Genomic DNA, 47,255 nt, shown 5'->3' with positions numbered 1-47,255 from the left:
ACGACGCTTTTTTGATGCGTGTTTGTATTCTCATTCTATATTATAAGTGTTATAATATGTCTATATTTATATTTGGAAACAATATTTATAAAATTCATATTTTACCAATGTTTCCTACTACCAGTCACCGTAAAAAAACGGAGCAATACATTACAGGAGGAATTTAAAAAATGAACAATACTTATATTTCAGATTCTATAAAATATATCGGAGTTGATGATACTGATATCGATTTATTTGAAAGCCAATACATCGTACCTAACGGTGTTTCTTACAATTCTTATTTAATTCTTGATGAAAAAAATGCTGTTATGGACACTGTCGATGCGAGAAAAACTGATGAATGGTTTTCTAACCTCAACTCTCAATTAGCTGGAAGAAACGTCGATTATCTTATTATTTCACATTTAGAACCCGACCATTCTTCTAATATAAAAAATCTTATAGACAAATATCCTAATGTTAAATTAGTTCTTAGTGCTAAAGCTTTTGCTATGTTGCCTCAGTTTTTTGACATTGAAAATCTCTCTGACCGTTGTTTAGTTGTTAAAGACGGAGATGAACTTGATTTAGGTTCTCATAAATTAAAATTTATTATGGCTCCAATGGTTCACTGGCCTGAGGTTATGGTTGAATACGAAGTAAGCGAGAAGATTCTTTTCTCTGCTGATGGATTCGGCAAATTTGGTGCTTTATCTGCTGATGAAGACTGGGCCTGTGAAGCAAGAAGATACTATTTTAATATTGTCGGCAAATACGGTGCACCCGTTCAGACATTACTAAAAAAAGCTTCTACTCTTGACATTAAAACCATTTGTCCTTTACACGGTCCAATACTTAATGAAAATTTAGATTATTATATTGGAAAATATCTTACATGGAGCAGTTATGAACCTGAAGATGAAGGTGTTCTTATCGCCTGTGCATCAATTCATGGTAACACAAAAATGGTTGCTGAAAAACTCGCAGATATTTTAAAAGAAAAGGGGTGCAAAAAAGTTGCATTTACTGACTTAGCAAGAGATGATATGGCTGAAGCAATTGAAGATGCTTTTAGATATGATAAGTTAGTTTTAGCTGCTGCTACATATGATGGTGGTGTATTTCCACCTATGGAAGATTTTCTTAACAGACTTGCTCACAAGAATTATCAAAAGCGTAAAATTGGAATCATTGAAAACGGTTCATGGGCTCCAATGGCTGGAAAGTCTATGAAATCTATTCTAGACGGAATGAAAGATTTAACCTATTGTGAAAATATGGTAACAATCAAATCAACTTTAAAAGATACAGACATCGTTTCTCTCGAAGCTTTGGCTAACGAACTCATATAAAAATTTATATGGTCGTGTTATTTATAATAATCTGTACTCTACACTATATAATATGCTTAAATACAAAAACTTCCTGTGAAATTTGATATATTTTTCTTCATTAAATATCCAAAAAAAATATCAAATTTTACGGGAAGTTTTCATGTTAAGTTTATTTTATTTTTATTGATATATATCCTTATAATCATCTGGCAAAAATCTATGATATATTATATGGAATCCTTCATCTTTAAAGCAATAATAATACGTATCTTCACTGTCCTCTTCAAAATATATAAGTGTATCAAACTCATTATCTTCCATCTTTTCTATATGGACTTTTGATGCTTTAGAAAGGAATAAATTTTCTATATCCTGCATCTTTGTTTCATGCTTTCGAACCAATTCAATTAATCTTTTAATGAACTCATCTTCCTTAGTATTTTCATGTACATATTCTGCACCCTGTTCATTTATATAGAAACAAAATCTATCGTCCTTATTTGATACAATTACTTCTCCTAATGTTTCATTCGTATATTCTGACAGCTTTTTTAATCTTTCATCCATTTCATAAACATTATCTTGACTTGAAAAGATATTATTAAGTGAACTTAAAGGATAATACAATCTGATTTTTTCCTTTCGATATCCAAGTTTTGCCTGTTCTTCTTTTATTATATCTATAAGATTATTTTCTAATATTTTGTAACCGTTCATTTTTTCATTCCACTTTTTAATTAATTATCTATCATTCATATTTAAATACAATGATGCCAGGAGCAAAAGCCCCAAACTTTGATTCCAACAGATTGTTCCGTGCTATACTTAATTCATTTCAAATTTTAACTTCTATTTTCTCATTTTTCAACATATATTGACATAACTGTTAATATCTTTTATAGTTTAGAGGTAACAAATTATCTATGTGATGTATATTATATTAATACATTAAAAAAAATGGAGGGCTTATGAACGAATTTGAAACATCTACACAACCAAAGAAAAAGAAATTTATACCTGTAATTATTATTGCAGTTATACTTGTCGCCATAATTGGTGGTTCTGTTTACGCTTCAAGAAGCGTTATTTCTAATATCTTTCAGGAAAAATTTGCTAAACCTGAAGATTATTATCACAGAGTTGAAAACAATAATATTAACAATGACATTGATAACAGTATTAAATCCTACTCTACTGCTTATAAATTAATAACTTCAAAAAAATACTCATCAACTGCATCTATACATTTAGATTTTAGTGACGAATTAAAAGATCAATTAGTAAAAATAAATTCTAAATTAAATCAGATTAATTCAGCAGAATTGACTTACAAATCTTCATTTGACAATTCAAAAGAAGCTGTTACCTTAGCTGCAAAAATCAATGATGCTAACCTTGTTTCAGGTAATGGTTTTATTGATTTTGACAATGCAAAAATATATGGTCAGATTCCTGAAATTTCTGACTCTTATTTAGATTTTTCTTCATATCTTAACTCTGAGGAATATGATGTTAATATTGATTCATTAAAATCACTTGGTTCTTTTTCTGATTTATACCCTGAACCCGAAAAACTCGAATCTATATTAAAAAAATATTCAAATCTTTTTGTCAACTCAGTTAGTAATGTAGAAAAAACTAAAACAACTATAACTGCAAATAGTATAACTCAGGATTGTATAGGACTTACAGTTAAAATGAGTGGTCAGGAACTTTATGATTCTATTCATACTATATTAGAAACTGCTAAAGATGATAAAGATATACAATCTGTCATTGATGATATAATTAATTACATTAAATCAATTGATTCTTCTTCAGACTTAAATGATGTCACTTCTAAATCATATTATGAAGATATTGATTCACTTATACAGGAACTTGAAGAATCAAAAGAAGAATTTACAAAATATGAAGACTTATTAGATATGTTTGTTTATGTTGATAACAAAGGAAATATTATTGGACGTACAATAACTATTACAGCTGATAAAACATACACTATGGAATATAAACGTGCTATAAAAGCAACTTCTTTAGGAATTGAGTCAACTATTAAAGAAGGTGATAAGGTAGTATTTTTAGTTAAAGGAAAAGGGTCATCTACATTAACTGAATTTAGTGGAGATTTTGTAATTACTTTCCCAACTGAAGAGGTAACAATAAACGCAACAGTATCTAATGGTGAAGTTTCTAAATTGTTAGATGGAACATTTAATGGTGATATAACTCTTACTACTACTTACAAAGATTTAGAAGACTATAAATTGAATTTATCAGTAAAAACATCTCTTTTAAGCAGTTTGGTTAAAGTTGAAGCCCTAGATAAAGAAAACAGTTGTGGTATATTAACACTTAAACAGGAATCTACAGACAAAGCTAATATCGATTTTCCTGATACTAATTCATCATTTATTGATGTTTCTAACTCAAATGCGCTAGATAACTATATCTCTAATTTTAACATTGAATCATTTATTAATGATTTTGCTTCAAGAGCAAATCTTGATATTTCATACTCAGATATTGTATCTGGCATTTTAGGTTATAATTCATCTTTAAAGAATAACTATAATGCATCTGATTATGATTTTTCAAATTTTGATGCATCTGATTATAATACTTCTGACTTTGATATATCGGACTACGACTCTTCAGATTTTGATTCGTCAGATTCCTATATTTCTGACTATACATCTGACCTTGATATTTATTAAAAATAACTATTTTCATTTGTTATTGTATCAGATGTGGCTTTAATTAATTGAGATTTATAATTTATTAATATTGAAAATCACTGTATTTAATGTTAAAATAATTTGACTAGTGCCTAATTGGACTATATAATAAATAATTTTACAAATTGTTAAATTATAAATTTATTTTACAAGGAGAATCAAATGCGCACAGCTATTATGACTGATACCAATAGTGGTATTACAACTGAAGAAGGAAAATCTTTAGGAATTTTTGTCATTCCTATGCCGATAATTATTGATGATAAAGTTTATTATGAAGGTATAAATATAACTGAGAAGGAATTCTATGAAGCTTTGACCGGTGGTAAAAATCTTTCCACATCTCAGCCTTCTCCCGGAGAAGTAATGGATATGTGGGACTCTATCCTTGAAAGTGGAGATTATGATCAGGTTGTATATATTCCTATGTCAAGCGGATTAAGCAATTCATGTTCTGCCGCTATGGGACTTGCTCTTGAATATGAAGATAAAGTATTTGTAGCAGATAACCACAGAATTTCAGTTACAATGAGAGAATCTGTTTTATCAGCAAAAGAACTTGCTGACGAAGGCAAATCTGGTGCTGAAATTAAAAAGGCTTTAGAAGATGATGCTTATAACTCAAGTATATATATTTCAGTTAATACGTTGGAATTTTTGAAGAAAGGTGGCCGTATCACTCCTGCTGCTGCAATGATTGGAACAATGCTTAATATTAAGCCTATCTTAACAATACAGGGTGAAAAGCTTGATTCATTTGCAAAGGCAAGAAGTATGAAAAAGTGTCAGGATAAGATGCTTGAAGCTTTAAAAAGCGAAATTGCCGGTCGTTTTTCACATAATGATATATCCAGGTTAAAAGTTGGTGCCGCAGGTGCTGGATTATCAGAAGAAGAAATTGAAAACTGGCTTGGAATGGTAAAAGAAGCTTTTCCAAATGCGAAAGTATTCTATGGGCCTTTATCTGCAAGTATTGCATGTCATACTGGTCCCGGAGCTGTTGGAATCGGAATCAGTTTTTAAATCAACGCTATTGTAATTAATTTAATTCAATAATAAAAAAGATAGATTTGGAAATTTCATATCGCTTCGTTTCGTATTTAATTAAACGATTAATAAGCGATACGTTAATTCAAAAATCTATCTTTTTATTATTTTATTTTTTTTATTATTTTAATAATGAGCAGCTTAAACTTTAACTATTAAAATAAACTCATATTTTTATCTTTCGCTATTGAAATAAACTTTTTTAATATATCACAAATGAATTTAATTTTTTAATATTATAATTTGCTTTCAATCCAGGCTTCTATTATTTCCTTTGGCTGGAATCCTGTTCTTGTAGCATCTATCTTACCATTGATGAACATTGTTACAGCCGGAATATTTTCAACATCGTATTTTTTAGGTGATTCCTGATTTATTGCAATATTAGCTCTATAAAAATCAACTTTTCCTGCATATTCATCAGCTGTTTCATTAATTATCTGTTCCATTATCTGGCATGATTCATTTCCTGTAACTGAAAAATTAACTATCGCTATTTTACTTGCTTCTACTTCGCTAAAATCATTGTTTTTAATTTTCTTTACCATTTTATTGTCTCCTTTGTAAATTTATAGTCTGTCCATCATTTCTGACGGAACATATGCCTCAACATAAATTCCATCATCTCTATATTCTTCTTTCAATAATTGTCCATATTTTCTTATAAGACCGGGCTTACCGGCATCAGCATATGAAAACACTTTTTCAATATGAACTCTCATCGATTTAAGAGCTTTGCTTATGGCATCGTTTAACTCCTCAATACCAACTTTATTTTTTATTGCAGCATTAACAATATAATCAGCCTTAAAATCTCTTAAAATCGGCTTATTTTCAAGTCTGTCCTGCTTGTTAAATACTGTAATTATAATTTTATCTTTTACGTCTAACTGTTCTAATGTTTCATACACAGCATGTATATTTTTATCCATCTGTGGATTTGAACTATCAATTACATGTATAATAATATCTGAATATTTTGCTTCCTCTAATGTACTTCTAAATGCATCTATTAAATGATGTGGAAGTTTTCGGATAAATCCAACTGTATCTGTCAACAAAATCTCCTGTCCGTCAGGAAGTTTATAATTTCTTGTTGTAGGATCAAGCGTAGCAAATAACTTATCTTCCTCTAAAACTTTTGCATCCGTAAGAGTATTTAATAATGTAGATTTACCTGCGTTTGTATATCCAACAATTGCTGCTACAGGCACAGGATTCTGAGATCTCTTAGCTCGTGTAACATTTCTATGTGCTTCCATATCTTTAACTTCTGCTTTTAACTGAGAAATTCTGTCCCTTATTAATCTTCTGTCAACTTCAAGTTTCTTTTCTCCGGGACCTCTTGTTCCGATTCCACCACCCTGTCTTGATAGATTTTTCATACCAATAAGTCTTGATGATCTGTATCTAAGCTGAGCAAGTTCTACCTGTATTTTTCCTTCTGCAGTTTTTGCCCTGCCTGCAAAAATATCTAATATAATTAAGGTTATGTCCATAACTTTTACGTTAAGTTCATCTTCTAAATTTTTATATTGAGCAGGTGTTAACTCATCGTCACACACAATAGCTGTTGCCTGTGTCTCCCATATCAAATCTTTTAATTCTTCGACTTTTCCCTTACCTACATAAGTTCCCGGATGAACTGCCTCTCTATTTTGAATTGTTCTTCCAACTACCTGTGCACCTGCAGTGTTTACAAGTTCTTCTAACTCATCTAATGATTCATCCGCATCATTGCTATCATCTAATGATACAGCCACAAGAATAACTTTTTCAATTTCTTCTTTATTTTCAATTAATTTTGCCAAATACATCACCTCGTTTTATTGTTAGTTCTCACTTATCTTTGAAATTACATTTAATTTTTTCCATTTGCCACGTTTATATCTTACTAAACTTATTGTTCCGTTTAAGAACCATGTAAGTCCTGTTGCAAAAAATACACCATATCTTCCAAACATAGGCACCATCGTAAGTGGTCTTGCAAGGAATATTCTTCCGCACATTTCTACTATTCCTGTCATTAATGAGAACATTGCATCTCCTGCTCCATTCAAGACATTTCTAGTAGTATAAATTAATCCTAAAAATGCTAAAAAGCAACTATCTATTCTAAGACCTACAGTACCTATTGCAATTACATCCGGGCTCTTTCCGAATATAGATATTATCTGTGGTGCAAATCCCCAGAATATTGGTAATACAGCCAATGCAAATACTGTACTTATAATTGTACCAGAGAAAAATCCCTGTTTTACACGCTTTACATTTCCTGCTCCCATATTCTGTCCTGTAAATGTAGAAATGGCTGAACCTAATGACATAAATGGCTGCTGAACTAACTGTTCAATTCTTGCAACAACTGTAAATGCCGTTGTAAATGTTGCACCAAATCCATTTACTACTCCCTGTAAAACAATAAGTGAAACAGCTATCAATGCATTTTGCAATGCAACCGGAATTCCTAACTGTAAGCATTTATATAATATTGCTTTTTTTATCTTTAAGTTTTCTTTTGTAAGTCTGAAAAATGTTGTACATTTAACGGCATATATAATACATGCCACTGCTGATATCAATTGTGCAAATGCCGTAGCTACTGCAACGCCAACAACACCCCATTTAAATTGGAGTACAAAAAGCAAATCTAATGCTACATTTATCAAACTGGCTACAATTAAAAATGTAAGTGGTGTCTTAGTATCTCCAAGTGCTCTTAAAATACTTGATACACCATTATACATTCCTACACAAATAAAACCAATTGCAGTAACTTTTAAATATATAACTGCATCTTCTAATATTGCCGGATCAGTATTCATTAATACAAGTGCCGGTCTTGCAAGGAAGAATCCTACTAACGACATTAATACTGAGCAAATCGAAATTGCCCATATTGCGTTACCTATTGTATTCTTTACGTTTTCTTCATCTGATGAACCAAAGTATTGTGAAACTACAATCCCAATTCCTATTGATAATCCTAAAACAAGCGAAAAGAAAAAGAACTGTAATGAATTAGTTGTACCAATAGCTCCTAAAGCATTTTCACCAACAAAGTTTCCTACAACAATAGAATCTACCATATTGTAAAGTTGCTGAAATACATTACCTATCAACAAAGGAATTGTAAACTGAAGAAGTAATTTTGCAGGGTTTCCCTTTGTCATATCCTTAACTCTTTTATTTTCCATAGTTACTCCTTATTAGGTTTTTAACCTTTCCATTCTGTATAATTTATTTTTTAACCTTGAATAATTATAATCTGCTTTTATCTAATAGCTATAAATAACAGACTTCCTAAAACCCCACATATACTTCCTGTAATCGCTCCTACGATTACATCCTTTGGGAAATGAACACCTCCGATAACACGCAGCACAGCTATCAAACAACTTATAGCAAATAAACATATGCCTAATTCTAAGTTAGCATATATGAATGTAGTTGCTATAACAAAAGCTGAAAATACGTGTCTGCTTGGAAATGAATTCCCTTCTTTTTCCTTTTTTATTATTGGTTCATAATTATATACCGTATAAGGACGCGGTGCATCAAATTTTTTTCTAAAATAAGATACACCTATAAATGAAACTGCCGTGACAGCAACAATCCTTATAACATCACATTCCTTAGTTATAATCATAAACACAACAACTAAAATATAAATAATATAAACAACAGATGTTGAAAAAAAATTAAGTTTTCTTACTATCTGCTCTCCATATTTATATTTTCTTATTTTGTTACTTATTTTTCTGTAATCATTTTCTGTCATAAATCACCTTATTGCTTTCTTGCAATTCTGTATTCATCACCATAAGAAAAATACGGACAGCTTGCCGTAGGATTCTGCAACTGTCTTGCATAATCATCTTCATCCATGCTTACAACGCATCCATATTCTTCATATTCTTCATCATATACATAATTGCTACAAAATTCGCAACTATACTGACCCATTTTTTTCCTCCTAGTTTTTAATATTATGATGTAAGTATGCAATGTTGCATTCTTTGTCACATAACATGATTTCTTGTAATACTACTCTTCATCAACATCATATATCACTATCTTTTACTTACATACTATAGGAGTTGCCAATTATATTTGCAACTCCTATAGTACTAATCGATTTATTTTTACTTATAACTATCTGCTAACTTTTTAAATGCAGGCAATGCTTTTTCAATCTGCTCTGTCTGTACACAATATGATACTCTCACATATCCCGGTGTACCAAAACTATCTGCAGGAACAAGCAACAATTCCTGTTCTTTTGCTTTTTCACAAAATGCTTTTGCATCATCCTCCATTGCTTTTACAAATAAATAGAAAGCTCCATCGGGATATACGCATTCAAATCCCATTTCCGTAAGACTGTTATATAATAAATCTCTGTTAGTTTTATATATCGAAATATCTGCTGTGTCATCAATACATCTTTCAATAACCTTCTGGAATAAACTTGGTGCACATACATATCCTAATACTCTTCCTGCTCCACATACAGCTGCATATGCATCCTTGCTGTCAACCATTTTGTTTGACACAACTATGTAACCAATTCTTTCTCCAGGTAATGATAATGCTTTACTGTATGAATAACATACAAATGTATTATCATAATAATTAATCATATATGGTACATCAATATCATCATATACTAATTCACGATATGGTTCATCAGTAATTAAGAAAATAGGATGTCCATATTCTTTTTCTTTTTTTCTAAGGATATCACACATTTTAACTATTGTTTCTTCTGAATACACAACACCTGACGGGTTGTTAGGTGAATTAACAATAACTGCTTTAGTCTTTTCATTTACTGCTGCTTCAAATTTTTCCATGTCAATCTGAAATGTTCCTTCTTCTCCCGGAACCTGTACAACCTTAGCACCTGACTCCTTAATAAAAATAGTATATTCAGGGAAGAACGGCGTAAATACGATACATTCTTCATCCTTTTCCATTATTGCATTCAATACGATTGTAAGAGATGCTGCTGCACCACAAGTCATATAGATATTATCTTTTGTTATATCTGTTCCAAATTTTTTATTTATATAATTAGCAATTGTATCTCTTACATGGGCATCCCCCTGTGCTGATGTGTAACCATGTGTAGCTACCGGATCGCCATTTTCAACAATATCAATAATTGCTTTCTTTACACTTTCCGGAGCAGGAACACTTGGATTACCAATACTGAAATCAAATACATTTTCTGCACCAATTTCCTGTTTACGTTTATTTCCATATTCAAATATTTCTCTTATTTCTGAACGAACTTTTCCTAAATGTACCATATCTTCTACAAACATATCTCTTCTCCTTTAAAATTAATTTTGTATTTTTATGCTGTCAGTACCAAAATATATCTTACAGATTATTTTTATAGTCATGCATCATTTACAAATTCTGTATTTTAAATTCACGCTCATGCTCACGTTTCTGGTCTCGTTTTGCAATGTCGTCTCTCTTATCGTATAATTTTTTACCTCTTGCCAAACCAATTTCCACTTTTACCAGACTTCCTTTAAAATAAACCTGCAAAGGTACTAATGTCAAACCTTTTTCTTTAATTTTACCAACAAGTTTATTTATTTCATATTTATGCATCATTAATTTCTTTGGTCTAAGCGGATCTTTATTGAAGATATTTCCCTTTTCATATGGGCTTATGTGCATTCCATAAATAATCACTTCTCCATCTTCTATTCGGATAAATGACTCTTTAATGCTACATTTTCCCTGTCTTAAAGACTTAACTTCAGTACCATGAAGTACAATTCCGGTCTCATAAGTATCTTCAATAAAATAGTCATGGCGGGCCTTTTTATTATTTGCAATTAATCTATTTGCCGCCTTTGCCATATCTTCACCTTTCCATATTAACTTTACAACTTTTTCCATACAATTTTACATCATTTTATTACTAATTTCACTATAAATTTGTATATATTTTGATTATGCTAGTACAAAATCTATTGTTTTTGTCATCTTATCTGTATGAACAACCCTAACCTTTACAGACTGTCCTAGTTTGTATGTCTTTTTTGTATGTTCACCTACAAGAGAATATGTTGGTTCATCATATATATAATGGTCATCCTCCATATTGCTTACGTGAACCATTCCTTCTATTGTATTAGGCAACTCAACATACATTCCCCAGCCGGTAACACTTGAAATTACACCTTCAAATTCTTCTCCGATATAACTTCTCATATATTCAACTTTCTTTAATTTCTCAGTATCCCTTTCTGCATCATCAGCACGTCTTTCGTTTATACTACAATTCTTAGTTATATCAGGCAAAATTGTATTGTAATGTCTTATATATTTTTCATTTAACTTGCCATGAATATTTTCTTTAATAATTCTGTGTATCTGCAAATCAGGATATCTTCGTATTGGAGATGTAAAATGGCAGTAATATTTTGCTGATAATCCAAAATGTCCTTTACATTCCGGAGTATATTCTGCTCTCTTCATTGAACGCAAAGTAATTCTGCTTATCAAAGCTTCTTCACTTGTTCCTTCCACACTTTCTAATAACTTCTGAAGTTCTTTTGGATGAATTTCATCTCCCATCATCTTTATATGATATCCAAAGTTATTTATAAATGTAGCAAGTTGTGTCATTTTCTCGACATCCGGCTTATCATGATTTCTATATACAAATGGGAGTTCCTGCCAATAATACTCTTCTGCAACCGTTTCATTTGCCATAAGCATAAAATCTTCTATAATTTTAGTTGCTGAATTTCTCTCATAGGGTTCAATGGAAATAACTCTTCCTTTATCGTCTAATTTAATTTTACATTCAGGGAATTCAAAATTAATTGCTCCTCTTCCATATCTTTTCTTTCGCAAAATATCAGACAATTCTTTCATTAACTTAAACATCGAAATGAAATCTTTATGTTTTTCGCATGCCTCTTTTTCACCTATAAGTACATCCCTTACCTGTGTATAAGACATTCTTCTGTCTACATTAATTAATGTTTCCACTATTTCATGACTTATAATATTCCCATTTTCATCGATTTCCATAATACAGCTAAGTGCAAGTCTGTCTTCTCCCTGATTTAATGAGCAAATACCATTAGACAATTTATGTGGAAGCATTGGTATTACCCTGTCTACTAAATAAACACTTGTGGCCCTTTTTCTAGCTTCTTTATCTAATGGAGAATTTTCCGTAACATAATTACTTACGTCCGCAATATGAACTCCTAAAGTATAAACTCCATTTTTCTTAGAGATTGTGATAGCATCATCTAAATCTTTAGCATCTTCTCCATCTATTGTTACAGTCTGCCAGTTTCTAATATCTTTTCTTCCGTTCTTTTCTTCTTCTCTTACATAATCAGGTATGTTCTCTATCTGTTCCATTACATCTTCCGGAAACTCTGTAGGTATATCATAAGCTTTAACGATAGATAAAATATCTACTCCCGGGTCATTTACATGACCTATAATTTCAACTATTTTTCCTTCCGGCTTTCTTCCTTCCTTTCCATAATCAGTAATCTTGGCAACTACTTTATGTCCGTTAACAGCCCCCATAGATGCTTTGAGTGGAATATATATATCTTTTACAATTTTTTGATTATCCGGTAATACATATCCAAAGTTTTTGCTTTTTTCAAATAATCCAACAACTTCTGTTATTTCATGGGATATGATTTTTACAATTTTACCTTCTTTTCTTCTTTTTCTTGTTCCATCATTCTTAGTTTTGTCTTCAGGTAATACTGCAACTAAAACCGTATCATGGTGAAAAGCATTATTAACATTCGCAGCCGGAATAAAATAATCCTCTTCTTCACCCTCTACAGTAACAAATCCGTATCCTTTTTCATGTGCAGTAAATATACCTGTAACTAATGTTTCTTTTGCTATCGAATACTTTCCTCTTTTTGAAACAGATATCTTTCCTTCATTTATTAATTCATTTAAGACTATTTCTAATAATCCTCTATCTTCCTTTTTTACATTTAATATTATTGCTAATTCTTTTATTTTCATAGGAACATAGTTTTTATCATTCATTAAATCTAATATGATTTTCTTTCTTTCATTAATTAATTCCATGATTTCTCCTTACTCTATTATTATAAATTTGTAAAATACTTTCTATTTATGCATTTATTTTTCAAATGAAATCTCTTCATTTCAAATTTATTTCTATAATTATTTTAGCCATTTTTTCTTTTTATAATAAAAAGAAAGTGTTCCTAAAAGGAACACTTTAAAAATCATAATTATCCTAAAAATTTAAGAACTTCATATTAAGAACAATTGAAAGTACAAAGAATAAAACAATCATAACCTTTGTAATCTTTTCTAATTTTCCTTCCATTGAACGTCCTTTATTCTTTCCCCAGTATGATTCTGCTGCACCACTGATTGCTCCTGTAAGTCCAGCCTGCTTTCCTTCCTGAAGTAGTATTACTACTGTTATAACTACACAGATGATAATGTATATCACTGATAATACTCTTAATAATGTAATCATTTCGAACCTCCTATTAGTATGTATTGCCCCCTCCCTTGGGTCAGCGGCTAGTCGTCGGAAACATTTATTGAAAATGAACTTCATTCATTTCGTTTCCTTCTATACCTATTCAAACGCGAATACATAAATATTATCATATTTGTATGCTATTATCAAGTAATTATTCCAATCTTTTCTAATTTTATCATCTAAATTTCTTCCTATTGCTGATTGCCTTCATTCATTAATTCCTGTAAATTACTGATTTCAGTTTCTATTTCTATATTTTCACTTTTGCTTTGTACTATCTCTGTATTTTGTTGTTCTTCTATGGATTCTGTTTCATCAGACTTGGTAGTCTCTATCGTTGTTTCCTGAATAGTTACATCTTCTGTTTCATTTTGTTTGCTATCTGCATTTTTCTTCTTTTTATCAGTCTTTTTATTTTTTGAGTCGTCACTTGCTTTTTTACTTATACTTGAATTTATACTTTTACTTTTTGATTTTGCTGTACCTGTACTTACAGAAGCACTTTTTTCATTCGTCACTACATTACTCTCTGTATTTTTATTTCATTCTGTTTGTTTACTGCCACACTGACTGCAGTAGTTGTTTCCTCCTTTTTATTTTATCTTTTGTTTATTTCCAATTTTTCCCATTTGTTTAGTAGGTATTGTATTGTTTTTCTCATCGTTTGTCAACTTTATTTCTACTTTTATTTATAATTTTTCTTCAATTCTCAATAACTGGTTATATTTTGCTGTTCTTTCACTTCTACATGGTGCCCCTGTTTTTATAAAACCTGTATTAAGCCCTACCGCCAAATCTGCAATAGTTGTATCTTCTGTTTCTCCTGAACGATGTGACATGATAGCTATATATCCATGACTTTGTGCCATTTGCACAGCTTTAATCGTTTCTGTTATACTTCCTATCTGATTTGGTTTTATCAATATTGCATTTGCACATTTCTCTTTTATTCCCTTTTTTAATCTCTCTACATTTGTAACAAATAAATCATCACCGACTAAGTGGATTTTTCTACCTAATTTCTCAGTAATCTTTTTCCATCCATCCCAATCTTCTTCATCTAATGGGTCTTCTATTGAAAATATCGGATATCTGTCAACAATATCACTCCACATATCTATTAATTCATCTGTTGTCAATTCGATTCCTTTTTTAGGTAATTTGTATTTTCCTGTAACTTCTGCTTTCCATTCTGAAGCTGCTACATCCAAAGATATTTTAAAGTCTTTTTCAGGAATATATCCTGCCTTTTTAACTGCTTCAATAATTAAATCAAGTACTTCCATTTCGTTATTTAAATCCGGTGCAAATCCACCTTCATCACCAACTGCAACAGATAAATTTTTGTCTTTTAATAATTTTTTCAGTGCATGGTAAACTTCTGCACACCATCTCAATCCTTCTTTAAATGTTGTCGCTCCAACAGGTAAAATCATAAATTCCTGCACGTCTATATTATTAGATGAATGAGCACCTCCGTTTAAAATATTCATCATGGGCATAGGCATTTTGCACGCACTTATGCCTCCTGTAAATTTGTAAGTAAAAATATTTAATGCTTTTGCACATGCATTTAAATTAGCCATCGAAACAGCCAATATTGCATTTGCACCTAATTTTGATTTATTATCTGTTCCGTCTTCACTTAACATCATTCTGTCAATTCTTCTTTGATTAAGTGCATTTTGTCCTATAAGCATTTCATTTATTATTGTATTTACGTTTGTTACAGCTTTTTTTACACCGGCTCCTAAATATCTATCTTCACCATCTCTAATCTCCGCTGCTTCAAATTTTCCTGTTGATGCACCGGACGGTACGGTTGCTCTTCCTGTAATCAAATCAGTTTTTGGATTTTCCCCTCTAACCGTAACTTCTGCTTCAACTGTAGGATTTCCACGTGAATCTAAAATTTCTCTTGCTTTTACATTTACAATCTTTAAATATTGTTCCATATTCTCTATCAGATGCATTTTTAGCACCCAATTTCTCCTATATTATTTAATGTTCCGTTAATATATAAAGATTTTTCAATCTACTATGCCTTACTATTTTCACGAAGCACTTACTATTTAGATAACGTTATATATGTCTTTTATATAAAACAAATTTATATACATTCTTTATACATAAACACTGTTATATACATTCTTTATACATAAACAGGGAAACACTATTTTACTAGTGTTTCCCTGTTACTTATTTTTATTCAATTAAGTCAAAGAGTTCTACATTGACCTCTCTATTTATTATTTTACAAGTAATGATTTTCCTGTCATTTCTTTTGGCTGTTCCATTCCCATTAATTCGATTAATGTAGGAACGATGTCTGCTAAGCATCCACCTTCTCTTAATTTATACTTAGGATCAGCATTTACTAAGATAAATGGTACAGGATTTGTTGTGTGAGCTGTAAATGGTTCGCCTGTTTCATAGTCAACTAACTGCTCAGCATTTCCGTGGTCAGCACAGATAAACATCTGTCCATCAACTTCCTTAATAGCTTCTACTGCTCTGCCTACACATTCATCTACTGCTTCAATAGCCTTGATAGCTGCTGATTCAACACCTGTGTGTCCTACCATGTCAGGATTTGCAAAGTTAATGATAATAACATCATATTTCTGTCCTTTAATTGCGTCTACAAGCTTATCACATACTTCATAAGCACTCATTTCAGGCTTAAGGTCATATGTTGCTACTTCTTTAGGTGAATTTACTAAAATTCTATCTTCTCCCTTATTTGGTTCTTCTACACCACCATTAAAGAAGAATGTAACATGAGCATATTTTTCTGTTTCAGCAATTCTAGCCTGAGTCATGTTATGTGCAGCTAAATATTCACCAAATGTATTTCTAATTTCAACTTTCTTAAATGCGATTAATTTGTTAGGAATTGTAACATCATATTCTGTAAAGCATACAAATACTAAATCTAATCTTTTTCCTCTATCAAATCCATCAAAATCATCTGCACAGAATGCTCTTGTAATCTGACGTGCTCTGTCTGGTCTGAAGTTACAGAAAATAACAGAATCTTTGTCATTTACTGTTGCTACAGGAGCATCATTTTCCATAATTACTGTAGGAATAACAAATTCATCTGTCTTATCTACTGCGTATGAATCTGCAACTGCCTGTACAGGGTCTGTAGCTTTATTTCCTTCTCCCTTTGTAATAGCATCATATGCCTTAACAACTCTATCCCAGTTATTATCTCTATCCATTGCATAGTAACGTCCTGAAATTGAAGCAATCTTTCCAACACCAATTTCAGCCATCTTATCTACTAATTCCTGAACATAATCTTTTCCTGATGCAGGAGGTGTATCTCTACCATCTAAGAATGCATGTACATATACCTTTTCAAGACCAAATTTCTTAGCCATTTCAATTGTTCCATAAATATGTGTATTATGGCTGTGTACACCACCGTCTGATAATAATCCAAAGATGTGTAATGCACTGTTGTTTTTCTTGCAATTTTCCATTGCCTTAACTAACTCTTCATTCTTAAAGAAATCTCCATCCTGAATTTCTTTTGTGATTCTTGTTAATTCCTGGTATACAATTCTTCCTGCACCCATATTTAAATGACCTACTTCAGAATTTCCCATCTGTCCGTCAGGAAGGCCTACTGCCATTCCACTTGCATAACCTTTTACAAAAGGATATTCTGCCATAAGCTTGTCCATTACAGGCTTTTTAGCTTCTGCAACAGCATTTGCTTTTGCATTTTCATTTAATCCATATCCGTCTAAAATCATTAAAACTGTTGGTTTTTTGCTCATTTTTCTCTCCTTAAATTAAACTTTATTTTTCTATTCCCCATGAAATTTCCTGCTTCTTCAAATTAATTGCCACTGCATTCTCACGGGTTCTTTCGCTATTTCCTCTGAAATACAAAATATCGTATCCTTTGAAAATAACATTCATATCATAACCACAGTTACTAACTGTGTTGGTTAACATTTCCTCAGTCTGTTCTTTTGTAATATTAGTCTTTACTTTTGAGTAGCTGCTTGCAGAGCCTACATTCTGCTGCACACAAAAATATATTGGATTTCTCTTAACATTAGAGAATGTATTATTTTTTACATGTATGCCTTCTATTCCGCCTCCTGAAATAGCATGTGCTCCACTACTATAAGCTTTCTTACTCTTTAATCCAATTTTGTTAAAAGTATTATTTTCAATGGTTGCATTCTTCCAGTTAAGTATAAATACACCATTGTCAAAAATATTTTTAAATGTATTATTAGTTATTACTACATTTTCGTGATAAACATTTTCACCATTCTTCTGTGAATACTTATGTGTACCAACACCACGTGTAACTCCATCAAATACATTGTTTGTTATTGTTATATTTTTATTATCTGTTCTATCCTGTGCAACCCACACTGCATTAAGGCCATGTGTTTCAGGGTCCGGAGTATCAAGATTAATAGCCTCTTTCATATAATTTTTAGCCCTTGTACTTGCTTTAGAACCTTTAAATGTACAATTTTCAATAACAACATTCTCTACACCTGTTATTTCAAGGAAATGTCCTCCATTCTGATTTTTAAATGTTATTCCTGAAACTTTTACATTTTTATTGTGGGATATTACAATTGTTCCTCCACCTTCAACAAAATTATTGTCAATTGTAGCATTCCCTTTACCTGTTATTGAAATGTTCTTTGCACCACTTACTTTTTTACATGACCCTTTTATCTTGCTTTTTGATGGTGGACATAATGAAAATACATTATTTGATGGTGGATATCCTGCTCCACCAGTTTGATATATATTTTTTAATACAACTCCATTCTTCAACACAACCTGAACATTTGATGGAATATATACAGAATTAGACATTTCGTATGTGCCTTTTTTTATAATAAATTTACCACCGCCTGCTTTTTCTAATTGCTTCATATAATAATTAAAAGCCACTGTATACTTCGTATATTTGTTATAATTAGAATACTTTTTTATTTCTGAAGGAATTGACTTTGTTGTCATTGTTATTGTTTTCTTAGCATATACATTCTTTGCCTGTATATGGGTTACTCCTGTTACACATAGCATAACTGCCAATGTAGACACTAATCTTATAATTATTTTATTTCTTTTCTTCATATTCATATTCCTAACGAATTTTTTGTCTGATATTAAACAAAAGAATTTTAATTTTAAAACTTACTCCTTAAATTTAATATCTGATAATAGTTAATTGTTATTAAATACTCAATCTGTTCTTCAATAAAGGGCTGATGCAATTTTGTTGCAACAACCCTTATTTAAAATCTTATTTATTATAGTTGACAATCTTTCCAAATTCTGCTTTAAGGCTTGCACCACCAACTAAACCACCATCTATGTCAGGTTTAGCAAGTAATTCTGCTGCATTTCCAGCATTCATTGAACCACCATACTGAATTCTGATAGCTGCTGCTGTTGCATCATCATATACTTCTGCGATACATTCTCTGATTGCTGCACAAATTTCTTCTGCCTGATCAGATGTAGCTGTCTTACCTGTTCCAATAGCCCAGATTGGTTCGTAAGCGATAACTGCTTCCTTAGCCTGGTCTGCTGTTACATTTAAGAATGCAATCTTAATCTGCTGACGGATGAAATCAACTGCAACACCCTGTTCTCTCTGTTCAAGAGTTTCACCACAGCAAATAATAGGTGTAATACCATGTTCAAAAGCTTTTAATACTTTCTTATTTACTGTTGCATCTGTTTCTGCGAAATATTCTCTTCTTTCTGAATGTCCAATGATAACATACTTAACTCCAACATCTGTTAACATGTTAGGAGCTATTTCTCCTGTATATGCACCACTTTCTTCAAAATACATATTTTCAGCACCGATGTTGATGTTTGAACCCTTTGCTGCTTCCATAGCCGGTACTATTGAAATAGCTGGTACACAAAATACTACATCTACATCTTCATTAGCTACTAAAGGTTTTAATTCATTGATTAAAGCAACTGCCTCACTAGGAGTTTTGTTCATTTTCCAGTTACCTGCGATAATTTTCTTTCTCATAATTATATAATCTCCTCTATATTTAAGACATATCAGTTAAAAGCATATTAAGCCTTTAACTGCTGATGATGCCTTATATAATATTGTATATCCTACTTATCGTTTGCTGCTGCAACACCTGGTAATTCCTTACCTTCGAGGAATTCAAGAGAAGCTCCACCACCTGTTGAAATATGTGACATCTTATCACCAAATCCTAACTGGTTAGCTGCCGCTGCTGAATCACCACCACCGATGATTGTTGTAGCATCTTTAAGATCTGCCATAGCTTTAGCAATTGCAATTGTACCATTAGCAAAGTTAGGCATTTCGAAACATCCCATTGGTCCGTTCCATACAACTGTCTTAGCTCCTTTAATAGCATTAGCAAATAATTCTGCTGTCTTTGGTCCGATATCTAAACCTTCCATATCAGCTGGGATTTCTCCACGTCCTACAACCTTGAAGTTGCAGTCATTTGAGAAGTTATCTCCAACTACTGTATCGACAGGGATTAATAACTTAACACCCTTTTCTTCAGCTTTCTTCATCATGTTTACAGCATATTCTTTGTAATCTTCTTCAAGAAGTGATTTACCTACTTCTTCACCAAGACCAGCCATAAATGTGTATGCCATACCACCACCGATGATTAATGTATCAACCTTTTCAAGAAGGTTTTCAATAACTGAAATCTTTGATGAAACTTTTGCTCCACCAAGGATAGCTACGAATGGTCTTTCCGGATTGTTAACTGCGTTTCCAAGGAAATCGATTTCCTTCTGCATTAAGTATCCTACAACTGCTGTGTCAACAAATTTTGTTACACCAACGTTTGAACAATGTGCTCTGTGAGCTGTTCCGAACGCATCATTTACAAATACATCACAAAGTGAAGCTAATTCTTTGCTGAATTCTTCTCCGTTCTTTGTTTCTTCTGCACGATAACGTGTGTTTTCAAGAAGAATAACCTCTCCGTCTTTCATTGCTTCAACTGCAGCCTTAGCATTTGGTCCTACTACTTCAGGATCTGCTGCGAATTTAACTTCCTGTCCTAATAATTCTGAAAGTCTTACTGCAACTGGTGCTAATGATAATTCCGGCTTTGGTTCTCCCTTTGGCTTTCCAAGATGTGAGCAAAGGATTACCTTTCCACCATCAGCTATTAATTTCTTTATTGTTGGCAAAGCTGCTACTAAACGGTTTTCGTCTGTGATTTTTCCATCCTGTAATGGTACGTTGAAGTCACAACGAACTAACACTCTCTGTCCTTTTACATTGATATCATCTACTGATTTCTTATTAAGCATTATATGTGCTCCTTTCATTTAAGCGCGTCATACGCGTAGTCTCATAAATCCCGGAATCAGTATAAACTTTATTCCAAGATTATATGCGCCCATGAAATGTACATCCATATAGATGTGGCATTCATTTTATCAGCGCAATATAAAAGGGTCCGGTCCAATTAAGACCGGACCCTTATGGATCTTATTTAAAGATTTCTTATTTATTATGCTAATTCTGAGAAGTATTTGATTGTTCTAACCATCTGGCTTGTGTATGAGTTTTCATTGTCATACCATGAAACAACCTGTACTTCATAAGTATCATCATCAACCTTTGATACCATTGTCTGTGTAGCATCAAATAATGAACCATATCTCATTCCAACGATATCGCTTGATACGATTTCGTCTTCATTGTATCCGTAAGATTCGTTTGAAGCTGCCTTCATAGCTGCATTGATACCTTCAACTGTGATATCTTTTCCTTTAACTACAGCTGTAAGAACTGTTGTAGAACCTGTTGGAACTGGAACTCTCTGTGCAGAACCGATTAATTTTCCGTTTAATTCTGGAATAACTAATCCGATAGCTTTAGCAGCACCTGTTGAGTTAGGTACGATATTAACTGCTGCAGCTCTTGATCTTCTTAAATCACCTTTTCTCTGTGGTCCGTCAAGAGTCATCTGGTCACCTGTGTAAGCATGAATTGTTAACATGATACCACTCTGGATTGGAGCGTACTTGTTAAGTGCATCAGCCATAGGTGCTAAGCAGTTTGTTGTACATGAAGCAGCTGAAATGATTGTATCATCTGCCTTTAATGTTTCGTGGTTTGTATTGTAAACGATTGTTGGAAGATCGTTTCCAGCTGGAGCTGAAATAACAACCTTACGAGCACCAGCATCGATATGAGCCTGTGCTTTAGCCTTAGATGTATAGAAACCTGTACATTCTAATACTACGTCTACTTTTAATTCGCCCCAAGGACACTTTGAAGCATCAGCTTCTGCGTAAATCTTGATTTCTTTTCCATCAACGATGATTGAATCATCTGTAGCTGAAACTGTTTCAGCCTTGTCATATTTACCCTGTGATGAATCATACTTTAATAAGTGAGCTAACATCTTAGGACTTGTTAAGTCATTGATAGCTACTACTTCATAACCTTCTGCTCCAAACATCTGTCTGAATGCAAGACGTCCGATACGTCCAAAACCGTTAATTGCAACTTTAACTGACATTTAATTGTCCTCCTATTAAATAAGATTTATTTTGTTAATTAATATTAACCTATTGATTATTCTACATAAATACTTTCCAAATATCAAGAAGTTTTTTGCATTTTTCTCATATTTTGTTAATTTTTTGACAAATAAAACGTTTTTACTTTTATCTTCTCATTAATATAGTAATTTTCAGCAAAATTTGTTATATTCTACTCATAAATTTTTTCTTTGCTAATTTGTAATTATTTCAGATTCAGTATAAATATATATAACAAACGATAGGAAGTTTTTCGCAATTTTGCGAGCATAGTGTAAATAAAAAAGTAATGTTTGAGTCTTTAGGCGAGTTTTACTTTTTTATTTATTATAAACGGCACAGAAAAATAAGAAAAACAACGTGTTTGGAATATATATTTATACCTGAATCTGAAACATTAACAAGTTGCAATACATATTACATAAGGAGAATATACGTTATGTTATCTGATTTTCATGTACATTCTAAATTTTCTACTGATTCAGATGAAGATTTGGAAAATATAATTAGCAAAGCCATAAGTTTAAATATGAAAGATATTTGCATCACTGACCATCAGGACTGGTTCTGGCCTGTTCCGGGTGAATCATTTGATATAGATACCGATTCATATTTTAATGAATTAAACATATTAAAAAATAAATATTCTTCAAAAATCAATCTTCATATTGGAGTTGAACTTGGCATTACATGCGACAACTACAAAAAAAATGCTGATTTTTTGCAATCATATCCATTTGAATATGTCATTGGCTCCTGTCATATTGTAGACAACATGGACCCATATTATTCTGAATTTTGGGAAAATCGCAATGAAGCTGAAGCTTTCAGGACTTATTTTTCAACTTTACTTGATGCATTAAAATTGTTTAATTCATTCAATACATTAGGCCATTTAGACTACATAGTCAGATATGCGCCAAATAAAGATAAAAACTATAATTGTAGCGATTATTTTAACATTGTAGAACAGATATTTAAAGAAATAATTCATAAAGATATTGCTTTGGAAATTAATACCGGTGCACTTGCAAAAGGAATGGATTTTGCAAATCCCCACTTTGATATACTTTCATTTTATAAAGATCTTGGCGGAAAACTTGTGGCTGTAGGCTCCGATGCCCATATTGCCGGTAATATAGGATATGGTTTTGATAAAGCCACGCAACTGATAGAACATTTTAATTTTAAAAATATTAATGAATAACTAAAAAAACTACAAAACTTCATTTAACAATCTGAAGTTTTGTAGTTTTTTCATTTTTATTATAAAAATTAATTTATCCTATTTCACTATTCCATGTTCAAGGAAAAACTGTTTCCATCTTGGCACACATGAAGGCATAAGATGAACCCCATCACTTGTGTATTTAGGGTCAAGAGTCCCTGTATCTTTTTTATCAAACACTTCGTTTTCATCAAGCCATATTATGTCGTATCCGTTTGTAAGTTCCTTAAGTTTCTTATTTCTTTTATCTATTTCCTTATTTTTTATATAAGTTTCTTCTTTGTCTTTCTTTTTTGTCACATGCATAATACTTTGAATAAATATTATTGCATCAGGCTGTTTTTCTCTAATAGTATTTATTACTTTACCATATTGCTCAGCAAATGTATCTGCTGTTCCTGTTCCAATTTCATTTATTCCAAGCATTATATAAATTTTTTCAAATTTATTTTTTTCAAGGGCTTTTTTTACAGTTATTTTTTTCTTTCCTGATTTAACGATTTTTTCATCTAAAATCTTCCATACGGACACACCCTGTTCTGCATAAAATACTGTTTTGTCCCAATTTGCATATAACGATATTGTCTGTGTTCGTGAATCACCTATAAATAATGCCCCATCCAGATAAGATTCGTCTACAGTTACAAAATCACGATGTGCTTTTTCCTCTGTAACGGTTTCTGTCTGAGTTTCTCCCGATTCATCCGTAACTATCTGGATTTCTCCGGTATCACTTTGGATTACTTTTTTTCCTTTATTCTCTTTACTTTCCTGTTCCGCTATCTTTTTAGTTTCGTTGTATTTTATTATGTCTTTTGTTCCCAGAAATATTCCAAAAATCACAACAGATACAACCATCACAATCAAGAATCCATATTTATCAAATATAGCCTTTTTATCCATCTGTTTTCTCCTGTTAAAATATAAATATTAACTTAAACCTTAATCCACTAAGAGGTTATTATCATTTTTAAAATCTAAAGTACAAAAACGGATTGCTTGCCGCTGTACTCATTCTATACACACATACCCAGAATATTATAATCAAAATTACTGACGCTACTTTTGTTCTTCTATATTTTTCAAATATCTTCATTGGAATACTTAAACTAAAGATAACTGCAAATACAAAGAATATTCCGTAATGTTTTATTGCATCAACATAATCTAATTTGTTTACAAATTCTGTGCTTACATGTGAAATCATTGGGAATAATTTTGCAAAATATAATTTTATGTCTCCCATTTTATCAAGTGCAAATATCATCCAGCTCATCGGAATTATAAATATTATATATAAATGTCCAAGTGCAGGATATTTATCTAATATATTTTTTAATCCAAGCTTTTCTATTGTCAATAATACAAAGAACAACAATCCCCAACATACGAAATTCCAGCTTGCTCCATGCCACAATCCCGTAAGTCCCCATACCACAAACATATTAAATATTGTTCTTGCAAATCCTTTTCTATTACCACCAAGCGGAATATAAACATAATCTCTAAACCAGCTTCCAAGAGTAATATGCCATCTTCTCCAAAATTCAGTAACGGATGTTGATATATATGGATTGTTAAAGTTTCTTGGAATTTTAAATCCCAACATTTTTCCAAGACCTATTGCCATAAGTGAATATCCATAAAAATCAAAGTAAATCTGGAATGTATATGCAAACATCGCAATCCATGCCATTGGAGTTGATATGCTTGCAATTCCGTAAGTCTTGATTGACTCCCAGCACATTCCCATTATATTTGCCAAAAGCATTTTTGATGCAAGACCCATAATAAAAATTCTTATTCCATCCTGCAATAAAAGTAATGATACTTTTCTTTTTCTTATCTGTTTAGCAATGTCCTTATATACAACAATCGGTCCTGCGATAAGTTGCGGAAACATACAAAGATAAACTCCTAAGTTAATATAGTTCTTTTCTGCTTTTGTTTTCTTTGTATAAACATCAATAACATAAGATGCTATCTGGAATGTGTAAAAACTAATTCCAAGTGGTAATGTAAGACTTGTTTCTATTCCCGTAAAAAAAGTAAAATATTTAAACACAAATAAAAACAGGAAGTTATATACTAAAGCTACGATTAATGTTATTTTGTCATAATTATTTTTTTCTTCTCCATTATGTTCAAGTATCTGATTATCATATTGAAATTTTCTGATAAAAATAGCTGCAAAATAATTTACTGTCAGCGATAATAAAATTAATGGAACATATTTCATTTCACCGACTGCATAAAATATTAAGCTTGCGATAAATAAACATATATTTTTAAACTTCATTGGTACTAAAAAATATATCAATATCACTATCGGTAAAAAATAAAATATAAACTGATTACTGCAAAATAACATCTCTTCCTCCGCCTGTGTCATACACAATTATTTTATAACTGTGACTTTGTATAATTATAAATATTTTCGTAAGTTTCTTCTGTATAATGAAGTCCATCCTGAGTTTCAAATCCGATGGCATTCAAATAACTGTTTGTGTCTATTACAATGACATTTTCATCTAATCTGTCTATGATTTCCTGATTAAAATAATCTATGTCATCATTCTTAATGTGATAACCACTATATGTCTCCTGTTCTTCATCTACAGGATTTACAAGCATATAATAAATCTGACAATCAAATGTCTGTGACATTTCATTTATTTTATCTACGTATTTGTCGATGTTTACTAAGTCATTAACTCCTAATCCTATAATTAATGCTGTATTATCATCAATCTCATACTTTATATTATTCATCTGGTTTATCAAATAGTCGTATCCTTCACCAACTTCACAAATAAACACATCTTCATCTGTCGCATTTGCTTTTTCCATTCCCTTATATCTGGAATCTCCTACAAACAAATATTTTCCATATTCTCTTTTTGTTCTTGTAGTTTCATTTTCACTATCATGTCTGTTTGCTTTTCTATACTTACTTTTGTAAGTTTGTGCCTCAGGTACATTTTCATGTATATTATCTGCTAATGATTTAATCATTTTAGATTCAAGCCCAAATCCTGCTCCTTCTACACAAATAATAATAGCTGCTATGATAGCAATCATTATCGTGCCTAAAACTATACTTGTCCTATTGTTTTTCTTATTATTCATCATTTTCATATTATCTTTCCTCTTACTAACCAGCATTATTGTAATCTGACTTTTCTTTAAGTAATGTTATTTAAGGCCAATAATTTTCGTAATAGCCATAGCCATTCTATCATATAAACAACAAAAAACAACAGATTTTGACAAAGTTAATCTTTATTTAATAAATTTCGGACTTATGTAATATTTAGGTAACAAAGTTATTACATTCTTCTCTGTTTCATTATATTTATTTGATATTTTATGATATAGTTTTACTGTTTTATTTCATAATTTTACTGTTGAAATTCAAAGATTATTGAATACATATAAAAACATCCACACAAACTTATTTTATAACAATGATGTTTATGCGGATGCTTTTACTTTTATATAATTCATTAGTTTTCTACTGTTCTCTTTGCAGTTTTATTAACTTTTTCATTATTTCTACTGTCCTGTCAATTTCATCTCTTGTATTTTCATGTGATATAGTTATTCTTACTGTTCCATAAGCATACTCTTTCTGAACATTTATAGCCATAATAACCTGCGACGGTTTTCCTCCTGCCGCCGCACAGGCCGAGCCTGCTGAAATACAAATGCCTTCATTTCCCATATCTTCAACCAATTTAGCAGCGTTTATATTTTTAAAACTAAAATTTGCATTTCCGGGAAGCCTTTTAAATTTATGTCCGTTAAGTTTTACATCATCAATTTCATTCATAACACGATTTATGAGATAATTACGCAAATACTGTTCTTTTTGCATTCTATAACTCATGTTCTTAATCGACTGAATTGCTGCCTGCTCCATTCCAACAATTCCTGCTACATTTTCAGTTCCTGAACGCTTTCCATTTTCCTGTCCACCGCCCCATATAAGCGGCTCAAAATCATCTATATTTCTTACATAGAGAAACCCAATACCTTTAGGTCCGTTAAATTTGTGTGCACTTACGCTCATCATGTCAATATTCATCCTTGCAACATTTATCGGAACATGCCCAAATGCCTGTACGGCATCTGTATGAAAAGTTATTCCATATGCTCTTGCTAAACGTCCTATCTTTGCTATCGGTTCTATTGTTCCTATTTCATTATTTGCAAACATGACCGATATAAGCCTTGTATTTTCCTTTATAGATTTTTCTAATTCATCAATATTTATTTCTCCATCCGGATTTACATTTAGGTAGGTTACTTCTGCGCCTTTTTTTCTAGCGTATTCACAGGTATTTAATACTGCATGATGTTCAATTTTTGTTGTAATAATATGCGAATTTTCAATATCTTTTATTTTAAGAATAGCACTATTATCTGATTCAGTTCCTCCTGATGTAAATATTATATTTTCAGGATTTGCATTAATCATTCCTGCCATCCTTATTCTTGCTCTTTCGACGATACTTCCTGCCCTATCTCCAAAAGGATAATTTGCAGATGGATTTCCATACTCATCTTCTAAAAGCGGAACCATCGCTTCTTTTGCTTCTTTACATACTGCCGTAGTTGCAGCGTTATCTAAATATATCAAAATTTCACCCTCTCATTAATCATTTTTAAGTACTTTGCATCATATTATGAACTAATAAATTTTCTGCTTTATTTTTCTTTATAGTAAAAAGCAGAATGGAGAATTTTATGTCAAAACAGACTACTATTATTTTAGGAACCATTATGCTTACATTTTCCGGGATTGCAAGCAGAGTTATTGGTTTCTTATATAGAATATTCTTATCTAACTTAATTGGTGCTAAAGGGCTTGGCCTTTTTCAAATGATTTTTCCCGTACTTGCTTTCTTTATTTCTCTTTCATGCGGTGGAATACAAACTGCTGTATCAAGATTTGTTGCTGAAAGTAAAGATTTAAAAAAGAGTTTTTCAATATTTACGGCAAGTATTATCATGTCTGAATTTCTTGCTGTTATCGCCTCGTTTATTATGTATTTTTTTTCTAATGTTTTGGCTTCTTTTTTAGGCGAACCAAATTGTGCCGTACTCTTAAAATACGCTTCTTACACTATACCTATGACTGTTCTCCATGCCTGTACCGTAGGTTTTTATCTTGGATTAAAAAAACCTCTTATCCCATCAATAGCTCAGGTTTTAGAACAGGTATTCAAATTAGCTTCCTTGTTTATTTTTTATGTTATTTTTACATCTAAAGGGTATGCCCTAACACCTAAAGTTGCTGTCTTTTCTCTTATTTTATCTGAAATTGCAGGAACCGTTTACTGCATATTGGTTGTCTCAAATTATGGGATTTCGTTCTTTTCAAAAGATAATTTTTCAAACATTTTTTCAAAAATGAAAATGCTTTTTAACGTTTCTTATGTTCTTACTCTTAATAAAATTTTACTGACTTTCTTTCAAAGTGCGGAAGCTATACTAATTCCGTTTATGCTTGTCAAATACGGCCTAAGTTCTAATTCAGCCCTTACTTTATATGGGATTCTTGCCGGAATAACTTTGCCTGTAATTACATTTCCATCAGCTATTAGCAATTCTATTGCAATGATGATTATGCCTACAATTGCTGACGCAAATGTTTCAGGGAACAAAGAAAAAATAAAAATTACAACAAATTTCACAATATGGTTTTCTTTAGTTACAGGTATTTTTTGTATTGGCTTTTTTATTTTTTTCGGAGATTTTATTGGGAAAGACATATTTGGTCATGCAAGTGCCGGTTCATATATTAAAACGCTGTCCTGGTTATGTCCTTTAATGTATATGTCCATATCTTTTGGCTCTATTTTGCATGGTCTTGGAAAAACTACTGCTGCGTTTATTCATAATATGGCCGCCATAATTATAAGATTATTATTTTTACTTCTACTTGTTCCTTTTTATGGAATAAAAGCTTATTTCTGGGGAATGCTCTTAAGCGAATTGATAACTGTTTCACTTCATTTACGCTATATTTCTAAAGAAGTTGCTGTTAATTTTTCTCCTGTTGCAAACATAATAAAACCTGTCATCTGGCTAACCTTAAGCCTGACAACAGGTTATATTTTTATACATATTTTTAGTGGTTCATCAACTTCCCACTCTTTAATTTTTAATTATGGCTCGCAATTTTTGTGTGCAATAATTATTAGCCTTATATTTTTTTCATTTGCCTATATACAATGGCAAAAGTTTAAGAATTTACTGAACTAAACTGATTGTTGTAAAGTTCATAATAAAATCCTTTATTTGCAAGCAGCTGATTATGATTTCCCTGCTCTATAATCTTTCCATCATTCATAACAAGTATTGTATCTGCTTCTTTGATAGTTGAAAGTCTATGTGCAACAATAAAAGTTGTTCTTCCTTTCATCATCTTAGCAAATGCTTTCTGGATTCGTATTTCCGTTCTTGTATCAATAGATGATGTAGCTTCATCTAAAATAAGCATTGGTGGAAGGCAAAGCATAACTCTTGCTATACATAGTAACTGTTTCTGTCCCTGTGAAAGATTTCCGCCATCATCACCAATTACAGTATCATATCCATTTGGGAGCCTCTTAATAAAACTATGTGCATGGGATAACTTGGCTGCTTCTATTACCTCTTCTAATGTTGCATCCTCTTTTCCCATTGCTATATTATCTCTTATCGTACCATTTTTAAGCCATGTTTCCTGCAACACCATTCCGTAAGATTTTCTAAGACTTTTTCTTGTTATATCTTTTATATTATGGCTATCCATCGTAATTTTTCCACTGTTAACGTCGTAGAATCTCATTAAAAGATTAATTATAGTTGTCTTTCCACATCCTGTCGGTCCTACAATGGCAATCATTTTACCCGGTTCGACACACAAATTTAAATCTTCAATTAATTTCTTATCAGGTGTATATGAGAAATTAACATGGTCTAATTCAACACTTCCTGATACATTTTCAATATCTATTGCATCTTTATTTTCAATTTCCGCTTCTTCTTCAAGAAGGGCAAATACTCTTCCCGCACAGGCAATCGCATTTTGAAGTTCCGTAACAACGCCTGAAATTTCATTAAATGGTTTAGTATATTGATTTGCATAACTTAAAATACATTGTAAATTACCTACTGTAATTCCTCCTGTTATTGCAATAATACCACCTGAAATTGCTACTCCGGCATAAACAAGACTGTTAACAAATCTTGTTGACGGATTTGTGATTGATGAGAAAAATGTACCCTTTAAATAATATTTTCTTAAATCCTCATTAATTTCATCAAACTGTTCTACAACTTCATCTTCTCTTCCAAAAGCCTTTACAACTTTTCCATTTCCAATCACTTCATCTATCAATGCCGTCTGCTTAGCTCTTGTTTCTGACTGTTTTTTAAACATTGAATAAGTTCTTGTTGCAATAAATTTAGCTACAAATAAAGAAACAGGTGTTACTAAAACTACAACCAATGTAATTTTAATACTTATTGTGAGCATAAATACTAACGTCAATAGAATTGTAACAATACCTGTAAATAACTGAGAAAATCCCATAAGCAAGCCATCTGCTAACTGATCTACATCTGTGATTATTTTACTTACTGTTTCTCCATTAGAATGACTATCAATATATTTAAGTGGCAATTTCTGTAAGTGTTCAAATGTTTCTTCTCTAATATCTCTTACTACATTATAAGTAATTTTATTATTACAGTTATTCATTATCCACTGTGCAAATGCAGCTATTAAAGTAAACGCGGCTATTTTAACAGCTATAAGTCCAATCTCTGTAAAGTCTACCTTTCCCCTACCTAAAATAAGGTCTGTAGCATTTCCTAACTGAATTGGTACATACAATGAAAGAGCAACATACACTAGTGCAAAAAATAGTGAACCGCCAAGTAAATACCAATATTTTTTTATATGCTTTATTACTTTTTCCAAAGCCTGCTTTTGAGTCAATGTCTTTTCTTTCATCTTACATTTCCTCCTTTTCCGGCTTTTTAAATTGTGATTCATATATTTCCTTATATACCTCACAATTTTCTAATAATTCCTTATGGGTTCCAATTCCCATAATATTTCCATCATCAAGCACAACAATCTGATCTGCATCCATAATTGATGCTGTTCTTTGAGATACGATAAATACTGTCATATCTTTTAGCTTTGCTATCTCTTTTCTCAAATTAGCGTCAGTTGTATAATCAAGTGCTGATGAACTGTCATCTAATATAAGAATTTCCGGCTTTCTTACTAAAGCCCTTGCAATTGTAAGTCTCTGTCTCTGTCCACCTGAGAAATTTCGTCCATTTTGTTCTACAACAGAATCTATTCCATTTTCTTTCTGCATAACAAAATCATAGCTTTGTGCCTGCTTTAACGCTTCCATCAAATCATTTTCTGTTGCACTCTCATTTCCCCATAAAAGATTACTTCTAATTGTTCCTTTAAATAAAACTGCTTTTTGTGGAACAATTCCTATTTTATTTCTAAGACCTTCTTCAGTGTATTCCTTAACATTTGTTCCATTTACAAAGACTTCACCATTAGTTGCATCATAAAATCTTGGAATCATATTTATAAGAGACGTTTTACCTGAGCCTGTTCCGCCTATTACACCTATAGTCTGTCCTTTTAAAACCTTTAAATTAAGTCCTTCTATCGTATTTTCACTAGAACCTGCATACATAAGTGAAACATCTTTAAATTCGACTGCAATTTCTTTATTCTTTCCTTCTGTTTCATTTCCAAATTTCATTGAAGATTCAACTTTCATAACATCTTCAATTCTATTTGCACAGGCAAACGCTTTCGTCAGATTAATAATAAGATTTGCAAGTTTTATCAATTCTATTAAAATCTGTGACATATAATTGATAAGTGCTACAACCATTCCCTGTGTAAGATATCCGGCATCTACTCTTATTCCCCCTACATAAATAATTCCAATCATGGCAAAATTTACTACCACGAATGTGAGTGGATTCATAACTGCGGATATTTTTCCAACAAAAATCTGAAATTTATTTAATGCATCATTACTTTCATTGTAACTATCAATTTCATTCTGTTCTTTATTAAATGCTCTGATTACTCTTGTTCCGGATAGATTTTCCCTTGTTTCAGATAAAATTTTATCCAAACCATTCTGAACTTTTTTATACATTGGGATTGTTGCAAGCATAATTCCAAATACAATTACTGCAAGAATGGGAATCGCTACAACAAATACAAGTGCTGCCTTAACATCTACCGTAAATGCCATAATTGTTGCGCCAAACACAATAAACGGAGACCTTAGGAACAATCTTAAAAACATATTAACCTGAGACTGAACCTGATTCAAATCACTTGTCAATCTTGTAATAAGTGTAGATGAGCCTAATCTGTCAATCTCATCATAGGAAAATGTCTGAATGTGTTTAAACAATGCATGTCTTACTTCTGTTCCAAATCCTGCCGCTGCCTTTGCTGCGAAATACTGTGCCGTTAAAGAGCATGTAAGTCCAATTATAGCAAGTAAAAGTAAAGCTCCTCCCATTTTCAGAACATAAATATTATCCCCTTTAGCAATACCATTATCTATTATTTTCGCTACTACTAAAGGCACAAATAATTCAAACGATGCTTCTAACATCTTAAAGAGGGGAGCAAACACTGATTCTTTCTTATAATTCTTTAAATACTTTAATAAACTTTTCATTTAAATTTCTCCCATTTTTTAAATGCTATTCTTATTATGTAAAAATATTATGGCAGGTATACTTATTTGCACACCTGCCATAGCATTTTATCACATTATAGTAGAAAAATGTTAATCAATTTCAACGCTTCCCATATCACATTCTATACTTATCATCTTTTCTGCACCATTATCTTTATTTCCATCACTTGAAAAATCAGATTTGTCTATACAATTTTCAACATACAAATCAGCCATATTTATATCCCACTGATAATTATATGCACTAGTTCCATCATTCAATGTCATTTCTGCATTTCCCATAGAGCAGACAATCTTTCCCGCACCATTTATCACTCCTTCTATATCTAAATCTCCCATAGATATATCAGCATTTAATGTATCAGTTGTTATTCTATCAATTGAAATTTCTCCCATATTTATTTCAACGTCAGCAGATGATGATTGTAAATTGTCGATTGATATACTTCCTGCACTGGAATTAATTGTTGTATATACAGCTGACATATTTTCAATATCCGCCTCTCCTGCTGAAAGACTCAAATTAAAATTACCATATGATTTTCCACTTGGTAAATATACAGTTACATCTTGTGTGCCCTTTTTCCATTTTTTCTTATATTGTATTAAAACATTTAAGGAATCTCCTTCATTTATATAATAAACTTCCATTATATCTGCATTATAAGAAAATCCTATCTGTTCTTTGTTCCATTCCTCAACATCATATGACGCTGTCAATAAATCAAGTTTTAAATTATTCACTGATGTCATATCAATTGTATCACTATTATTTTCTAATTTAGTCATTCCTGTAGTATCGTTCTTTTCTATCTTAACCTTAGCCTTCGCAAAAGTCTTCCCTATCTCTTCTTTAACAATATTACTTCCACCTTTCGAGATTCCAGCCACTATACACACGATTCCTAGTACAACAATAATAGCACCAACAACTGCCGTAATTTTTATTAATTTTTTCATACATTAAACTCCTTTCTGCCTGTTATTTTATGAATTAATTCTGCAACCTGTTTAAATAACCATGGCAAAAATTTAATACAAAACAACGCTTCCGGTATTACTAACAATATTGCTACACCAAATAAAATTAATCCTATTCCCATAAGCAATACTGATGTTGCAAATCCATACCCTGAAACTATTGCAACTACAATCAATGATATTCCTGCTACTCCTAACCCAATTATAGTTCCGCCAAGACCAAAAACAATTCCTATAATAACTCCTAATATTCCACTCCATATTGGAAATGTAACTGCCGCAATTATGATAGCAACAATTATTTTAATTGCTCTTTCATCATTTTTCTTATTGTATTGTCCTGCATTATTATATTCATATTGTGCTGTATTTTGAGAATTATTATATGAATACTGTCCTGCATTTTGACTATTATTATAGCTATTGCCGGTATTTTGCTTTGTATTGTATGAACCACTTGTATTATCTCTATTATAAGTTCCACCTATATTAATATTTTCACTGGTTATATTCTCTCCGCTATTAATGCTTTTCTTTAATCTCATCGCTATCTGTTCAGGTGTTCCTACACTTTCAGGTACAACCATATCTTCCGTGATTCCTGCATCATCAAAATATTCTTTATAATAACTTAAAGCATCATATCTATCATTAAAAGAAACATCTGATAACATTCTTTCTAACGTTTCCATAAAAACTTTTCTAGTCATTTTCATTACCTCCTGATTTTTCATTTTCAAATAAATCCGTTATCTTTTTAGAATAATTACCCCATTCAGTTACATACATATTAAGCTGGCTTCTTCCTGTATCAGTAATTTTATAATATCTTCTATTCCTTCCATCTATGGCTTTATCGTACAATTCAAAATATCCTTCCTTCTGTAACCGTCTAAGTACCGGATATAACGTTGATTCAGATACGCTAAGAACACTTCTAACATCCTGAGTTATCTTATATCCATAGGTTCCTTCCTTTTCCTTAGATACGACGGCTAATACTATTGCATCTAATAAAGCTGCTCCTGTATTAAATATCATAGATACTCCTCCATATTATTTCTTTTTTTATATTATATGTCGTATAGTATTGTATGTCAACTACATATTATGTGATGCAAAATAACCAGAAATAAAATTTTTCAGTTTTTTTCTAAAAAATGCAATCATTTGTTAAATGTATTATAACTAAAAACTCGCAACTCTAATTTAATGTAATTATATAATTCACAGTTTCTATAACAATAATAAAAGCGTAGCTGTTGTTCCAACCTACAATTGTCAGATTTATGTCTAACCTTTTTAGATTTGGTACAAACCACTACGCTATAATTTCTTTATTTATTAAATTTACAAATTTCTATATTTACCAAGGAACTCTTTTGTTCTCTGATTTTCTGATGCAAATACCTCTTGCGGTGTTCCATCTTCTACAATAACGCCATGTTCCATAAATATAATTCTATTTGAAACTTCTTTTGCAAATGACATTTCATGAGTAACTATAACCATTGTCATATGTTCATCTGCCAATTCTTTTATAACTTTAAGAATTTCCTGCGTCAACTCGGGATCAAGAGCTGATGTTGGTTCATCAAAAAACAAAATATCCGGTTCCATTGCAAGTGCTCTTACAATAGAAACTCTTTGCTGCTGACCACCTGATAACTGACATGGATAAGAATCTTTCTTATCTGCTATACCCATTTTTTCAAGCAATTCCATCGCAGTCTTTTCAACTTCTGCCCTATCTCTTTTTTGTACATGAATTGGTGCATCAATAACATTTTTCCATACTGAATAATGTGGAAAAAGATTGAAATTCTGAAATACAAGCCCAAATGAATCTCTGATTTTCTTTAATTCATTTTTCTTTGCATACATTACTTTGCCATTATGTGTATCAGCCATCACATCATTATTATATGTTATTTTTCCACCATCAATTTTTTCTAAATTAACTGCACATCTTAATAATGTTGACTTTCCTGAACCTGACGGTCCAATGATAGACAATACTTCACCTTTATTAACTGAAAGGGAAATGTCTTTTAACACTTCTAAATCACCAAAGTGTTTCTGAATATTATTCATTTCTAAAACGCTCATATTCCCCTCCTATTTGTAATAATTTAATTTCTTTTCTGCAAAGTTCATTACCCATGCAACTACACTGTTAAAAATAAAATAGAACACACCTGCAATAATAAATGGTGTAAAGCTTGTATTAGATGATGCAATCTGCTTTGCTACTGTAAACATTTCCAAATAAGCAATTGAGAATGCAAGTGAAGTATCCTTTACAAGACATATTACTTCATTTGTAATTGATGGAAGAATTCTTTTAATAACCTGCGGTAAAATTATTTTAAAGAATGTCTGTGCCTTATTATATCCAAGTAATCTTGCTGCCTCATATTGTCCAACAGGCATCGATTCAATACCTGAACGATATATTTCTGCAAAATAAGCTGCATAATTTAAGGCAAATGCAACTATTATGGCAATAAATCTGTAACTTCTTGGTATACGAATATGAAGTAAATAATTAGGTCCAAAATAAATTGCCATTACCTGCAACATTAATGGAGTTCCTCTCATTATTGCTATGTACACTGTTACTATATATCTTATTATTCTGTTTTTTGCCATTCTGCCAAATGCAATAACCAAACCAAGCGGTAATGAAAACAGAAGGGTTAGAAAAAATATTTTTAATGTTTCTACCATACCTTCTGACATCTTAGATATCATCATATCCAATGGCATTTTTGCTGCTAACAACATCATTCCTGTTTGTAAAGTCATTATTTCCTCCAGATTATCTTAGATTATTCTCCTAAGCAAATCATATCATCAATTCCATATTTTTCAGCAAGTTTTGTTACTGTTCCGTCTTCATACAACTTCTTAATATCTGCATTCACCTTATCGCTAAGTTCAGTATTGCCTTTCTTAAATCCAATTGCATACTGTTCAGAATTCAATTTCTCATCAAGGATTTCATATCCATCATCTCTTGATTCAATCTGATACTTAGCAACACCTATATCCATTGCAACTGCATCTACTGTTCCTGCCTGTAATTCAGCAAATGCTGTATTGTAATCTGCATATTCCTGTAAATCTGCAAATGTCTTAGCTAAATCTTCCTGATCCCCACCTTCTTTTAATAAACCAAGTGCTGCACTTCCTGCCTGAACACCTACGTATTTATCTTTAAGGTCAGCTAACTTCTTAATTCCTGAATCTTTAGCAACAATCATAACCTGTTCATTATTTACATATGGGTCTGACCATGTATAATCATCTTCTCTTCCATTCATTGTAAATCCATTCCAAATACAATCAATGTTTCCATTATTTAACTCTAAGTCCTTTGAATCCCAGTCGATAGGAGTCTTTACAAGTTCCCATCCTTCAATATCACATACAGCCTGTGCAAGTTCAAGGTCAAATCCTGTATATTCACCACTATCATCCATGTATCCGTAAGGTGGATATTCAGCATCAAATCCTACTGTAAAAGTTGTTTTTCCACTATCACTCTTGCTACCATTATCTTTACTTCCATTATCCTTGCTTCCACATGCAGTCATTGAAAATACCATTGCACATGATAAAGCTAATGCTACTAATTTTCTCATAATTTCCCTCCTAAATTAAAGATGTTTTCTTTCATTTATTGTTTTACTACTTTATCAAACTAAAGTGTACCACGTAATGCTATCAAATTGCAGGGAAAAAGTCAACTTATTTATTTGAATACATAATTCAAGTTAAATAATAATTTTCTTTAAAAAATCCATATTATCATCAATAATATATTTATCATTCAGTTTATTCATTAGAAGATTGATTGCTATGAGCAATTCTTTAAAAAAATTTTTTCTTTTTAGTATCCTTAAATCCAATATATTTGAATTCTTTTCCATCATCCAAATACAAACTGTCATATATTTTTTTGAATATTGATAAATTTAGTTTCAATATCACTATCTCCTATTAAATATGGTGATAAATCATACCCCATATCTGCCCAATCTGCATTAGCAGTCGTTGCATCTTTAATATTTATTATTTTGTATCCATCAAGTGTTATTTTATTTCCAAGTTCATCACTTAATTTAACATAATCAATTGTCTTACTACCACTCTGGTCTCACTTAATCCACCCTCAACAATCTTCTTTACTTCATCCGCATCTTTTCCTTCCTTAAAAAGTTCAAGTGCCTCATTTCCGTAACTGTTTATAAGGTTTACTGCCTTTTTGGCTTCTGCATGTTCAAGGTTGTCGATTATCTTTGCAAGGTCGTCTCCATACTTCCCTGCAAGGTTCAGACCATCCTGTCCCAATTCCTGCAGTATGGTTGCCGTTCTTTGATGGTATCTAAATCTACTTCCCTAACACGCTGATATAAACGCACCCTTTCGCAACATTTTTTCTTGTTGCTAGGAGTGCGTTTATATCAGCATATTGGAACTAAATATTCTATCTTGATTTTTCAATATCCTTTCTTATACCAAGCTCGGCAAAATTTCGCTAGTATCTATTAATTAACATCATGGATTCTTAATTGCTTCTGGGCAACTATGATGATTAATTAATAGACATGCATGAGTTATAGGTTGTTGGGAATCCGAAAGTACAACCATAATCAAAATTATTTAGTTGCATATCTTTTTATTTTATGCAAAAAATATTCACAAGCTTCCGTTTCTGTTTCAAATATTTTTAGTCCACTTTTCTTTCCTCGTTCGCTATAATAAACCTGCCATTTATCATCCTTTACAATACATAGTTTTTCATTAGGTAATCCACTCGTCATTATAGAATACAAATCACTCGCTATTCCCAATTGTACTAATTCATGTTCTAATTCTATTATTGTCACTACTTAATCCTCCTTAATATACCAGCATCTAGTAATTTATCCACTGTATCAGGTAATAAATATTGTATTCCTCCTCCTGGTTAATCAAACCATGGTGCTATTTCACCTGCCTTCACATTAATTGGTTCAACAACTTCAAATACACTATATGGTTTCATGTCAGTTCCTGGTGCTAGCGCTCTCATCTCATATGGAATCCCTTCTGGAGAAGTAAATGTGCCAAAATCACTTCCATATCTTCGTTCCAGATTGTAAAACTTCATCTATAGGTATTCTCGCAAAGCCATTGTTTTGAGGCCAATGAATTTCTCCTGTTATTTGATCATAATACTTAGGATTGTCAAATACATCCTTATATTTCAAATACAATTCGTCGCTAGGTGTATTATTCCAAGCATCTATTTTTGCTCTATCTTCTTGACTTATTACTTTACCTTCGCCCTCAACAATCTTCTTTACTTCATCCGCACTTTTTCCTTCCTTAAATAATTCAAGTGCTTCATCTCCATAACTGTTTATAAGGCTTACTGCTTTTTTAGCTTCTGTCGGTTCCAGATTGTCGATCATACTTGCAAGGTCATCTCCATACTTTTCTGCAAGCTTTAGTCCGTCTTCTCCAAACTCCTGCAGTATGCTTGCTACCTTTTCACCATATTTTTTGCTAAGCAACTCCCATGCATCAATGAAATTCCAGTAATCCGGGCTTCCTCCTCCGGGAATATATCCTGTATCAGGTGTGTCTATTAATTAATATCATGGCTTCTTAATTGCTTCTGGACAACCATGATGATTAATTAATAGACGTGCAGAAGTTGTAGGTCGTTGAATGTTCAAAAGTATAAGCCTAATTTAAATTGGAAAAGTTGAATAATTTATCTTAGAACTTATTAAATAACATTTCTTTATGTTTCTTTCCAACCTGAGCTTTATTTTTTCATCAGATGTTTGAACTTTTACCAATTTCCAAACAAACTTTAACAATTCTTGTCTCCATTTTTCAACCGTTTCCTCAGAAATGTTTAACAATTTATAGTTCTCATAAACTTCTTTTTCTTCCATGGCCATTGCAAACAATGAGCCATCATACTTAAAAAATACTTTTTTTACCTCTTCACATGTCATATTTACCTACTTTCTTACAGCTTTCCACAAGCCATCACCAGTTGATTCAAATGTATACCCTTTACTAAGTATATAATTTATTTCTCTCTGATAAAATCTTTTTGCACCATCATCAAAATAATATTGGTTCTAAATCTAAAAAAAATTCAGTTTTAATTTTAAATGTCCTTATGTATACCCAATTGGTAATTTTTGATCTAATGTCTACATTTTAATTTACATGTATTACATCACCTTCGGTGAGAACCATTCCGATTATTTGACCGTAGTTAAATTTTTTGTTGCTTTCCTTAAGTGAAGACATACTTTTATAAAACTACTTCCAACCATGAATCTTTAAATATTTATCAGGAATTCTCAACTCAAGCTCTTCAATAACATTTTGTAAATAGCTATCCATATCCATATTCGAATAACAATTATGTTCATTAATTACACTTAGTAACTTCCCATTTCCAACTTCTATCGAGAATCCAATTATATCAAGCTCATAACTAAATACTACCGAAAAGTAATTATATGCTATAAAACATATTTTAAATGACCAATGTCCTGTTTTCTCAACTATATCATAAAACTCCATACCTCTTATTTTATTGCCAAATGATTGCTTTATTTTTCTCCCAATTTCCATTCTAATTTTATTAAAATCATTTAATTGCATACCAAAAATCTCCTCTCTTCTCCAACGCAAAATATCCATGTTTTTCTTGCAAATAATCCCATTCCCATTTTAACGCACATTCTCCATATGCCTCTGGATTATGTGAAAATCGTATTTCCTTACTAGCACTTACAGCATCATCTAATGCAGGCTTATTAAAATAGTCAAACATATTTTGACCTGTTGCATCTAAACCATATGTATCCGTAATTTTATCCCACTCCGTTCCAAGACTAAAATATGTTGTATTTCCAGCCTTAACAGTATATGACCCTGTTCCTGGTACTGAATAATCTTTAGTTCCGTCCGCCCTTATAGTCGGTTCGTACTTACCTAATGTCATTATATTCAAGTCTGCATTATGCACACTATCAACTCGATACTTTTCATTTTCATATTCTGCCAGTGGAATCTTTCCATAAACTTTTCCATCAATTATTTTTAATCCATTAATAGTGTTACATCCACCCTCAACAATCTTCTTTACTTCATCCGCACCTTTTCCTTCCTTAAATAAATCGAATGCTTCGTCTCCGTAACTGTTTATCAGGTTTACTGCCTTTTTGGCTTCTGCAGGTTCAAGGTTGTCGATTATCTTTGCAAGGTCGTCTCCATACTTCCCTGCAAGGTTCAGACCATCCTGTCCCAATTCCTGCAGTATGGCTGCCGTTCTTTCACCGTAACTTTGTCTTAACAGCTCCCATGCATCAATGAAATTCCAATAATCAGGGCTTTCTCCTCTGGGAACATGTCCTATATCAGGTGTGTCTATTAATTAACATCATAAATTCTTAATTGCTTCTGGGCAGCCATTATGATTAATTAATAAACGTACAGGAGTGATAGGTTGTTGTGATTTCTAAAATATAATCGTTAATAATGTATTTTTATCTGCATATATTTTAACAAACTTGTATTATTCATTATAAAAAATCCTGTTTATTTGCTATCTCCAAACATCTTCTCGTTTTGATACTTTATAATTATATTATATGCATCCATTGTACTTTTTTGAGCCAAGACAACTTCCTCTTCGGTTATCTGGATTTTCTCCATTCTATCACATATTTCGCCAGCATCATAAATCATATAGTAACTATTATCACATTTTACTATTTCAATTCCATTTCCCGTAAAAATTTTTTCCATTTTAAACATCTTACTACTTTCCTAAAATATTTTCTGTCACTATGTATTCTGTTTTTGGTACAGGGTCAATAACCGCTTCCATAACACCACCTGGCGTCCAATAACCTGGCCATGCACCAGCTTCATTTCCACTTGGTATTCTTATATTTTGAGGATTTGGTATATCTACTCTTACAGGGTTAGTTCCCAAATCTCCTGGATTTAGACCTAATAATTCCTCTAATCTTGAAACATCACCACCAGCCTGTGAAATTACTTCATCTGCAACCGACTTAGGCATAACAAAAGTACCTAATCCTACACCTTCTGTATCAACAGGTGCCTTTGATTTAATTTTTGTTACACCATCTTGAAAATGACTAAGATGACTATCTATGTATTCTTTGCTTAAATAAGTAGCTGGGTCAGGTCTACTTCCCTTCGGAGTAGAAAGTATTTCACTTATCTTATTTTCATCTACCCCTTCTTTCGTTAACATATCTAATATTTCATCCCATGTCTTTATTCCACTAGTTTTTAAAACACTCTCACTTAAACCACCCTCAACAACCTTCTTTACCTCATCAAAGCTTTTTCCTTCCTTAAACATTTCCAGTGCATCATCACCATAACTGTTTATAAGGCTTACTGCTTTTTTAGTTTCTGTTGGCTCCAGATTGTCGATCATACTTGCAAGGTCATCTCCATACTTTTCTGCAAGGTTCAGACCATCCTGTCCGAATTCCTGCAGTATGGCTGCCGTTCTTTCACCGTAACTTTCTCTTAATGATTCCCATACATCAGTGAAATCGCTTGCACCATTTTCTTTTAGTTATTCCCACAAGTTAATAAACAATTCTTTTCTCCATTTTTCTACCATTTCCTCAATGTTTTCTGAGTCTATCTTTACAAGCTCATTTTTCCTTGAAAGCGCCATCTTAAATACTTTTCCTTCGTCATTTATTTTATTGTTCTATAGCAAAATTTTACTTTTTTATAAAGTTTTTCCAATGCTTCCTCTTCACTTTTAAAATATTCTTCGTATTTTAATCCTCTTTCATTATTTTCATAAACTTTCCACATTTTCTTATCTTTATCAAATCCATATCCCAAAACAAAATCAGCATTTGATATATAATTTATACATATTCTCCACCTTTCTATTTTATCTCTAAATAATAATATTTTAGAAATTAATATTCTCTTTTCCACTTTACACCTCTATTCATACAATATTCCAATTGTTTTCATAATGTTGCCATTTAATGGCATTACAAATTGTCTAGCTCCACCAGACAACTCTGACCAAGCGCTTGCAATACCTTTTACACCATATGTTGCATCTATATTACCTATTTCTTTTTGAATATTTTTCATGAAAATTTTATATTCGTAACGTAATTCTTCAAACTCCTCAATGTCCCATTCTTCAATATTTTCTTTTTTTAGTATCTTATTAAATTCATCTATGTTCCCATTCTTTATTGCATCTATTTTATCAAAATATGAGTCAACATTAAATGTTACGATATGATACGCCTCTTCATTCTCTAAATAAGGAATTGCTCTTTCACTATAGGTATATTTTCCTGACAACGGCACATCCGCAAAATTATTGCCTCCCATATAACCATATCTGTCCCATATTATAGACAAACCATTCTCTCTTGTTATTGGTTCTATTGTTCCATCCTTAAATCCAAGTTTCATTGGCCAATCATATATTACATTTCCATTTGAATCAAATTCTTTTATGTATTTAACATCCTTAGGTACATTTACATCTGTTTTATATTTTGAATCCTTAAATAACTTCTGTAATTCCTGTACTTTCTGTACTTTCTGTACATTATCTAAATCTTTTCTTTTTCCTATTTCACATGCCACTCTATTGAATTTATCAAAAGATTCTATTCCACCCTCAACAACCTTCTTTACCTCATCAAAGCTTTTTCCTTCCTTAAACATTTCCAGTGCTTCATCACCATAACTGTTTATAAGGCTTACTGCTTTTTTAGCTTCTGTCGGTTCCAGATTGTCAATTATTCTCGTCTTTACAACAAACGCATTCCAAAACGAATATTGTCATTTCGAATGCGCTTGTCGTAATTACTTAATTTACCTTAAATTGCTCTTATTATTACAATTTAAAATTTTCTTTTACTATTTTAACCTCTGCTTCATTTTTGTTTATCCATTTTTGATAAACACCTATATCAATGCTCTTCATTCCTAATCTTACCCAATCTCTATAATCACCTATCATTGTAACTATAGACAACTTGTCTTCTGTTTCTTCAACAACTTCAAATTCAAAGCCTTTATATATTGCTTTTGTCCTTATTATATAATATTCAGTTATTTCAGAGCTGTTTACAAATTTCATGCATACTATTTTTTTCAAATTCAAAACCTTTATAAATTGCCATTGTCCTTAGTATGTAATATTCAGTTATTTCAGAACTATTTACAAATTTGATGCATACTATTTTGTCTTCAACATATCTAATATTAAACGGTTTACATGGTTCAAAACCATTTTTCACATCCTCTATGTCTGTCGAACGTAACACTATTTTTCCTTTTTCAATCTCCCCTGCCGAATATTCTTTTCCTAAATAAATTGCGTACTTTCCATCTTTCATCATGCTGTCCCCTGTTTTTATTGTTTTATAACTTAACTCAATCTTGATCCTCTATGTCTGTTGAACGTAACACTATTTTTCCTTCTTGAGTTTCCCCTGCTGTATATTCATTTCCTAAATAAATTGCGTATTTTCCATCTTTCATCATACTGTCTCCTGTTTTTATTGTTTTATAACTTAAATCAATCTAATAAATACCTGATACAGTCTATTAATTTAACATCATGAATCCTTAATTGCTTTTGAACAACCATGATTGTTAATTAATAGACGTGCAGAAGTCGTAGGTTGTTAGGAGTCCGAAAGTATATTCATAATAAATATTACCAAACTATATCTTTTGAAATTATTTCTCCATTTTCAAGATTAACCTTAAATCGCCTTCCATAAAAATCAATTGCTCTACAATTACCTTCTACTATATCAACTCCCACATACGTACTTCTAGCAGTTCCGCCAATAGCGACTGGTGCTGGTTTTATTCTCCAAAGCAATTGTAAATCTTGCGTATAACAAAATACATTATCATATCCGCCATCTTCATCAGTTTCAAATACAATAACTACTTTTCCTTCATATTCTGCAGCCTCAATAATTTTATTATCAAATTGCAATTCTTTTCCAGCCAACAATATTTTATTATTTTGAATTTCTATCATTGTTCATTAATCCTTTCATCCTTGAATTAACTTTATCGTAAACGCGCACATATGCTACATTTTCTGTTAATTGAATTTCTGTTACACTTGTTTCTGATTTGTAAGGTGGCTACTATCCCATTGTATCTCTAAATATCTTATTTACATTTTCTGCTGAAGATGTATTAAGAATCTTATAAGTAGCTTTACTATCACCCTCACCAATCTTCTTTACCTCATCAAAGCTTTTTCTTTTCTTAAACATTTCCAGCACATCATTACCATAACTGTTTATAAAACTTACTGCTTCTTTAGGTTCTGTCTGTTCCAGATTGTCAATTATTCTCATCTTTACAATAAACGCATTCTAAAATAAATATTTTCATTTCGAATGCGCTTGTCGTAATTACTTAATTTACCTTAAATTGCTCTTATTATTACAATTTAAAATTTTCTTTTACTATTTTAATCTCCGCTTCATTTTTATTTATCCATTTTTGATATACATACTTTTCAATACACTTCATTCCTAATCTTTTCCACCCCCTGCAATCACCTCCCATAACTACTATAGACAACATATCTTCCGTCTCCTCATCAGCTTGAAATTCAAAACCTTTATAAATTGCTTTTGTCCTTATTCTATAATATTCAGTTATTTCGGAGCTATTTACGAATTTCATGCATACTATTTTATCTTCAATATATTTAATATTAAACGGTTTACACGGTTCAAAACCATTTTTCACATCCTCTATGTCTGTCGAACGTAACACTATTTTTCCTTTTTCAATCTCCCCTGCCGAATATTCTTTTCCTAAATAAATTGCGTACTTTCCATCTTTCATAAAGCGCCCTCTTTTCCATTTGTTTTCTATTGATATATCACTATTTTATAAATGTTCTTTCTTCAATAATCTGAACTGAATTTGAGTTTAGCCAACCTTCATATTCATACTTCTCTACTCTTTTAAGTCCTAGTTTATCGGCTACCTTACAGTCATTTGTTCCAACCTGATGAAATTGTTCATCCCCTTATATCCTACTTGCACGCCGTTGTAACATAGGTGTTTCGGATTGTTAAGGAGATTGTTACGATTTTATTACATAATACAAATTATCAATCTCCTATTGAAACTAATCCCAATTCTCTTGTAATTGCTTTTTTGATAATCTCTAATAAATCTTGTAACATTTGTCTTCCTTCATCTGGTTTCTCATAATCCTGAAGCAACGCTGAGTCTAATATAAATTTGCATATTTCAATTATTTGAGGCAAATCATTTTTAGAAATTTCAGCATCATCATAAGGATTAATTTTATACAATTTACTCATATCAAAAGATACTCTTCCACTCATCTTGTAGATAAAATCAATCAACTCATCACTAAATTCTACATTGACATCTTGTTCATCAATTTCATCTATTGAATTACCTATATAAAAATTCATTTCAACAACCTCCTGCCTACTTTTTAGGGAAATGCAGTAATTACATTTCCAGCCTCATCAATAACTGCTTTTAAAGTATGTAATGGTTTTCCTTTGCTACTTGTTCCTATTAGATTAGTAAAGTTTTTTTCCAAAAGGTAAACTTTTCTTCCAGCAGTATGCCGGCTACCTTTTGATAATTCAGCTTTACAACAAGTGCATTCTAAAACAAATGTTTTCATTTCGAATGCGCTTGTCGTAATTACTTAATTTACCTTAAATTGCTCTTATTATTACAATTTAAAATTTTCTTTTACTATTTTAACCTCTGCTTCATTTTTGTTTATCCATTTTTGATATACAAACCTTTCAACAAACTTCATTCCCAATCTTACCCACTCTCTATAATCGCCTCCCATAGCCACTATAGACAACTTGTCTTCTGTTTCATCCATAACTCTAAATTCAAAGCCTTTTTCTGTTTTTTTATCCCAACATTTCAACAAACTCTGAGAATGTATCTGCTACCTTGTATGTTACAGGA

At 31.7% G+C, this 47,255-nt stretch carries 53 protein-coding genes; 5 read left to right on the top strand and 48 right to left on the bottom strand.

Annotated elements, in window-relative coordinates; translation table 11 throughout:
* The first annotated feature begins 170 nt into the window (after window positions 1-170).
* Window positions 171-1,334 carry an FprA family A-type flavoprotein gene (locus ABMA45_RS07670; RefSeq protein ID WP_022089306.1) on the top strand — a complete coding sequence of 388 codons (1,164 nt, stop codon included), beginning with the start codon at window positions 171-173 and terminating at the stop codon, window positions 1,332-1,334.
* A 162-nt stretch (window positions 1,335-1,496) separates the two neighbouring features.
* On the opposite strand, the gene ABMA45_RS07665 is transcribed toward ABMA45_RS07670, so the two are convergent.
* Window positions 1,497-2,033, bottom strand: a complete 537-nt coding sequence (locus ABMA45_RS07665; protein WP_022089305.1) for a DUF3877 family protein — start codon at window positions 2,031-2,033, stop codon at window positions 1,497-1,499.
* 251 nt (window positions 2,034-2,284) lie between these two features.
* Between ABMA45_RS07665 and ABMA45_RS07660 the strand changes: the two genes are divergently transcribed.
* The gene (locus tag ABMA45_RS07660) at window positions 2,285-4,033 is read left to right on the top strand and encodes a hypothetical protein (protein ID WP_022089304.1); all 1,749 of its coding nucleotides are present in this window, start codon (window positions 2,285-2,287) and stop codon (window positions 4,031-4,033) included.
* Between the two features lie 183 nt (window positions 4,034-4,216).
* The gene (locus ABMA45_RS07655) at window positions 4,217-5,077 is read left to right on the top strand and encodes a DegV family protein (protein ID WP_022089303.1); all 861 of its coding nucleotides are present in this window, start codon (window positions 4,217-4,219) and stop codon (window positions 5,075-5,077) included.
* Window positions 5,078-5,337: 260 nt separating this feature from the next.
* On the opposite strand, the gene ABMA45_RS07650 is transcribed toward ABMA45_RS07655, so the two are convergent.
* From ABMA45_RS07650 to gap, 16 genes are all read right to left on the bottom strand, one after another.
* Window positions 5,338-5,649: a thioredoxin family protein gene (locus tag ABMA45_RS07650; RefSeq protein ID WP_022089302.1), complete on the bottom strand. Its 312-nt coding sequence runs from the start codon at window positions 5,647-5,649 to the stop codon at window positions 5,338-5,340.
* Window positions 5,650-5,670: 21 nt separating this feature from the next.
* Entirely contained in the window at window positions 5,671-6,912 is a 1,242-nt protein-coding gene (gene hflX / locus ABMA45_RS07645) for a GTPase HflX (RefSeq protein WP_022089301.1), read from the bottom strand.
* A 21-nt stretch (window positions 6,913-6,933) separates the two neighbouring features.
* Window positions 6,934-8,298 carry an MATE family efflux transporter gene (locus tag ABMA45_RS07640; RefSeq protein WP_022089300.1) on the bottom strand — a complete coding sequence of 455 codons (1,365 nt, stop codon included), beginning with the start codon at window positions 8,296-8,298 and terminating at the stop codon, window positions 6,934-6,936.
* A gap of 77 nt (window positions 8,299-8,375) precedes the next feature.
* The gene (locus tag ABMA45_RS07635; protein WP_022089299.1) at window positions 8,376-8,882 is read right to left on the bottom strand and encodes a phosphatase PAP2 family protein; all 507 of its coding nucleotides are present in this window, start codon (window positions 8,880-8,882) and stop codon (window positions 8,376-8,378) included.
* 8 nt (window positions 8,883-8,890) lie between these two features.
* Window positions 8,891-9,067, bottom strand: a complete 177-nt coding sequence (locus ABMA45_RS07630; RefSeq protein WP_022089298.1) for a DUF6472 family protein — start codon at window positions 9,065-9,067, stop codon at window positions 8,891-8,893.
* A gap of 179 nt (window positions 9,068-9,246) precedes the next feature.
* Window positions 9,247-10,431 carry a pyridoxal phosphate-dependent aminotransferase gene (locus ABMA45_RS07625; RefSeq protein WP_022089297.1) on the bottom strand — a complete coding sequence of 395 codons (1,185 nt, stop codon included), beginning with the start codon at window positions 10,429-10,431 and terminating at the stop codon, window positions 9,247-9,249.
* 88 nt (window positions 10,432-10,519) lie between these two features.
* On the bottom strand, window positions 10,520-10,984 hold the full coding sequence (gene smpB, locus ABMA45_RS07620; RefSeq protein WP_118565822.1) for an SsrA-binding protein SmpB: 465 nt from the start codon (window positions 10,982-10,984) through the stop codon (window positions 10,520-10,522).
* A 93-nt stretch (window positions 10,985-11,077) separates the two neighbouring features.
* On the bottom strand, window positions 11,078-13,210 hold the full coding sequence (gene rnr, locus ABMA45_RS07615) for a ribonuclease R (RefSeq protein ID WP_022089295.1): 2,133 nt from the start codon (window positions 13,208-13,210) through the stop codon (window positions 11,078-11,080).
* 175 nt (window positions 13,211-13,385) lie between these two features.
* Window positions 13,386-13,634, bottom strand: coding sequence for a preprotein translocase subunit SecG (secG, locus tag ABMA45_RS07610; RefSeq protein ID WP_022089294.1), 249 nt, complete (start codon window positions 13,632-13,634; stop codon window positions 13,386-13,388).
* Window positions 13,635-13,834: 200 nt separating this feature from the next.
* On the bottom strand, window positions 13,835-14,161 hold the full coding sequence (locus ABMA45_RS07605; protein WP_022089293.1) for a hypothetical protein: 327 nt from the start codon (window positions 14,159-14,161) through the stop codon (window positions 13,835-13,837).
* Between the two features lie 171 nt (window positions 14,162-14,332).
* Complete coding sequence (gene eno, locus ABMA45_RS07600) at window positions 14,333-15,616, bottom strand: phosphopyruvate hydratase (RefSeq protein ID WP_243003020.1); 1,284 nt, start codon at window positions 15,614-15,616, stop codon at window positions 14,333-14,335.
* Between the two features lie 276 nt (window positions 15,617-15,892).
* Complete coding sequence (gene gpmI / locus ABMA45_RS07595; RefSeq protein ID WP_022089291.1) at window positions 15,893-17,434, bottom strand: 2,3-bisphosphoglycerate-independent phosphoglycerate mutase; 1,542 nt, start codon at window positions 17,432-17,434, stop codon at window positions 15,893-15,895.
* Between the two features lie 22 nt (window positions 17,435-17,456).
* The gene (locus ABMA45_RS07590) at window positions 17,457-18,770 is read right to left on the bottom strand and encodes a right-handed parallel beta-helix repeat-containing protein (RefSeq protein ID WP_022089290.1); all 1,314 of its coding nucleotides are present in this window, start codon (window positions 18,768-18,770) and stop codon (window positions 17,457-17,459) included.
* Between the two features lie 169 nt (window positions 18,771-18,939).
* Window positions 18,940-19,692, bottom strand: a complete 753-nt coding sequence (gene tpiA / locus ABMA45_RS07585; protein ID WP_118565794.1) for a triose-phosphate isomerase — start codon at window positions 19,690-19,692, stop codon at window positions 18,940-18,942.
* Between the two features lie 89 nt (window positions 19,693-19,781).
* Window positions 19,782-20,978 (bottom strand): phosphoglycerate kinase, encoded by a 1,197-nt coding sequence (locus ABMA45_RS07580; protein WP_022089288.1) that lies wholly within the window; start codon window positions 20,976-20,978, stop codon window positions 19,782-19,784.
* A gap of 203 nt (window positions 20,979-21,181) precedes the next feature.
* Complete coding sequence (gene gap / locus ABMA45_RS07575) at window positions 21,182-22,198, bottom strand: type I glyceraldehyde-3-phosphate dehydrogenase (protein ID WP_022089287.1); 1,017 nt, start codon at window positions 22,196-22,198, stop codon at window positions 21,182-21,184.
* A 461-nt stretch (window positions 22,199-22,659) separates the two neighbouring features.
* On the opposite strand from gap, the gene ABMA45_RS07570 reads away from it, so the two are divergent.
* On the top strand, window positions 22,660-23,427 hold the full coding sequence (locus ABMA45_RS07570; protein ID WP_022089286.1) for a histidinol-phosphatase HisJ family protein: 768 nt from the start codon (window positions 22,660-22,662) through the stop codon (window positions 23,425-23,427).
* Between the two features lie 78 nt (window positions 23,428-23,505).
* Here ABMA45_RS07570 and ABMA45_RS07565 read toward each other — a convergent pair whose 3' ends face one another.
* The 4 genes from ABMA45_RS07565 to ABMA45_RS07550 form a co-directional block, all read right to left on the bottom strand.
* On the bottom strand, window positions 23,506-24,351 hold the full coding sequence (locus tag ABMA45_RS07565; RefSeq protein ID WP_022089285.1) for a GDSL-type esterase/lipase family protein: 846 nt from the start codon (window positions 24,349-24,351) through the stop codon (window positions 23,506-23,508).
* Window positions 24,352-24,418: 67 nt separating this feature from the next.
* A complete protein-coding gene (locus ABMA45_RS07560; protein ID WP_022089284.1) occupies window positions 24,419-25,819 on the bottom strand; it encodes an MBOAT family O-acyltransferase in 1,401 nt (466 codons plus the stop codon).
* 32 nt (window positions 25,820-25,851) lie between these two features.
* Window positions 25,852-26,586, bottom strand: coding sequence for an SGNH/GDSL hydrolase family protein (locus ABMA45_RS07555; RefSeq protein WP_022089283.1), 735 nt, complete (start codon window positions 26,584-26,586; stop codon window positions 25,852-25,854).
* A gap of 376 nt (window positions 26,587-26,962) precedes the next feature.
* Entirely contained in the window at window positions 26,963-28,090 is a 1,128-nt protein-coding gene (locus ABMA45_RS07550) for a cysteine desulfurase family protein (protein ID WP_022089282.1), read from the bottom strand.
* Window positions 28,091-28,197: 107 nt separating this feature from the next.
* On the opposite strand from ABMA45_RS07550, the gene ABMA45_RS07545 reads away from it, so the two are divergent.
* Window positions 28,198-29,718 (top strand): oligosaccharide flippase family protein, encoded by a 1,521-nt coding sequence (locus tag ABMA45_RS07545; RefSeq protein ID WP_022089281.1) that lies wholly within the window; start codon window positions 28,198-28,200, stop codon window positions 29,716-29,718.
* Here the strand turns inward: ABMA45_RS07545 and ABMA45_RS07540 are convergent.
* From ABMA45_RS07540 to ABMA45_RS07410, 27 genes are all read right to left on the bottom strand, one after another.
* Window positions 29,699-31,456, bottom strand: a complete 1,758-nt coding sequence (locus tag ABMA45_RS07540) for an ABC transporter ATP-binding protein (RefSeq protein WP_022089280.1) — start codon at window positions 31,454-31,456, stop codon at window positions 29,699-29,701. The genes ABMA45_RS07545 and ABMA45_RS07540 overlap by 20 nt on opposite strands.
* A 1-nt stretch (window position 31,457) precedes the next feature.
* Window positions 31,458-33,185, bottom strand: coding sequence for an ABC transporter ATP-binding protein (locus ABMA45_RS07535; protein ID WP_022089279.1), 1,728 nt, complete (start codon window positions 33,183-33,185; stop codon window positions 31,458-31,460).
* A gap of 111 nt (window positions 33,186-33,296) precedes the next feature.
* Window positions 33,297-34,166, bottom strand: coding sequence for a DUF4097 family beta strand repeat-containing protein (locus ABMA45_RS07530; RefSeq protein WP_022089278.1), 870 nt, complete (start codon window positions 34,164-34,166; stop codon window positions 33,297-33,299).
* A complete protein-coding gene (locus ABMA45_RS07525; protein WP_022089277.1) occupies window positions 34,163-34,897 on the bottom strand; it encodes a DUF1700 domain-containing protein in 735 nt (244 codons plus the stop codon). The genes ABMA45_RS07530 and ABMA45_RS07525 overlap by 4 nt, the downstream gene beginning before the upstream one ends.
* Window positions 34,890-35,228, bottom strand: coding sequence for a PadR family transcriptional regulator (locus ABMA45_RS07520; protein ID WP_022089276.1), 339 nt, complete (start codon window positions 35,226-35,228; stop codon window positions 34,890-34,892). Before ABMA45_RS07520 ends, ABMA45_RS07525 begins: the two co-directional genes overlap by 8 nt.
* Before the next feature lie 309 nt (window positions 35,229-35,537).
* Window positions 35,538-36,296: an amino acid ABC transporter ATP-binding protein gene (locus tag ABMA45_RS07515; RefSeq protein WP_022089275.1), complete on the bottom strand. Its 759-nt coding sequence runs from the start codon at window positions 36,294-36,296 to the stop codon at window positions 35,538-35,540.
* Between the two features lie 9 nt (window positions 36,297-36,305).
* Window positions 36,306-36,956 (bottom strand): amino acid ABC transporter permease, encoded by a 651-nt coding sequence (locus tag ABMA45_RS07510; RefSeq protein ID WP_117909502.1) that lies wholly within the window; start codon window positions 36,954-36,956, stop codon window positions 36,306-36,308.
* Window positions 36,957-37,018: 62 nt separating this feature from the next.
* Window positions 37,019-37,834, bottom strand: a complete 816-nt coding sequence (locus ABMA45_RS07505) for an amino acid ABC transporter substrate-binding protein (RefSeq protein WP_022089273.1) — start codon at window positions 37,832-37,834, stop codon at window positions 37,019-37,021.
* A gap of 475 nt (window positions 37,835-38,309) precedes the next feature.
* Window positions 38,310-38,543, bottom strand: coding sequence for a hypothetical protein (locus ABMA45_RS07500; RefSeq protein WP_022089272.1), 234 nt, complete (start codon window positions 38,541-38,543; stop codon window positions 38,310-38,312).
* A 308-nt stretch (window positions 38,544-38,851) separates the two neighbouring features.
* Window positions 38,852-39,082, bottom strand: coding sequence for a hypothetical protein (locus ABMA45_RS07495; protein ID WP_022089271.1), 231 nt, complete (start codon window positions 39,080-39,082; stop codon window positions 38,852-38,854).
* An 80-nt stretch (window positions 39,083-39,162) separates the two neighbouring features.
* Window positions 39,163-39,345: a TNT domain-containing protein gene (locus ABMA45_RS07490; RefSeq protein WP_022089270.1), complete on the bottom strand. Its 183-nt coding sequence runs from the start codon at window positions 39,343-39,345 to the stop codon at window positions 39,163-39,165.
* On the bottom strand, window positions 39,308-39,751 hold the full coding sequence (locus ABMA45_RS07485; protein WP_022089269.1) for a hypothetical protein: 444 nt from the start codon (window positions 39,749-39,751) through the stop codon (window positions 39,308-39,310). Before ABMA45_RS07485 ends, ABMA45_RS07490 begins: the two co-directional genes overlap by 38 nt.
* Before the next feature lie 180 nt (window positions 39,752-39,931).
* Entirely contained in the window at window positions 39,932-40,204 is a 273-nt protein-coding gene (locus tag ABMA45_RS07480) for a hypothetical protein (RefSeq protein WP_022089268.1), read from the bottom strand.
* A 316-nt stretch (window positions 40,205-40,520) separates the two neighbouring features.
* Window positions 40,521-40,868: a hypothetical protein gene (locus ABMA45_RS07475; RefSeq protein ID WP_022089267.1), complete on the bottom strand. Its 348-nt coding sequence runs from the start codon at window positions 40,866-40,868 to the stop codon at window positions 40,521-40,523.
* Window positions 40,855-41,517, bottom strand: a complete 663-nt coding sequence (locus ABMA45_RS07470) for a hypothetical protein (protein WP_022089266.1) — start codon at window positions 41,515-41,517, stop codon at window positions 40,855-40,857. The genes ABMA45_RS07475 and ABMA45_RS07470 overlap by 14 nt, the downstream gene beginning before the upstream one ends.
* A 290-nt stretch (window positions 41,518-41,807) precedes the next feature.
* Window positions 41,808-42,026 (bottom strand): hypothetical protein, encoded by a 219-nt coding sequence (locus ABMA45_RS07465; RefSeq protein WP_022089265.1) that lies wholly within the window; start codon window positions 42,024-42,026, stop codon window positions 41,808-41,810.
* 4 nt (window positions 42,027-42,030) lie between these two features.
* Window positions 42,031-42,684, bottom strand: a complete 654-nt coding sequence (locus ABMA45_RS07460) for a hypothetical protein (RefSeq protein ID WP_022089264.1) — start codon at window positions 42,682-42,684, stop codon at window positions 42,031-42,033.
* A 272-nt stretch (window positions 42,685-42,956) separates the two neighbouring features.
* A complete protein-coding gene (locus ABMA45_RS07455; RefSeq protein ID WP_022089262.1) occupies window positions 42,957-43,208 on the bottom strand; it encodes a hypothetical protein in 252 nt (83 codons plus the stop codon).
* Between the two features lie 9 nt (window positions 43,209-43,217).
* The gene (locus tag ABMA45_RS07450) at window positions 43,218-43,964 is read right to left on the bottom strand and encodes a hypothetical protein (RefSeq protein WP_022089261.1); all 747 of its coding nucleotides are present in this window, start codon (window positions 43,962-43,964) and stop codon (window positions 43,218-43,220) included.
* 172 nt (window positions 43,965-44,136) lie between these two features.
* Window positions 44,137-44,400: a hypothetical protein gene (locus ABMA45_RS07445; RefSeq protein ID WP_022089260.1), complete on the bottom strand. Its 264-nt coding sequence runs from the start codon at window positions 44,398-44,400 to the stop codon at window positions 44,137-44,139.
* The gene (locus ABMA45_RS07440) at window positions 44,360-44,644 is read right to left on the bottom strand and encodes a hypothetical protein (RefSeq protein WP_348030056.1); all 285 of its coding nucleotides are present in this window, start codon (window positions 44,642-44,644) and stop codon (window positions 44,360-44,362) included. The genes ABMA45_RS07445 and ABMA45_RS07440 overlap by 41 nt, the downstream gene beginning before the upstream one ends.
* A 320-nt stretch (window positions 44,645-44,964) precedes the next feature.
* Window positions 44,965-45,300: a hypothetical protein gene (locus tag ABMA45_RS07435; RefSeq protein ID WP_022089257.1), complete on the bottom strand. Its 336-nt coding sequence runs from the start codon at window positions 45,298-45,300 to the stop codon at window positions 44,965-44,967.
* 112 nt (window positions 45,301-45,412) lie between these two features.
* The gene (locus ABMA45_RS07430; RefSeq protein ID WP_022089256.1) at window positions 45,413-45,628 is read right to left on the bottom strand and encodes a hypothetical protein; all 216 of its coding nucleotides are present in this window, start codon (window positions 45,626-45,628) and stop codon (window positions 45,413-45,415) included.
* 88 nt (window positions 45,629-45,716) lie between these two features.
* Complete coding sequence (locus ABMA45_RS07425) at window positions 45,717-46,127, bottom strand: hypothetical protein (RefSeq protein WP_022089255.1); 411 nt, start codon at window positions 46,125-46,127, stop codon at window positions 45,717-45,719.
* Window positions 46,128-46,399: 272 nt separating this feature from the next.
* On the bottom strand, window positions 46,400-46,732 hold the full coding sequence (locus tag ABMA45_RS07420; RefSeq protein WP_022089254.1) for a hypothetical protein: 333 nt from the start codon (window positions 46,730-46,732) through the stop codon (window positions 46,400-46,402).
* A gap of 23 nt (window positions 46,733-46,755) precedes the next feature.
* Complete coding sequence (locus tag ABMA45_RS07415) at window positions 46,756-46,953, bottom strand: hypothetical protein (protein WP_118565943.1); 198 nt, start codon at window positions 46,951-46,953, stop codon at window positions 46,756-46,758.
* 51 nt (window positions 46,954-47,004) lie between these two features.
* Window positions 47,005-47,166: a hypothetical protein gene (locus tag ABMA45_RS07410; protein WP_348030053.1), complete on the bottom strand. Its 162-nt coding sequence runs from the start codon at window positions 47,164-47,166 to the stop codon at window positions 47,005-47,007.
* Between the last annotated feature and the right edge of the window lie 89 nt (window positions 47,167-47,255).

The sequence above is a fragment of the Eubacterium sp. CAG:156 genome, from assembly GCF_000434315.1.
Classification (GTDB): domain Bacteria; phylum Bacillota; class Clostridia; order Lachnospirales; family Lachnospiraceae; genus Eubacterium_U; species Eubacterium_U album.
Note: the sequence above shows the minus strand (reverse complement) of the source record. Positions and strands in the feature narration are given on the sequence as shown.

Bases quoted from the DNA above. Each gene is read 5' to 3' on its own strand.
- ABMA45_RS07670 (WP_022089306.1), top strand. From the start codon at position 171: ATGAACAATACTTATATTTCAGATTCTATAAAATATATCGGAGTTGAT.
- ABMA45_RS07665 (WP_022089305.1), bottom strand. From the start codon at position 2,033: ATGAACGGTTACAAAATATTAGAAAATAATCTTATAGATATAATAAAA.
- ABMA45_RS07660 (WP_022089304.1), top strand. From the start codon at position 2,285: ATGAACGAATTTGAAACATCTACACAACCAAAGAAAAAGAAATTTATA.
- ABMA45_RS07655 (WP_022089303.1), top strand. From the start codon at position 4,217: ATGCGCACAGCTATTATGACTGATACCAATAGTGGTATTACAACTGAA.
- ABMA45_RS07650 (WP_022089302.1), bottom strand. From the start codon at position 5,649: ATGGTAAAGAAAATTAAAAACAATGATTTTAGCGAAGTAGAAGCAAGT.
- ABMA45_RS07640 (WP_022089300.1), bottom strand. From the start codon at position 8,298: ATGGAAAATAAAAGAGTTAAGGATATGACAAAGGGAAACCCTGCAAAA.
- ABMA45_RS07635 (WP_022089299.1), bottom strand. From the start codon at position 8,882: ATGACAGAAAATGATTACAGAAAAATAAGTAACAAAATAAGAAAATAT.
- ABMA45_RS07630 (WP_022089298.1), bottom strand. From the start codon at position 9,067: ATGGGTCAGTATAGTTGCGAATTTTGTAGCAATTATGTATATGATGAA.
- ABMA45_RS07625 (WP_022089297.1), bottom strand. From the start codon at position 10,431: ATGTTTGTAGAAGATATGGTACATTTAGGAAAAGTTCGTTCAGAAATA.
- smpB (WP_118565822.1), bottom strand. From the start codon at position 10,984: ATGGCAAAGGCGGCAAATAGATTAATTGCAAATAATAAAAAGGCCCGC.
- rnr (WP_022089295.1), bottom strand. From the start codon at position 13,210: ATGGAATTAATTAATGAAAGAAAGAAAATCATATTAGATTTAATGAAT.
- secG (WP_022089294.1), bottom strand. From the start codon at position 13,634: ATGATTACATTATTAAGAGTATTATCAGTGATATACATTATCATCTGT.
- eno (WP_243003020.1), bottom strand. From the start codon at position 15,616: ATGCATCTGATAGAGAATATGGAACAATATTTAAAGATTGTAAATGTA.
- gpmI (WP_022089291.1), bottom strand. From the start codon at position 17,434: ATGAGCAAAAAACCAACAGTTTTAATGATTTTAGACGGATATGGATTA.
- ABMA45_RS07590 (WP_022089290.1), bottom strand. From the start codon at position 18,770: ATGAAGAAAAGAAATAAAATAATTATAAGATTAGTGTCTACATTGGCA.
- ABMA45_RS07580 (WP_022089288.1), bottom strand. From the start codon at position 20,978: ATGCTTAATAAGAAATCAGTAGATGATATCAATGTAAAAGGACAGAGA.
- gap (WP_022089287.1), bottom strand. From the start codon at position 22,198: ATGTCAGTTAAAGTTGCAATTAACGGTTTTGGACGTATCGGACGTCTT.
- ABMA45_RS07570 (WP_022089286.1), top strand. From the start codon at position 22,660: ATGTTATCTGATTTTCATGTACATTCTAAATTTTCTACTGATTCAGAT.
- ABMA45_RS07565 (WP_022089285.1), bottom strand. From the start codon at position 24,351: ATGGATAAAAAGGCTATATTTGATAAATATGGATTCTTGATTGTGATG.
- ABMA45_RS07560 (WP_022089284.1), bottom strand. From the start codon at position 25,819: ATGTTATTTTGCAGTAATCAGTTTATATTTTATTTTTTACCGATAGTG.
- ABMA45_RS07555 (WP_022089283.1), bottom strand. From the start codon at position 26,586: ATGAAAATGATGAATAATAAGAAAAACAATAGGACAAGTATAGTTTTA.
- ABMA45_RS07545 (WP_022089281.1), top strand. From the start codon at position 28,198: ATGTCAAAACAGACTACTATTATTTTAGGAACCATTATGCTTACATTT.
- ABMA45_RS07540 (WP_022089280.1), bottom strand. From the start codon at position 31,456: ATGAAAGAAAAGACATTGACTCAAAAGCAGGCTTTGGAAAAAGTAATA.
- ABMA45_RS07535 (WP_022089279.1), bottom strand. From the start codon at position 33,185: ATGAAAAGTTTATTAAAGTATTTAAAGAATTATAAGAAAGAATCAGTG.
- ABMA45_RS07530 (WP_022089278.1), bottom strand. From the start codon at position 34,166: ATGAAAAAATTAATAAAAATTACGGCAGTTGTTGGTGCTATTATTGTT.
- ABMA45_RS07525 (WP_022089277.1), bottom strand. From the start codon at position 34,897: ATGACTAGAAAAGTTTTTATGGAAACGTTAGAAAGAATGTTATCAGAT.
- ABMA45_RS07520 (WP_022089276.1), bottom strand. From the start codon at position 35,228: ATGATATTTAATACAGGAGCAGCTTTATTAGATGCAATAGTATTAGCC.
- ABMA45_RS07515 (WP_022089275.1), bottom strand. From the start codon at position 36,296: ATGAGCGTTTTAGAAATGAATAATATTCAGAAACACTTTGGTGATTTA.
- ABMA45_RS07510 (WP_117909502.1), bottom strand. From the start codon at position 36,956: ATGCCATTGGATATGATGATATCTAAGATGTCAGAAGGTATGGTAGAA.
- ABMA45_RS07505 (WP_022089273.1), bottom strand. From the start codon at position 37,834: ATGAGAAAATTAGTAGCATTAGCTTTATCATGTGCAATGGTATTTTCA.
- ABMA45_RS07490 (WP_022089270.1), bottom strand. From the start codon at position 39,345: ATGAAGTTTTACAATCTGGAACGAAGATATGGAAGTGATTTTGGCACA.
- ABMA45_RS07480 (WP_022089268.1), bottom strand. From the start codon at position 40,204: ATGACATGTGAAGAGGTAAAAAAAGTATTTTTTAAGTATGATGGCTCA.
- ABMA45_RS07475 (WP_022089267.1), bottom strand. From the start codon at position 40,868: ATGCAATTAAATGATTTTAATAAAATTAGAATGGAAATTGGGAGAAAA.
- ABMA45_RS07465 (WP_022089265.1), bottom strand. From the start codon at position 42,026: ATGTTTAAAATGGAAAAAATTTTTACGGGAAATGGAATTGAAATAGTA.
- ABMA45_RS07460 (WP_022089264.1), bottom strand. From the start codon at position 42,684: ATGATCGACAATCTGGAGCCAACAGAAACTAAAAAAGCAGTAAGCCTT.
- ABMA45_RS07450 (WP_022089261.1), bottom strand. From the start codon at position 43,964: ATGTTTAAGGAAGGAAAAAGCTTTGATGAGGTAAAGAAGGTTGTTGAG.
- ABMA45_RS07440 (WP_348030056.1), bottom strand. From the start codon at position 44,644: ATGATGAAAGATGGAAAGTACGCAATTTATTTAGGAAAAGAATATTCG.
- ABMA45_RS07435 (WP_022089257.1), bottom strand. From the start codon at position 45,300: ATGATAGAAATTCAAAATAATAAAATATTGTTGGCTGGAAAAGAATTG.
- ABMA45_RS07430 (WP_022089256.1), bottom strand. From the start codon at position 45,628: ATGAGAATAATTGACAATCTGGAACAGACAGAACCTAAAGAAGCAGTA.
- ABMA45_RS07425 (WP_022089255.1), bottom strand. From the start codon at position 46,127: ATGAAAGATGGAAAGTACGCAATTTATTTAGGAAAAGAATATTCGGCA.
- ABMA45_RS07420 (WP_022089254.1), bottom strand. From the start codon at position 46,732: ATGAATTTTTATATAGGTAATTCAATAGATGAAATTGATGAACAAGAT.
- ABMA45_RS07415 (WP_118565943.1), bottom strand. From the start codon at position 46,953: ATGAAAACATTTGTTTTAGAATGCACTTGTTGTAAAGCTGAATTATCA.
- ABMA45_RS07410 (WP_348030053.1), bottom strand. From the start codon at position 47,166: ATGGATGAAACAGAAGACAAGTTGTCTATAGTGGCTATGGGAGGCGAT.